Source organism: Actinomycetospora flava (assembly GCF_037400335.1).
In the GTDB taxonomy this organism is placed as follows: domain Bacteria; phylum Actinomycetota; class Actinomycetes; order Mycobacteriales; family Pseudonocardiaceae; genus Actinomycetospora; species Actinomycetospora flava.
The window spans coordinates 1-57,671 of sequence record NZ_JBBEGM010000020.1; the positions used below are offsets into that span (position 1 = coordinate 1).

Below are 57,671 nucleotides of genomic sequence, written 5' to 3' on the forward strand. Positions count from 1 at the left end.
CCAGCAGGACGACCCAGCAGGACGACCCAGCAGGACGACCCAGCAGGACGGCTCACCAGGGACGACTCAGCCGGCGAAGCCCGGCTGCCACTCCTCGAAGACACCGCGCAGCGGGATCTCCGCGTCGAGCTGGCACAGCACCGCGACCGACGCGAGCGTCACGCGGTGCACGAGCAGGTACTGCGGGGGCAGGTTCAGCCCGCGCCCGGTGGTGAACTCGGGACGGCGCAGGTCGCCGAGCCGGTCCGCCTGCCCCCGCAGCCACGCCCGCGTGAAGTGGAACTTCTCGGTGCGCAGGGGGTCGGTCAGCGGCCCGAGGTAGGCGATCGCCTCGTCGGGCGACATGTCGACGCCCGGCAGCACGAAGTTCAGGTCGCGCAGCAGCTCGAGCAGCTCGTCCGAGCGGTCCTCGACCGCCAGCCGCAGCATGTTGCCCAGCTCGCGCGGCAGGCCGTCGGGCAGCCGCGCGATCGCTCCGAAGTCGATGACGCACAGGCGCCCGTCGGGCAGGACCTGGAAGTTGCCGGGGTGCGGGTCGGCGTGCAGCAGCCCGACCCGCGCGGGCGACGAGAAGTGGAACTTCGAGAGGAGCAGCCCGACGCGGTCGCGCTCCTCGGGCTCGCCGGAGCGGATGATCGCCGACAGCGGCGTGCCCGTCACCCACTCCGAGATCATCGCCTTCGGCGCCGACGCGACCACCCGCGGCACGACGACGTCCGGGTCGCCCTCGTACGCCGCGGCGAACGCGCGCTGGGCGTCGGCCTCGTCGCGGTAGTCGAGCTCCTCGGCCATGCGGTCGCGCAGCTCGGCGAGCAGGGGCTTGATCTCCATGCCCGGCACCAGCGGCTGCACCATGCGGCTGAAGCGCTGCAGCTGGCGCAGGTCGGCCATCACGGCCTCCTGGGCGCCCGGGTACTGCACCTTGACGGCCACGTCGCGCCCGTCGTGCCACACCGCGCGGTGCACCTGCCCGATGCTGGCGGCGGCGGCCGGGGTGTCGTCGAACTCCGTGAACCGGTCGCGCCAGCCGCGCCCGAACTGCTCGGCGAGCACGCGGTGGGTGCGCGCGGCCGGCATCGGCGGCGCCGCGGTCTGCAGCCGGGTCAGTGCCTCGCGGTAGGGCTCGGCGAGCTCGTCGGGCACCGCCGCCTCGAACACGGACAGGGCCTGGCCGAACTTCATCGCGCCGCCCTTGAGCTCCCCGAGCACCGCGAAGAGCTGCTCGGCGCCGCGGCGCGCGACGTCGGCGGAGATCTGGCCCTGGTCGCCTCCGGCGAGCCGGCGGCCCCAGCCCGCGGCGGTGCGGGACGCGAAGCCCAGCGGCAGGGAGGCCAGCCGTGCCGACCGCTGGACCGACCGGCGGGGGATGTCATCGGTCACGGCACCGATTCTCCCCCGTGCCGAGCGTGACGGCGCGATCAGGTCGGGCCGCCCCCGCCGTGTGACGGGCCACTCAGACCGGGGTGGCGGTGCGCGACACCATCTCCAGCCAGCACCGACGGTCGAGCAGCCGGTCGATCTCCCCGCGGAACAGCGTCACGAGCGCGGGGAAGCGCGGCGCCGCGAGCTCGATCCGCTGGCACAGGCGGACCAGGTGGGCGTCGACCGCCGCGAGGTCGGGGCAGCTGTACGTCGCGCTCTCCGCCCCGAACACCGTGGTCAACGGGTCGCACCGACTCGTGTCGATCGGGTGGGCGGACTGGGTGGTCGTCGAGAGCATCGCCGTCTCCTTCGCGAGGTCCCCCTGTGGCGACGTGTACCCGATGCCCCGTCGACACCTCGCCGGGTGTGACGCGCGCTGCTCCGTGACGACCGCGACCCCCGGCCTCATGCGGCCGCCGCCCCGCCTCCGACGAGGGCGCGGTCGCCCAGACCACCGCAGCCGCACTCCGGATGCCGCCGCACCGGACGGCGGCGCCGGGTGCCGTCCGCGGCGAGCGTGAGCACCGCGCCCCGCGCGTCCGGTGCGCCGTCGTCGAGCACCGCGAGGATCTCGGTGACGGCCAGCGCCGCGGTGGCCGCGGCGAGCGCCACCGGCACGGACCCGCGGCGCCCGACCAGCTCGGCGGCGACCCGCGGCCACGCGTCGTCGGCGTCGGCGCGCACGAGGTCGTCGCAGCGCAGGCACGGCGTCGTCCCCGGCACGACGAGGGGACCGACGGTGCCGGTGTCGTCGACGACCGCGACCGGGAGGTGCGCGCGGCCGTCGAGGACGAGCCGGTGCGCGCCCAGCGGGTCGGGCCGGGCGCCCTCGGCGAGGACCACCAGGTCGGCCCGCGCCGAGAGCCACCGGCGGGCCGCGGTCCCGCTGGGCGACGCGGCGCCGGCGCGCGCCACGGCCTCCTCGGCGGCGCGCCCGGCCGGGCGCCCGACGTCGTCGGCGAGCAGCCCGGTGCCCACGTCGTCGCGGGTCACCGTGCCGTCGGCCTCGACGAGCACCCGCCCGACCCCCGACGTCGCGAGCAGGCACGCGACCGCCACCGCGACGCGCCCGGCGCCCCGGACCACGACCCGCCGGCCCGACGGCGGGGCCGGCGGCGCGGCGAGCAGCCCGGCGGCGTGCAGGCGCTCGAGGAGGTCGCGCGCGGCGATGGGGGAGGACCCGGCGGCCACGGCCTCGGCGAGCACGCGCGCCGTCGGGCGGGTGCCGTCGAGGGCCTCGACCATCCGGGTCAGCGGCGGTGTCAGGCCGTCGACCACGAGCACGTCGGAGGGCCCGGCGCCGAACTGCAGGACGTCGGCGGCCCGGTGCAGCGCGGGGACGCGCAGGCGGGGCCGGTCGGGGAGCGGGGGGACGAGTGGCGGGAGCACACCTGGTTCGACGCACCGGGAGGCCGTCCGGATCCGCCTTCTAGGCTCGGGTCGTGCCCGATTCCCGTCCCGACGTCGAGGTGCGCCGCAGCAGGCGTCGCAAGCGCACGGTCGACGCGCACCGCGAGGGGTCGACGGTGATCGTCAACATCCCGGCGTCGATGTCGCGTGCCCAGGAGCAGCACTGGGTGGACGAGATGCTGCGCCGCCTCGAGCGCGCCGACGCCCGGCGCCGGCCCGGCCGCGGGGCGGGCGACGCGGACCTCGCCGCGCGCGCCGAGAGGCTGGCGACGGCACACCTGGACGCGATCGCGCCGGACGGTGCCTGGCCGCGCCCCGCGTCGGTGCGGTGGACGAAGCCGATGCGGACGCGCTGGGCGTCGTGCACGCCCGCCGACGGGACCATCCGGCTCAGCGAGCGCCTGCGCGAGGTGCCGGGGTGGGTGCTCGACCACGTCCTGGTGCACGAGCTCGTGCACCTCCGCGAGCCGCACCACGGCCCCGCGTTCCGGCGCGCCGAGGCCGCCTACCCGCGCAGCGAGCGCGCGATCGGCTACCTCGAGGGCCTCGCCGCGGGCGCCGGCCTGCCCATCACCGACACCGACGGCGAAGGCGAGGCCGACCCCGAGGACTAGCTCTTGTCGTCCCCCGAGTTCCCGGAGCCGCCGGACTCGTCGGGCTTCTGCTGCTTCGCCTCGTGCTCGGCCTTCATCTCCGCCTCGAGACGGGCCAGCGGGTCGTCGAGGTCGGTGAAGCTCTCGCCGCTCTTCGGGGCGGCGCCCTCCTCGGAGGGCGCGACCGAACGGCGCTCGCCGACGAACGCCGACGGGTCGTCGAGGTCGTCGGCGGTCGGCATGAGGTCCGGGTGCGCCCACACGGCGTCGCGGCCCTCGATGCCGCGCTCGTCGGTGAGCGCGCGCCACAGGGCCGCCGCGTCCCGCAGACGCCGCGGCCGCAGCTCGAGGCCGACCAGCGTCGCGAACGTCTGCTCGGCGGGCCCCCCGGAGGCGCGGCGGCGGCGCAGCGTCTCGCCGAGGGCGACGGCACCGGGCAGGCGGTCGCCGACCGCGTCGGCGACGACGACGTCCACCCACCCCTCGACCAGGGCGAGCAGCGTCTCGAGGCGGCGCAGCGCGGCCTGCTGGGCCTCGGTGGTCTGCGGCTCGAACATCCCGGAGCTCATGAGCTCCTGGAGGGAGGCGGGGTTGGTGGGGTCGACCTCGCGGGCGAGCTCCTCCATGCGGGAGGTGTCGATCGAGATGCCGTGGGCGAACTCCTCCACCGTCGCCAGCAGGCGCTGGCGCAGCCACGGCACATGCCCGAACAGGCGCTGGTGCGCGGCCTCGCGGGCGGCGAGGAAGACGAGCACCTCGCCGGCCGGACGGTCGAGGCCCTCGGTGAACGTCGCGATGGCGCCGGGCAGCAGCGCTGCGGTGCCCTCCGGGCCGAGCGGCAGGCCGACGTCGCTGGAGGTCAGCACCTCCTTGGCCAGCTGCGCGAGCCCCTGGCCGAGCTGCGAGCCGAAGGCCATGCCGCCGACCTGCGAGATCATGCCGAGCATCGGGCCCGCCATCTGCCGGGCCTCCTCGGGCAGCCCCTCCACCCAGGCGCCGGCGACGCGCTGCGCGACCGGGTCGCACAGCCGCTGCCACGTCGGCATCGTGGTGTCGATCCACTGCGCCGGGGACCAGACGACGACCTGCGAGGCGCCCGAGGGCAGCGTCGTGGCGTCCTCGAGCCACAGCTCGGCGAGGCGCACGGACTCCTCGGCGGCGCGCTGCTGCTCGGTGCTCGGCGCCGTCCTGCTGTCGGCCCCGAGCTGCTGGTGGGCCATCTGCGCGGCCAGCTTGTAGTTCACGGGGCCCTCGGCGCCCGGCCCGGACGACTGGCTGAGCATCTGCCCGAGCTGGGTGAGCATCTGGCCCAGCTGGCCCATGTCGAAGCCGCCGGCGCCGCCGGCGCCGCCCGGCAGGCCCATCCCGGGGCCGAAGCCGAAGCCGCCGGCACCTCCCTGGCCGCCGCCGGAGCCCCCGGCGCGGCGCGACTCGTCGTCGGGGTCGGACGGCCCGAAACCGAAGGGCAGGTCACTCATGGTGTCGACGGTACGCGGCCCTGCTGCTGATCGGGGGGCCGAGCGCGCGGCGCGGGCACGCTCACGGCGAACACCCAGCCGGTTCCCGGGAACCGCGCAGGAAACGGCCCGAATCGGACACCCCACGTCCCCGCACCGGGGTCACACCACCGATCACTACCCTGTCCGGCCGTGACCCGGTTGCGCGCGACATTGGCGCTCGGACTCGTGCTGGCCGGGGTGCTGGGCCTCCTGGGGGCGACGGTCCGCGTGCCGTTCGTCGCGCTGGGCGACGGACCGACCTTCGACGTCCTGGGCACCGGACAGGACGGGCGCACCGTCGTCGACATCTCCGGCCCGGCGCCGGTCTACCCGACGAGCGGGCAGCTGCGGATGACCACCGTCGCGGTGACGACCCAGGTGACGCTGTTCGGCGCGATGGCGATGTGGGCCTCGGGCAACGAGCAGGTGCTGCCGCGTGAGTCGGTGTACCCGCCGGGGCGCTCCAGCGAGCAGGTCGACCAGGAGAACACCCGCCAGTTCGCGCAGTCCGAGACCGACGCGGAGGCGGCGGCGCTGCGCTACCTCGGCTACCCGACGGCGGTACAGGTCGGCTCGGTGCTCGACAACTCGCCGTCCGCGGGCCTGCTCGCGCCCGGCGACCGGATCGTCGCCGTCAACGGGCGGCCGGTGACGACGCCGCAGGAGGTCGTCGACGCGCTGGCCCCCACGCGCCCGGGGCAGGCGGTCACCGTCACGATCCAGCGCGGCCCGCTCGGCGCCCCGGGCCCGCGCACCGACGTCACCGTCGTCGCCGCGGCCCGCCCGGACGGGGACCCGCGCGGCTTCCTCGGCGTCACGCCCACCAACATCGTCGACTCGCCGGTCGACGTGCGCATCAGCCTCGGCGACATCGGCGGGCCGTCGGCCGGGCTGATCTTCGCCTCCGCGATCGTCGACAAGCTGACGCCGGGCGACATCACCGGCGGCCACGTCGTCGCCGGCACCGGGACGATCGACGCCCTCGGCCGGGTCGGCGACATCGGCGGGATCCGCTTCAAGATGGACGCCGCGCGCCACGACGGCGCCACGGTGTTCCTCGTGCCGGCGGGCAACTGCGCCGAGGCCGTCGCCGACGCTCCCGACGGCCTCACCCTCGCCCGCGTCGGGACGCTCGGCGAGGGGATCACGGCGCTGCAGGCGGTCCGCGAAGGCCGCACACCGGCGCCGTGCTGAACCGGGCGCTGAACCCCGTGCTGAACCCGCCCCTGAACCCGTGACGTCCCTGGTGAGCGCCCGAGCAGGGCGTGAAGGGATCCGGACATGCCGGGCCACGGCAACCCCACACCGTATTCGTAGAGTGGCGTCCGCACGCCCGGGTCCGCCCGCGCGTGGACGACCCCCGAAGCCAGGAGTGTGACCCCGTGGCCAACCGGCCCCCGACAGCCACCCCACAGCTGTCGCGACGCACGAAGACGCTGCTGATCGTCGGCGTGGTGGCGCTCGTCGTGCTGCTCGGAGGGGCGCGTCTGGTCGACGTCTACGTCGACTGGGCCTGGTTCGGCGAGGTCGGGTTCCGCGGGGTCTTCACGACGATCCTGTGGACGCGTGTGCTGCAGTTCGTCCTCGCCGCCGTCCTCATGGGCGGCCTGCTCGCGCTGAACCTCGTCATCGCCTACCGGGTGCGCCCGGTGTTCGTGCCCGTCGCCGCCGCCGGTGCCGCGGAGGACCCGGTCGCCCGCTACCGCACCGTGGTGCTCGCGCGGCCGCTCTGGTTCGCGGTCGGCATCCCCGCGGTGGTCGCGCTGATCGCCGGTCTGTCGGCGCAGGCCGACTGGCAGACCGCCCAGCTGTTCCTCAACGCCACCCCGTTCGGCGTCGCGGACCCGGTCTTCGGGCACGACATCTCGTTCTACGTCTTCGAGCTGCCGTTCTACCGCTGGCTGCTGAGCTGGCTGTTCGTCGCGATCGCGGTGAGCTTCATCGCCGCGCTCGTCGCCCACTACCTCTTCGGCGGCATCCGCCTCGCCGGGCGCAACGGCGCCGTCGCGCCGCCGGCCCGCGCGCACCTCGCCGTCCTCGCCGGCACGTTCGTGCTGCTCAAGGCCGTCGCGTACTTCTTCGACCGCTACGAGCTGCTGTTCTCCGACCGCAAGGCGGCCGAGGGCGGCGCCAACTTCTTCGGCGCCACCTACACCGACCTCAACGCGGCGATGCCGGCCAAGCTCATCCTGCTGATCATCGCGGTGATCTGCGCCGCGGCGTTCTTCTCCGCGGTCGTGCTGCGCAACCTCCAGATCCCGGCGATCGCGCTGGCCCTGCTGGTGCTCTCCAGCGTGCTCGTCGGCGCCGCGTGGCCCGCCGTGCTCGAGCAGGTCTCGGTGCGCCCGAACGCGATCGACCGCGAGGCGCAGTCGATCTCCTGGAACATCGAGGCGACCCGCCAGGCCTTCGGGCTCACCGACGTCGGCGTCATCCCGTACGCCCCGCAGGTCGCGTCGGCCGCCGGCAGCGCCGCGGTGCCCCCGCAGGACGTCGCCAACAGCCAGGCGACGCTCGACAACATCCGCATCCAGGACCCGTCGCGGCTCAACCGCACGTTCGCCGTGCAGCAGCAGCTGACGAACTTCTACAGCTTCTCGCCCGACCTCGACATCGACCGGTACACGGTCAACGGGCAGCGTCAGGACTACGTGCTCGCGGCGCGCGAGATCAACCCGGACGCCCTCATCGGCAACCAGCAGGACTGGATCAACCGCCACCTCGTCTACACCCACGGCCAGGGCCTCGTGTCCGCGCCCGCGGACCGGGTCAACGCCCCGGCGAACGCCGAGGCGAGCCAGGGCGGCCTGCCCCAGTTCGAGGTCAGCGACTCGTCCAACCCCGGGCCGTTCGGCCTGACCCCCGACGGCGCGCGCATCTACTACGGCGAGTTCCTCGGCGGCACCGACGACTACGCGATCGTCGGCGGCAACCCGGGCTCGGCGCCGCGGGAGTTCGACGGCCCCGGCCGCCCGGCCACCGCCTACACCGGCCCCGGCGGCGTGCCGCTGGGCAACTGGGCGCAGCGCCTGATCTTCGCGGCGGCCTACGGCGAGCGGAACATCCTGTTCAACGGCTCGATCGGCTCCGACTCGCGCATCCTCTACAACCGCACGCCGATCGAGCGGGTCCAGAAGGTCGCGCCGTGGCTGCGTACCGACGTCGACCCGTACCCGGCGGTCGTCGACGGCCGGATGCAGTGGATCGTCGACGGCTACACGACGCTGCCGCGCTACCCGTACGCGCAGCAGGTCGGGCTCGGCCAGGCCACCGCGGACTCGCTGCGGCCCTCCGGCTCGCCCGGCTCCGTCGGCTACATGCGCAACTCGGTGAAGGCCACCGTCGACGCCTACACCGGCCAGGTGACGCTCTACCAGGTCGACGAGCAGGACCCCGTCCTGCGGACCTGGATGAACGCCTTCCCCGAGGTCGTGCGCCCGGCGTCCGAGGTGCCGGACGCCCTGCGGGCGCACTTCCGGTACCCGGAGGACATCTTCAAGGTCCAGCGCGACCTGCTCACGCGCTACCACGTCGAGAACCCGCGCGACTTCTTCTCCACGCAGAACTTCTGGACCGTCCCCGAGGACCCGACGCGCGAGAGCAACGCGTCGATCCCGCCGTACTACCTGCTCGCGGGCGACCCGCGGCCGGGCGCGGCGCCGGACACCCAGTTCCAGATGACGAGCACGCTGCTCGCGCTGTCGCGGCCGAACCTGTCGGCGTACATGTCGGTGAGCTCGGAGCCGGAGAACTACGGGCGCATCACCGTGCTGGAGCTCCCGGCACAGCTCACCGGTGACCAGCGCGGGCCCCAGGGCCCGCAGCAGGTCCAGGCCGAGCTGCTGACCAGCCAGTCGGTCAACGGCGGGCTGTTCACCCTGCGGCAGTCGGGCACACCGGTGCAGGTGCAGTACGGCAACCTGCTGACGCTGCCCGTCGCGGGCGGGCTGCTCTACGTCGAGCCGATCTACGTCGAGCGCAACGCGCAGACGTCGTTCCCGCAGCTGTTCGGCGTGATCGCCCGCTTCAACAACGGCGACATCGGCTACGCCCCGACGCTGCAGGGGGCGCTCGAGGCGGCGTTCCAGGGCGTGCCGCTGCCGCCGGGGCTCAACGTGCCGGGGCTCGGCACGGCCCAGGCGTCGCCCACCCCGTCGCCGGGCGTCAACACCGGCTCCGGCCCGCTCCCCGCCGGGGCGCCGGGACAGGCGCTGAGCCCGCAGCTCACGCAGGCCGTGACGGCGATGAACGACGCCCTCGAGCGCCTGGGCCAGGCGCAGGCCGCCCGGGACTTCCGGGGCATCGGGGACGCCGAGGCGGCCCTGGACGCCGCGATCGACCAGTTCCGCTCGGCCACCGGCGCGGCGCCGACGACGCCGGCGACAGCGGGCGGCTGACAGCCGGCCGGCGCCCACCCCCTTCACGGAGCGGGGTGGGCGCCGGTGTACCGTTACGGACACAACGCAGCGCGGGGTGGAGCAGCTCGGTAGCTCGCTGGGCTCATAACCCAGAGGTCACAGGTTCGAATCCTGTCCCCGCTACGACACCGGCGTCGGAGTCCGCTCCGATCGTCGGGAACCCCCGGCCCGGGGCGAAGGGCACCCGACGCGGGGTGGAGCAGCTCGGTAGCTCGCTGGGCTCATAACCCAGAGGTCACAGGTTCGAATCCTGTCCCCGCTACGCGCGACACGGCCCCCGACCGGTTCTCAGGTCGGGGGCCGTTCTCGTTGTCGTGGCAACCCGCCGGAGATCACGGGCGTCGCCGTGCACCCGCGGGACCCGGGCGAGGTGCATGACGCCGCCCTTGATCACCACGGTGGTGTCGGGCGCGTTCCGGCGAAGGGTTCCCCTCGCTCATCTAGCCGACCGAAGGGGCCCTTCGGTCGGCATCAGGCGCGCGCCGGGTCCGCCACCGCCGCCGGCGGGCGGAAGGAGCCGTCGGGTTCGGGCACCAGGTCGTGCACCGCCACGACGGCGTCGAGGGACAGCGGGCCGTAGACGTGCGGGAACCACGGCCCCCGGGGGTCCTCGCCGCCGCCCGCCGCCACGCCGGGCTCCCAGCGCACGGGCACGTCGAGCAGAGCCGGGTCGACGACGAGCACGACGACATCGGTGCGGCCCGCGAAGAGCCGGCCCGCGGGCAGGTGCACGGTGCCGGGGTCCGAGCAGTGCACGAACCCCACGTCGTCGAGCGAGGGCGGGCGCCGGGCCCCGTCGAGGCGCGCCGCCGCGAGCTCGGTGCGCGTGCACAGGTGCAGGATCACGCGCGGCTCAGCCCGTCGGCGCGTTGACGCGGGACGGGCGGTGGGCCTCCCAGCGCCACACCTTGACCCGGCGCGCGCCGTTGGGTCCCGACTCGTCGCGGCGGCGCGACTGCACCCGCACCAGGCCGTTGGCGGTCAGCACGCTCGCCGCGGGCGCGCGCTCGGGCAGTGTGTGGGCGACGACGGTCTGGACGTCCGGGTCGGAGAACGCGCGCGCGACCAGCGCCCGCGTCATGGCCGTCGCCCAGCCGCGGCCCTCGAAGGGCGGGAACGTCCAGAACGCGATCTCGAGCCGGCCGCCGCGCAGGGGGCCGCTGAACCCGCAGGTGCCGACGACCTGGTGGTCGCGCGGGTCGATCGCCAGGAAGGTGCGCGGGTGCATGACGGCCGGGATGCCGCCGGCCGGGGTGTCGCAGGCCGCCGGGGCGCCGAACGAGGCGCCGTCGCCGCTCTCGCTGCGCAGCACCGCGTCCACGAGCGGCTCGACGCCGTCGGTGCGCAGCTGCGACAGGCCGGGAGCGCCGGGGTCCGTCAGCCGTTCGTCGACGGGCACCAGGACGACCACCGAACCTCCACTCGTTCACGGGACGACAAGCGACAGCGACGCTCGACCGTAGCCAATACGGGTGGAGCGCGGGAGCGGACCCACCTCGTCCGGACACGGAGCGCCCGGGCCGTGACCGGCGACCCGGACCGATCAGGCACTCTGGAGGCATGGAGCTCGCCCGCATGCTGGTGTACTACGCGCTGTTCGTGCTGTGGCTGTTCATCGTGGGCCGGCTCGTCGTCGAGATCGTCCGCAGTTTCGCGCGCGACTGGCACCCGGCGGGCGGCACCGCCGCGGGCCTCGAGGTGCTCTTCATGGTCACCGACCCGCCGGTGAAGCTGCTGCGCCGCCTCATCCCCGCGGTGCGCATCGGCAACATCAGCCTCGATCTGTCGATCATGATCCTGCTGCTGGTGACGTTCATCCTCATGCGGGTCGTCGACCCGCGCTAGATACTCGGTGACGCCCGCTGTACACCCCGGCGGCCGCCTGTCACCCCCGGCACGTCCCGATCGGGCGCCCCACCACCGGAGCTGCCACTGTGTCCCCCGTGAGCCCCGTCCGTGACCTCGTCACGTTCATCTCCTCCGCGGTCCGCTCGCCGGCCGTCATCGGCGCCGTCGCACCCAGCGGGCGCGCCCTGTCCGACCTGCTCGCCTCGGTGGCCCCCGCCGAGGGCGCCCCGGTCGTCGTCGAGCTCGGTCCCGGCACCGGGGTGGTCAGCGCCGCCCTGCGCCGCCGCCTGCCCGCGGGCGCCCGCCACATCGCCGTCGAGATCGACCCGGGCATGGTCGAGCACCTGCGGCGCACGCGCCCGTGGCTCGAGGTCATCCAGGGCGACGCGGCGGACCTCCAGAAGCTGTTGGCCGACACCGGGGTCGACCGCGTCGACGCCGCCATCAGCGGCCTGCCCTGGACGCTGTTCGCGGAGTCGGCGCAGCGCGGGATCATCGAGCAGGTCACGCGCGTGCTCGCCCCCGGCGCGGCGTTCACCACGTTCGCGTACAGCCACGTGACGCGCTTCCCCACCCAGCGCCGCTTCCGCGGGGTGCTCGAGGAGGCGTTCACCGAGGTCACCGTCACGCCGACGGTGTGGCGCAACCTGCCGCCGGCGCTGGCCTACCAGTGCCGGCACCCCCGCCCGGCGGACTGAGTCAGCCGGTCCGCGCGGCCACCCGCGGCCCGATCCCGTCGACCGAGAGGTCGGCGGGCGCCGAGGTGTCGCAGAAGTCGGTGAGCAGCGCGGCGAACCGGTCCGGCTCGTCGCAGTGCGGGAAGTGGCCCGCGCCCCCGAAGAGCTCCAGCCGGCCGTGCGGGACGAGCGAGGCGGCGCGGTGCGCGTGGCCCACCGGGATGACGGGGTCGCGGTCGCCCCACACGATCATGGTCGGCAGGCCCTCGGTGAGGTAGAGCCGCTCGGTGCCGCTGACGCGCTGGCCCCATGGCCCGATCACCGCGCGCACGGTGTCGACGAACGCGTCGAGGTGCGCGCGCTCGGTGAGCGACGCGGCGTGGCGCGCGGTCTCGCGCAGCGACACGGCCTCGGCGCCGAGCGAGGGCAGGGCGGCGGCGAGCCGCAGGCCGCGGACGCCGAGGTCGAGGACGCCGGACGACGCGAGCACCGGCAGCACCCACTCCGCGCCGGGCAGGGCGGCCAGGCGCAGCAGCGGGCTCACCCCGCGCCCGAGGCCGCCGGACGCGACGAGCACGAGCCGCGAGCACATCTCCGGGAACTGGTAGGCGAACTGCATCGCGACGCCCCCGCCGAGCGAGTGCCCGACGACCGTGACGCGGCGGTGCCCGAGCACCGCGAGCAGGTCGCGCAGCCCGTTGGCGTAGGCGCCGAGGGAGAAGTCCCCGCCCACGCCCGCCGACTCGCCGTGCCCGAGCAGCTCGGGGGCGAGCAGGAGCCGGTCGCAGCCCGAGCGCTCGAAGGCCTCGAGCACCGGGGACCAGGTCTCGGCGCTGCCGGCGATGCCGTGCACGAGCACGACGACCTCGGGGTCGTCCTCATCGACGATCTCCGGGCACGCCTCGACGTACGACATCTGCTGGCCGTGCAACGTGCGGGTCCGGCGTGTGGCGGTCATCGACGATCATCCTGTCTGGCGCGGCCCCGACGGGCATCAAGGTGCCCGTCGGCGTTCCGGCACAATCCCGACACGATGCCCGGAGCCCGTCGCGCCCCCGTCCTGGTCGCCGTCCTGATCGCCGCGCTCGCCGCCTGCGGCGGCCGGTCGATCCCCGCGCCGGCCGCCCCCACCCCGGCGGACACCCCGAGCCCGCGCTCGGCGGCACCCGCCCCCGCGCCCGCCGACCCCGCGGCGGCGTGCGTCCGGCAGACCCTGGACGGGCTCGACACCCGCGAGCGGGCCGCGCAGCTGATCATGGCCGGGGTGCCCGCCGACGGGCTCACCGGCGCCGGCCGCACCGCGCTCACCCAGGGCGTCGGCGGGGTGATCCTCACCGACGCCGCGGGCGGCGAGGCCTCGGCCGCCCAGGTCACCGCGACGACGCGGGCCGTGCAGCGGGCGGCGCAGGTGCCCGTCACCGTCGCCACCGACCAGGAGGGCGGCAAGGTCCAGGACCTCAAGGGCGCCGGGTTCACGCGCATCCCGTCCGCGACCGCGCAGGGCCGCGACGTCGCCGGGCTGCGCGGGGACGCGGAGGGCTGGGGCCGCGAGATGTCCGCGGCCGGCGTGACGCTCGACCTCGCGCCCGTCGCCGACGTCGTCGACCCCGCGCTCGGCGAGTCGAACGAGCCCGTCGGCGCCCTCGACCGCGGCTTCGGCACCGACCCGCGCCGGGTCGGGCAGGCCGTCACGGCGTTCGTCGAGGGCCTGGACGCGGGCGGGGTCGACGCCACCCTCAAGCACTTCCCGGGGCTGGGCCGGGTGCGGGAGAACACCGACTTCGCGGGCGCCGCCGACAGCCGCACCGGCGTCGACGACCCCGGGCTCGCGTCGTTCCGCGCGGGCCTCGCGGCCGGGGCGCCCGTGGTGATGATGTCCTCGGCGGTCTACGAGCGGATCGACCCGGACAACCGCGCCCTGTTCTCCCGCGCGGTGGTCACCGACCTGCTGCGCGGGCGGCTCGGCTTCGACGGCGTCGTCACCACCGACGACGTGGGCGCCGCGCGGGCGGTGGCCGACGTGCCGGTGGGCGAGCGGGCCGTGCGGTTCGTGGAGGCCGGCGGCGACCAGGTGCTGACGATCGAGCCGAGCGACGTCGAGCCGATGGTGGACGCGCTGGTCCGGGAGGCCGACGACCCGGCGTTCGCCGAGCGCGTCACCGAGAGCGCGCGCCGGATCCTGGCGCTGAAGGCCGCCCGCGGCGTCCTCACCTGTCAGGGCTCACCTACCGGCGGGTAGCCCCTCCTGCGCGCGGCGGGGGGCCGTGCCAGAGTGGCGCCCGTGGACCTGAGCTACACCGCGGAGGAGGAGCAGTTCCGCACCGAGCTGCGGGACTGGCTCTCGGCGAACATCCCGGTCGAGTGGGCCGAACCCGGCTTCTGGCGCTCCCTGGACGACGCGGAGTCGTTCCGCCTGCGTCGCGAGTGGGAGGCGTCCAAGACGGCCGCCGGCTTCTCCGGCATCCAGTGGCCGACCGAGTACGGCGGCCGCGGTGGGACGCCGGGCATGAAGGCCATCTACGACGAGGAGATGGTCCGCGCCCACGCGCCGCAGACCGTCAACACCCTCGGGCTGACCTTCCTCGCGCCGACCGTCATGGCCATCGGCACCCCGGAGCAGAAGGCCGAGATCATCGGGCCGATGCTGCGCAACGAGGTGATCTGGTGCCAGGGCTTCTCCGAGCCCGGCGCCGGCTCCGACCTCGCCGCCGTGGCGACGCGCGGGGTCCGCGACGGCGACGACTACGTCGTCAACGGCCAGAAGATCTGGACCACCAACGCCATGCACGGCGACAAGATCTTCACGATCGTGCGCACCGAGCAGGGCTCCGAGCGGCACAAGGGCCTGTCGATGATGTTGATCGACATGGACCAGCCGGGCGTCGAGGCCCGCCCGCTCAAACAGATGAGCGGGGCGAGCGAGTTCGGCGAGGTGTTCTTCACCGACGCCCGCGTCCCCGTGAAGGACTGCCTCGGCGAGATCGGCCAGGGCTGGCGCACCGCGATGCTGCTGCTCTCCTTCGAGCGCGGCGCGTCGGGCGTCGGCCAGTACACCGAGTTCCGCCGGCAGTACGACGAGATCGTCGAGCAGATGCGCCACTTCGGGCGCTCGGACGACCCGGTGGCCCGCCAGAAGCTCGCGCACTGCCTCGTCGAGCTCGAGTGCCTGCGCTACCACGCGATGCACATCCTCACCCAGGTCGAGCAGGGCCGTGACCTGGGCTCGGAGTCGTCGATGACCAAGCTGCAGTGGTCGGAGACCTTCCAGGACCTCTGGGAGGCCTTCGACGACGTCCTCGGTCCCGAGTCCTCGCTGGAGCGTCCCCGCCCCGACGTCGACCTCGCGCCGTACCAGGCGCAGGCCATGTGGTCGCGGTCGGTGACCATCTGGGGCGGCTCGTCCCAGGTCCAGCGCAACATCGTCGCCGAGCGCGTGCTCGGCCTGCCGCGGTAGAGGAGCCCGAGAAGTGTTCTTCGCGCTGACCGAGGAGCAGCAGGCGTTCGCGGAGACGGTCCGCGACTTCGTCGCCGACCGCTTCGACCTCGACGCCGTGCGCGGCGTCGTCGAGGACCCCGACGGCGACGGCCACCCGCTGACGCTGTGGAAAGGCCTCGCCGACCAGGGCGCGCTCGCCGTCCTCGTGCCCGAGGAGCACGACGGGCTGGGGCTCGGGCTGCTCGACGCCCAGGTGATCGCCCGCGAGCTCGGGCGCGCGGTCGCGCCCGGCCCGTGGACGACGTCCGTGCTCGCCGCCGAGGCGCTGCGCCTGGCCGGGTCGCCCGCCCAGCAGGCCGCCTGGCTGCCGGGCCTGGCCGCCGGCGAGACCGTCGGCACCGTCGCCCTGCGCGGCGAGGCCGGGTCGTGGGACGGCCGCGGCATCACCGTCGACGCCTCCGGGGAGCACCTCTCCGGGACGGCCTCGCCGGTCGACTACCCCGCGGTCGCCGGCCTGTTCGTCGTCGCCGCGACCGACGCGGAGGGCGCGCCCGGGCTCTACCTCGTCGAGGCGGGCGCGCAGGGCCTGGCGATCCGCGACCAGCGGACCTACGACGGCACCGCGCGGGTCGGGGCGGTCGAGCTCGCCGACACCCCGGCCGAGCTGCTCACCGGCGGCACCCTCGACGGCGGCGACGCGGTCGCCGCGCTGATGGCCCGCGGCGCGGTGCTGACGGCGGCGGACCTCGTCGGCGGCGCCCGCGAGGCCCTCACCCGTACCATCGACTACGACCGCGACCGCAAGCAGTTCGGCGTGCCGGTCGGGTCGTTCCAGGCGATCAAGCACACGATGGCCGACCTCCACGTCGGCGTCACCATGGCCGAGCACGCGGCGCTCTTCGCCGCCCACGCGCTCGACACCCAGGACCCCGGTGCCGACATCGCCGTGGCGGTGGCCAAGGCCAAGGCCGCCGAGGCCGCCTGGAACGCGACCGGCGCGATGATCCAGTTCTTCGGCGGCATCGGCTTCACGTGGGAGCACGAGGCGCACTTCTTCTACAAGCGTGCCCGCCGACGGGCGCCGCTGTTCGGCTCCGCGGACGAGCACCGGGAGCGTCTCGCGGTGCTGACCATGGACTAGCCCTTGTCGTGATCTCGGTCACTCCGGTGGACTGACGGTGTCGGCGCAACGACGCGCCGGCGTCGGGTCCCGGGTGCGCGAGGTGGTCGTCATGAGTGGTGCGAAGGCGGGCGACGCAGCCCGGAGAGGACGCAACGGGCGGGCGGGGAGCGAGCTGGCCCCGGACGACCCGGCCGCCCTGCGCTCGGTCGCGATCGTCGGCCCGATGGCCGCGGGCAAGACGACGCTGGTCGAGGAGCTGCTCGTCGCCGCCGGCGCGATCCCGCGGGCCGGGTCGGTCGCCGCGGGCACCACGGTCACCGACCACGACCCGGACGCGCGGCGCCAGCAGCGGTCGGTGGCGCCCGCGGTCGCGTCGCTGGTCCACCGCGACGTGAAGATCAACCTCGTCGACACCCCGGGGTGCCCCGACTTCCTCGCCGAGGTCCGCGCCGGGCTGCGCGCGGCGGACGCGGTGCTGTTCGTCGTCGGGACCGCCGACGCCGCCGACGGCGTCGCCGCCCCGACCTCCGCGCTGCTCGCCGAGTGCCGGCGCGCGGGGCTGCCCGCGATGCTGGTGCTGAGCCGCCTCGACCACGCGCGCGCCGACGAGGCCGCCGCGCTGGCCACGTGCCGCGAGGTCGCCGCGGGGTCGGGCGAGGTGCTCGTCCCCGTCACCCGCACCGAGCGCGGCCCCGACGGCACCGTCACCGTCCACCCGCTGCTGTCCGGCGACGACCCCACCGCGGAGGACCCGGAGGAGCTCGATCCTTCTGGCTGCCGCCGCGAGCTCGTCGAGACCCTCATCGAGCAGAGCGAGGACGAGGCGCTGCTGGAGTCCTGGATCGGCGGCGAGCCGGTGGCGCTGGACGCGCTGCGCACCGACCTCGCGACGGCCGTGGCCCGCCGCTCGCTGATCCCGGTGGCCGGGGTGTGCGCGCCGACCGGCGCCGGGCTCGACGCGCTGCTCGACCTCGTCGTCGACGCCGTCCCGCCGCCCACGGCCCACCAGCCCCTGCCCGCCCACGCCCCCGACGGCGCCGGGCACGCCCCCGTCGACCCCGACCCGGACGGCCCCCTGGTCGCCGAGGTCGTGCACACGGGCACCGACGCCCAGGGCAGCCGGGTCTCGCTGGTGCGCGTGTTCTCCGGGCGCCTGCGCCCGGACACCGCGCTGACCTCGTGCAGCGACCCGCTGCGGGTGCCGGCGCCGCGCGACGGGGAGGATCCCGCGGGAGCCGAGGCGGTCCGGGGCAGCGAGACCGTGCGCGTCAACCGCGTCTACGCCCCGCTGGGCGCGACGCTGCGCGAGGTGCCGTGGTGCGTGGCGGGCGACCTGTGCGCGCTGACCCGGCTCGGGTCGGTCGCCACCGGCGACACGCTGTGCGCCGCCGAGGACCCGGTCGGGCTCGACGGCTGGGAGCTGCCCGAGGCGCTGCTGCCGGTGGCGGTGACCGCGGCCGACCGGTCGGCCCAGGACGCGATGGCCCGCGGGCTCGCGCGCCTCGCCGCCACCGAGACCACGCTGCGCGTCGAGCGCAACGAGGACACCCACCAGATCGTGCTGTGGTGCACCGGCGAGGCGCACGCCGACGTCGTGCTCGCGCGGCTGCGGGCGTCCGGGGCGAGCGTCGAGGTCACCGACGTCGCCGTGCCCGAGCGCGAGACCGTCGCCGGCTCTGCCACCGGGCTCGGCCGCCACGTGAAGCAGTCCGGCGGGCACGGCCAGTTCGCCGTGTGCCGCATCGAGATCGAGCCGCTGCCGCGCGGGTCGGGCGTCGAGTTCGTCGACAAGATCGTCGGCGGGGTGATCCCGCGGGCCTACATCCCCGGCGTCGAGAAGGGCGTGCGCGCCCAGCTCGAGTCCGGCGTCACGCCCGGACGGCCCGTGGTCGACGTCCGCGTGACGCTGGTGGACGGCAAGGCCCACAGCGTCGACTCATCGGACCAGGCGTTCCAGACCGCCGGCTCGCTCGCCATCAAGGAGGCGGTGGCCTCCGCGGGGACGGTCGTGATGGAGCGGCTCTACGAGGTCGAGGTCGAGGTGGACGACGGGCAGCTCGGCGCGGTGCTGGGCGACCTCGCGTCCCGCCACGGCCGGGTCGTCGGCACCGAGCCGGGGGAGTCCGGGCACACGCGCGTGCGGGCGGAGGTGCCCGAGCAGGCGCTGCTGCGCTACGCCGTCGACCTGCGCGCGCTGACGTCGGGGACGGCGAGCTTCACGCGCCGGTTCAGCCGGTACGAGCCGGTGGCGAGCGGCTGACCCCGACCCCTTCCCCGATGCGTGGGCGCCTGGCTACCGTCCGCGCATGACGCAGACCCCGCCGAGCAGGACGCACGCCGAGGAACCGTCCCCGGCCGCCGTGCGGCGGGTGGCGGTCGCGAGCCTCGTCGGCACGACGGTCGAGTGGTACGACTTCTTCATCTACGCCAGCGCGGCGGGGCTGGTGTTCAGCCAGCTGTTCTTCACCGCGCTCGACCCGACCACGGCGCTGCTGGCGTCGTTCGCCACCATCGGCGTCAGCTTCGTCGCCCGGCCGCTGGGCGGGATCATCGCGGGCCACCTCGGGGACCGGCTCGGGCGCAAGGGCATGCTCGTCGCCACCCTGCTGATCATGGGGTTGGCGACGACGGGCGTCGGCCTGCTGCCCACCTACGCCTCGATCGGCGTGGCCGCGCCGATCCTGCTGCTCGTGCTCCGCCTGCTGCAGGGCCTCTCCGCCGGGGGCGAGTGGGGCGGCGCGGCGCTCATGGCCGTCGAGCACGCCCCGCCCGGGCGGCGCGGGTTCTTCGGCACCTATCCGCAGGTCGGCGTGCCGATCGGCCTGATCATGGCGAACCTCGTCTTCCTCGCGGTGTCCACGTCCACCACGCGCGAGCAGTTCCTCGCCTGGGGCTGGCGCATCCCGTTCCTGCTCTCGATCGTGCTGGTCGGCGTCGGGTTCTTCGTGCGCCTGAAGGTCGACGAGAGCCCGGTCTTCGAGCAGCTGCGCGACCAGCGGGCCCGCCGGTCCTCGCCGATGCTCGCCGTGCTGCGCGACCAGCCCCGCGCGCTGCTCGTCGCGATCGGGCTGTTCATCGCCAACAACATGATCGGCTACCTGCTGATCGCCTTCATCACGTCGTACGGCACGCGCGTGCTGGGCCTGTCGAGCGCGACGATGCTCGCCGTCGGGATCGTCGGCGCCGTGGTGTGGGGCGTCGCGATCGTCTGGAGCGGCGCCTGGTCCGACCGCGTGGGCCGCAAGCGCGTCTACCTGATCGGCACGATCGCGCTGCTCGTCTGGTCGTTCCCGTTCTTCCTGCTGCTGGACACGGCCTCGCTGCCCTGGATGCTGCTCGCCGTCGTCGGGCTCGGCGTCGGGCTCGGGATGACCTACGGCCCGCAGGCCGCGGCCTACGCCGAGCTCTTCCCGGCCCCGGTGCGCTACAGCGGCGCCTCGTTCGCCTACGCCGTCGGCGCGGTGCTCGGCGGCGGGTTCGCGCCGCTCGTGGCCCAGGCGCTCATCGGCGCGACGGGCACCTCGCTGTCGGTCTCGGTGTACATGGTGATCGTCTGCCTCATCACGCTCGCCGCCGTCCTCGCGATGCGCGAGGGGTCGGCGGCCGAGCGGGAGGCGTTCGTGGTCGGCACCTAGCCGCCGCCGCGTCGCGGAGCGCGCCACACCGGGCGATTACGCTGGGGGAGTGGACGACACGACCGCGACCGAGCTGAAGGACCTCGCCGCCTCCCTGGACAGCGTCGAGGCGGCGATGGACCTCGAGGGTCTGCGGCGTGAGGTGGCCGAGCTCGAGCAGCAGGTCGCCGCCCCGGACCTGTGGGACGACGTCGAGACCGCCCAGAAGCTCACCAGCGACTTCACGCACAAGCAGGCCGACCTGCGCCGCGCCGAGTCCCTGCGCTCGCGTCTCGACGACCTCGGCACGCTCTACGAGATGGCCGACGAGTCGGAGGGCTCCGACGCCACCGAGCTGCGCGCCGAGGCCGACGGCGAGCGCGAGTCGCTCAAGACCGACGTGGACGCGTTCGAGGTCCGCACGCTGCTCTCCGGCGAGTACGACGAGCGCGACGCGCTGGTCACCGTGCGCGCGGAGGCCGGCGGCGTCGACGCCGCGGACTTCGCCGAGATGCTCATGCGGATGTACCTGCGGTGGGCCGAGCGGCACGGCTACCCCACCGAGGTCTACGACACCTCCTACGCCGAGGAGGCCGGCATCAAGTCGGCCACGTTCAAGGTCTCGGCGCCCTACGCCTACGGCACTCTGAGCGTCGAGCAGGGCACCCACCGGCTCGTGCGCATCTCGCCGTTCGACAACCAGGGCCGCCGCCAGACGAGCTTCGCCGGCGTGGAGGTCGCGCCCGTCGTCGAGTCCACCGACCACGTGGAGATCGACGAGAAGGACTTGCGCGTCGACGTCTACCGCTCGTCGGGGCCCGGCGGGCAGGGCGTCAACACCACCGACTCGGCGGTGCGCCTGACCCACCTGCCCACCGGCATCGTGGTGTCCTGCCAGAACGAGCGCAGCCAGCTGCAGAACAAGGCGTCCGCCATGGCAGTGCTCGCGGCGAAGCTGCTGGCCCGCCGCCGCGAGGAGGAGCAGGCGCTGCTCGACTCACTCAAGGACTCCGGCTCGAGCTGGGGCAACCAGATGCGGTCCTACGTCCTGCACCCGTACCAGATGGTCAAGGACCTGCGGACCAACCACGAGACCTCGCAGACCACGCAGGTGCTCGACGGCTTCATCGACGGGTTCCTCGACGCCGGCATCCGCTGGCGCAAGCAGAGCGAAGCCGCGTAACGCACACCCGGCCCCGCCCGGGGAGATCACGACGCGTCAGTAGCATCACGGGCCGTGATCCGGCTGGAGAACGTCTCGAAGGTCTATCCGACCTCCACGCGGCCGGCCCTCGACGACGTCAGCGTCGCGGTCGAGCGGGGCGAGTTCGTCTTCCTCATCGGGCCCTCCGGGTCGGGCAAGTCGACGCTGCTGCGTCTGCTGCTGCGCGAGGACGTCCCGACCGGCGGCACGGTGTGGGTCGCGAACTGGAACGTCGGGCGGCTCGCGCGCCGCCGCGTGCCGCGGCTGCGCCAGCGGATGGGCTGCGTGTTCCAGGACTTCCGCCTGCTGCCGAACAAGACCGTCGGCGAGAACGTGGCGTTCGCCCTCGAGGTCATCGGCAAGCCGCGGCACACGATCCGGACCGTGGTGCCCGAGGTGCTCGACATGGTCGACCTCGGCGGCAAGGCCGACCGAATGCCCTCGGAGCTCTCCGGCGGCGAGGCGCAGCGGGTCGCGATCGCGAGGGCGTTCGTCAACCGGCCGCTGGTGCTGCTCGCGGACGAGCCCACGGGCAATCTCGACCCCGAGACGGCCGGCGGGATCATGACCCTGCTCGAGCGGATCAACCGCACCGGCACGACGGTGCTCATGGCCACCCACGACCGGCAGATCGTCGACAGCATGCGCCGCCGGGTGGTCGAGCTGTCGAGCGGGAAGCTCGCGCGCGACGACGACCGCGGCGTCTACGGGACGGTCCGGTAAGCGTGCTGTTCGTCTGGAGAGAGGCGCTCGTCGGGCTGCGGCGCAACCTGACGATGTCGATCGCGATGATCATCACGACCGCGATCTCGCTCGGGCTGCTCGGCGCGGGCCTGCTGGCCGTGCGCACGATCGACCGCACCGAGGACCTCTACTACTCGCTGATCGCCGTGCAGGTCGCCCTCGACGAGCCGACCAGCGCCGACGACCCGGACTGCTCGACCCCGGTGTGCCGCGACCTGCGCACCGAGCTCGAGGGCAACCCGCTGGTCGCCTCGGTGGACTACGAGAGCCGCGACGCCGCCTTCGCGCGCTTCCAGCGGATCTACGAGGGCCAGTCGATCCTGCAGCTGGTGCGCCCGCAGAGCCTGCCCGCGACGCTGCGGGTGACCATGACCGACCCGCTGCGCGGCACCGAGATCGTCCAGCAGTTCACCGGCCGCCCCGGGGTGCGCAACGTCGTCGACCAGCGCAGCACGGTCGCGGACCTCTTCTCGTTCCTCGGCAGCGTGCGGAACGCGACGTTCGGGCTCGCCGTCGTGCAGGCCCTCGCCGCGGTGCTGCTGATCTCCAACACCATCCAGCTCTCGGCGTTCACCCGGCGTACCGAGGTCGGGATCATGCGGCTCGTCGGCGCCACCCGCTGGTACACGCAGGTGCCGTTCCTCATCGAGGCGGTGGTCACCGGCGTCGTCGGGGCCCTGCTCGCGACGGGCGGGCTCGTCGCGGCGAAGGCGTTCTTCCTCGACCGTCTGCTCTCCGGCCGGCTCCTGGCCAACACGATCCCGCCGATCGGGATGAGCGACGTGCTCGGTTACGTTGGTCCTGTATTGGTGGTGGTCGGCGCGGTGATCGCCACCGCCACGGGGTACGTCACCCTGCGGGTGTACGTCAGGAGCTAGGTCAGAAGCTGGGGAGGTGCGGGTTGGCCAAGACACTGCCGAACAAGGCCAGCAGCAACCGCCCGGAGGAGCGGCGCAAGGTCGTCGCCACCAACCGCAAGGCGAAGTACGACTACACGATCCTCGACGTCTACGAGGCGGGGATCGCGCTGCAGGGCACCGAGGTCAAGAGCCTGCGCGCCGGGCACGTGTCGCTGAACGACGCGTTCGCCGAGGTGCGTGACGGCGAGGTGTGGCTGCGCGGCCTGCACATCCAGGAGTACGACTTCGGCTCCTGGACCAACCACGAGCCGCGGCGCGTGCGCAAGCTGCTGCTGCACCGCTCCGAGATCGCGCGGCTCGTCGGCAAGACCCGCGAGACCGGGCACACGCTGGTGCCGCTCTCGCTGTACTTCAGCGGGGGCCTCTGCAAGGTCGAGCTCGCCCTGGCGCGCGGCAAGGCGAAGCACGACAAGCGCGAGGCGATGGCCGAGCGCGACGCCAAGCGCGAGGCGGAGCGGATCGTGGGCCGGCGGATCAAGGGGTGGTGAGTCCTGCCCGCGATCCGTTGGGGTCGCCGCCGGTCGACGACGCCGACATCCCGGCCTGGGTGGCCGCGACGGGCGTCGACGGCCTGGTCGACATCCACGTGCACTTCCTGCCCGACCGGATGCTGCAGAAGGTGTGGGCGTTCTTCGACGACGCCGAGCGGAACTACGGGCGCGCCTGGCCGATCCACTACCGCGAGCCCGAGCAGACGCGGATCGACCTGCTGCGCGGCTTCGGGGTGCGCACGTTCGCGCCGCTGGTCTACCCCCACAAGCCCGACATGGCGGCGTGGCTGACGTCGTGGGCCCTGGAGTGGGCGGCCGAGGTGCCCGAGGCGGTGCCCACCGCGACGCTCTTCCCCGAGGACTCGGTCACCACCTACCTCGGTGACGCGCTGGACGCCGGGGCGCGGGCGGTGAAGGTGCACGTCCAGGTCGGCGACTTCGACCCCCGCGACCCGCGCCTGGACCGCGCGTGGGGGCTCATCGCCGAGGCCGGCGTGCCCGCGATCGTCCACTGCGGCGACGGCCCGCGGCAGGGCACCTACACGGGGATGGACGTGTTCACCGAGGTGCTCGAGCGCCACCCGCGGCTGACCGCGGTGATCGCCCACGCCGGGCTGCCCGAGTACGACCGGACGCTGGCGCTGCTCGACCGCTTCGAGAACGTCCACCTCGACACGACGATGGTCGGGACGCCCTACACCGAGGAGTTCGCGCCCCTGCCCGCCGACTGGCCGGCGCGGCTGGTCGACGTCGCCGACCGGGTGGTGCTGGGCACCGACTTCCCGAACATCCCGTACGGCTATCACCACCAGCTCGCCGCGATCGCGGGCTGGGCGGGCGCCGACGACCGCCTCGGCGTGCCGTTCCTGCGCTCGGTGCTGCACGACGCGCCGGCGCGGCTGTTGCGGGTGGCCTCCCCGGCGGGATGAACCGGGCACTCCGCCGCGTTATGATCGTGGGCCCGCACCGCGCGGGACCGAGGGGGTGACTGGTTTCGACTCCGAGTGGTTCATCAGGAGAAGCGTGCCGAGGAAGGCGACGATGATCTCGTTAACCATGCGTCGCAAAGAAATAAGCGCCGAGAGTTCTCAGCGCGACTTCCAGCTCGCTGCCTAAGCAGCGGGTAGGGAAGTCTGTCGGCCCGGGTTCGTCACCGACCCGGTCGCCGGCATCAGCTAGGTGACTCACCGCCGGGCCCGGTCACGGGGCCCGGTCGGGACATCTCACAGTGACTGGGATCGTCACACCGGCCCGTCCGCAGGACCGGTGGATCCGAGCAGAGACGACGCGGACTGCGCACGGAGAAGTCCTGGTTGCTGATCGGAGGACCCGGGTTCGATTCCCGGCACCTCCACCTCACCTCGGGGCGGCACGCAGCGAAGCGGAGCTGCCGCGATGAGGGAAGACCGACGACGGGCCGGAGAGCACACGCTCTCCGGCCCGTTCTCGTTCCGCCGGTCGGCTCTGTCCGGTAGGCCGGTCGACTCAGCGTGAGATCAGGCGCTACCGTAGGCGCCCGGTGCTCACTCGTCCGGAGGAGCACGGCCCGGTGAGGGGGTGCGCGGTGGCCACGGAGCCCGACGAGCAGTCGCTCGCGTCCCCGGACGGTGGTCCCCCGCCTGCCGGGAGGCCCGACGCCTGGCCGGGCGCGGTCGACGCCGCGACGCGTGGTCTGGACGCCGTCCTGGGCCGCGAGGTCGCGATGGTGACGCTGCCCCCGGCCCGTGGGGACGACCTCCTGGTGCGCACCGAGCAGGTCCGCCGCCTCGCCGCCCTGCACCACGCCCACCTCGTCGAGGTGTTCGACGTCGACGGCCTCACCGAGGGCTCCGAGAGCACGCTCGTCCTGCAGAGCGTCGCCGGGCGGGTCCTCGACCCGGGCGCCGACCTGGGCCGCTGGGCCCCGATCTCCGTCGCCGAGGTCGGCGCGCAGGTCGCGTCGGCGCTCGCGCACGCCCACGCGCGCGGCGTGGTCCACGGCGGCATCGGGCCCGCGAGCCTGGTCCTCGGCGGTACTCCCGGCGCGCCCTACGCGTGGCTCACCGGCTTCACCGCCGCCCTGCACCCGGCGCCGCCCGAGGGCCCCGCGAGCGAGCCGCCCGCGCCCTCGCGGCCCGACGACGACGTCGCCGACCTGGGCCGTGCCCTGGCCGTCGTCCTCGACCCCGCCGCGCCGGCCGCGCCCGCGCTCCAGCAGGCCCTCGCCGACATGGTGCACGGCCGCATCGGCGCCCGCGGGGCCGCGGAGGCCCTCGCCCGCGTCGCGGAGATCCTGCGCCACGTCGACGAGGACGAGACGAGCTTCGTGCCGGTCGCGCTGCCCGCCCCGGCGCCCGAGCCCACCGAGGCCGTCGAGCCCGCCCAGCCCGTGGTGCCCGTGGCCGTCCTCGCGCCCCCGGCCCGCCGGCGCCGGCGGGCCGGCCGGGGCGTGCACTTCGTCACCCTGGGCGGCGCGGCGCTCGCGCTCGCCGCCGCGTCGGGGTTCGTGCTCTGGTCCGGCCACGACCCGGGCACGCCCCGGGAGGCCGGGGTGTCCGACCTCACGACGCCGGCCGGGCCCAACCCCGCTCCGGTGGCGGTGCCCCCGCCCGGGTCGTCGTCGAGCACCACCGACGAGACGGTCTCGGACGACGAGGACGAGGGCACCACCGAGCGCGACACCACCACGCGCAGCCCGATCACCAGCGACGTCACCACGGTGCCCGGCCCCACGAACCTGCCGGTGCCGCCGCCGCTGCCCCCGACCGTCCCGCCGACCACCGTCCCGCCGACGACCGTCCCGCCGACGACGACGCCGACGACCGGGCCGACGGAGCCGACGGGCCCCACCACGACGACGACCACGACGCGCCCCGGCGGCGCGCGCGGGGCGACGCTCGCCGCACCCTGACCACCTGAGGCAGGCCCCTCCGGGCGCGTCCGTGCCGCAGGGAGCAGACTGCCGGTGGCCGCCGACCCGAGCGCGAAGGAGCCTGCGAGAAGGCGATGGGTGCCGCACCGCAGCGGGACCGCCCGCCCGAGTGCCCTCCCGGCGACTCGGCGCGCGCGACCCTTCCCTGGGAGGTGTGGGCGCTGCTGGCGGGCAGCTTCCTCGTCGCCGCCGGCTACGGGATCGTCGCGCCCGCGCTGCCGGTGTTCGCCCGGAGCTTCGGGGTGGGGGTCACGGCCGCGTCCGCGGTCGTCAGCGCGCTGCCCGTCATGCGGCTGCTCTTCGCGCCCGTGTCGGGCCGGCTCGTCGCCCGCACCGGCGAGCGCACGATGTACCTCACCGGCCTGCTGGTCGTCGCCGCGTCCACGGGGGCGTGCGCGCTCGCCACGAGCTACACCCAGCTGCTCGTCTTCCGCGGGCTCGGCGGCATCGGCTCGACCATGTTCACCGTCTCGGCGTTCTCCCTGATGTTCCGGCTGGCCCCCGAGGGGCGCCGGGGCCAGGCGAGCGGCCTGTTCACCGGCGCGTTCCTGCTCGGCGGGGTCAGCGGCCCGGCGTTCGGCGGGCTGCTCGTCGCGGTCGACCTGCGCGCGCCGTTCGTCGTCTACGCGCTGGCGCTGGTGCTGGCGACGATCGTGGTCGGCGCGCTGCTCGCGCGCTCGCAGCAGGTCGGCGTGCGGCGCGACGGCACACCCGTGACGACGCTGACGATCTCCGCCGCGCTCCGGGCCCCGATGTACCGCGCGGCCCTGGTGTCGAGCCTGGCGACGGGCTGGGCGGTGCAGGGCGTCCGCGTGGCGCTCGTGCCGCTGTTCGTCGCGGTGGCGCTGGGCCGCGAGCCGGTGTGGGCGGGGATCGCGCTGACGGTGTTCGCGGTGGGCGACGGCCTCGTGCTCCTCGCGACCAGCGGGCTGTCGGACCGGCGCGGGCGCCGCCCCGTCGTCGTCGCCGGCCTCGGGCTGGTCACCCTCGGCACCGCGGCGATCGCGCTCGCCCAGCTGCCGGGATCGCTCGGGCTCGTGGTGCTGCTCGTCGCGTCGGCGGTCGCCGGGGCGGGGGCGGGGCTGCTGCAGCCGGCCCAGGGCGCGGCCGTGGCCGACCTCGTCGGCTCGCGGCGCAGCGGCGGGCCGGCGCTCTCGGGGTTCCAGATGACCGCCGACGTCGGGGCGATCGCCGGGCCGATCGCGGCCGGGGCGCTCGCCGAGAACGCCTCGTTCCCCGTCGCGTTCGCGCTGAGCGCCGCGATCGCGCTGGTCGCCCTGGTGGTGTGGCAGCGCCTGCCCGATGCTCCGGCACCGGGTTCGCCCGAGCAGGAGGCGGGCAACCGCAGCGCATGAGCCGCGTGCCGACGGGTGTCGAGGACATCTACACCGAGAGCGTCGACGCCGCGCTCGAGGAGGCGGGGGCGGAGCCCGACGCGCCGTTGTGGGTGTTCGGCGACCAGCTCGGCCCCGCCGTGCACGCCCTGCCGCAGCACGCGGAGCGCGAGGTCGTGCTCGTCGAGTCCGCCGCGGTGCTGCGCCGGCGGCGCTACCACCGCCAGAAGCTCCACCTTGTGCTCTCGGGGATGCGCCACCTCGCCGACGAGCTGGGCGAGCGCGCCACCTACCACCGCACGGAGACCTACCGCGAGGCGCTGGAGAAGGTCGGGCGCCCGGTGGTCGTGCACCAGCCCACGTCGCACACGGCCGTCGAGTTCGTCGAGCGGCTGCGGAAGGACGGGCTGGTCGCGGCGGTGCTGCCGCCGACGACGTTCGCCCGTCCCCGCGCCGAGTTCGAGGCCTGGAGTGGCGACGACACGTCGTTCACGATGGAGAACTTCTACCGCAACCAGCGGCAGCGCTTCGACGTGCTGATGGAGGGCGACCGCCCGGTCGGGGGCAAGTGGAACCTCGACCACGACAACCGGGAGCCCCCGCCCAAGAAGCAGGACACGCTGGGCGTCCCGGACCCCTGGTGGCCGACCGAGGACGCGATCGACGAGCAGGTCCGCCGCGATCTCGACGGCATGGACCTCCCGACGGTCGGCGAGGACGGGCCGCGCCTGTTCGCGGTGACGCCCGCCGAGGCGCGGAAGGCCCTGCAACGGTTCGTGGAGCAGCGCCTCGACACGTTCGGGCCCTACGAGGACGCGATCCTCGCCGACGACCCGTGGATGGCGCACTCGCTGCTCTCGGTGCCCCAGAACCTGGGCGTCCTGCACCCGCTCGAGGCCGTGCACGCCGCCGAGCAGGCGTACCACGACGGAACGGCGCGCCTGAACTCCGTCGAGGGCTTCGTGCGCCAGATCCTGGGCTGGCGCGAGTACATCTGGCACCTGTACTGGCACTTCGGCAAGGGCTACTCGACGCGCAACGAGATGGACCACCGCAAGAACCTGCCGCGCTGGTGGACCGAGCTCGACGCCGACGGCGTGACCGCGGCGTGCCTGTCGTCGGCGCTGGGCGGGGTCCGCGACCGCGGCTGGGTCCACCACATCCCGCGCCTCATGGTGCTGGGCAACCACGCCCTGCAGCGCGAGTACCGGCCGAGCGCGCTGTCCGAGTGGTTCACCACGTCGTTCGTCGACGGGTTCGCGTGGGTGATGCCGCCCAACGTCGTCGGCATGAGCCAGCACGCCGACGGCGGGCAGCTCGCGACCAAGCCGTACGCGTCCGGCGGGGCGTACATCAACAAGATGTCCGACCACTGCGGCGACTGCGCCTTCGACCCGAAGGTCCGCGTGGGGGACAAGGCCTGCCCGTTCACCGCCGGCTACTGGCAGTTCGTGCACCGCCACCGCGACCGCATGCAGGGCAACCAGCGCACCGCCCGCGCCGTGGCCACGATGGACCGCCTGAAGGACCTCGACGCGGTGCTCGAGCAGGAGCCCGGCCGCAAAGACTTCTGACGTGGGCGGGTGGGGCACCCCCGCGCCGGACACCGTCCACCGGCGTGTAACGTTGCGTCGCGTTGGGGCTGTGGCGCAGCTGGTAGCGCATCACACTGGCAGTGTGAGGGTCAGGGGTTCGAGTCCCCTCAGCTCCACCCCATCACGAGAGGACCGTCGCCCACGGGGCGGCGGTCCTTTTTCGTGGATCACCAGGTGATCCACCAGGTCAGGATGTGGTCTACGACCGATCGTCGTTGATGGGGTCACCCGGCGCGCCACGGACCTCCGTGGCGGTTACGATCCCTCCCGTCCGCGCACGAGCGGCCGACGACGGCCGCCGGGGTGGAGGAGACGCACCGTGAGCAGGAGGCCCTCGTGACCGCCGTGGCACCCAAGCCGATCGCGACCACGCCGTACCCGGCGCGGGAGTCGAAGCGCGGGTCGTTCGTCGGGCGGATGCTCAAGACGACGGACCCCAAAGACATCGCGATCCTGTACCTGATCACGTCGTTCGGGTTCTTCCTGATCGGCGGGCTGATGGCGCTGCTCATGCGCGCCGAGCTGGCCCAGCCGGGTCTGCAGATCCTGTCGGTGGACCAGTACAACCAGCTGTTCACCATGCACGGCACGATCATGCTGCTGCTGTACGCGACGCCGATCCTCTTCGGCTTCGCCAACTACATCGTCCCGCTGCAGATCGGCGCGCCGGACGTCGCGTTCCCGCGCCTGAACGCCTTCTCGTACTGGCTGTTCCTCTTCGGCGGCATCATCGTCGTCTCCGGGTTCTTCACCCCGGACGGCGCGGCCGCGTTCGGCTGGTTCGCCTATACGCCGCTCTCGGACGTCGTGCACTCGCCGGGCCTCGGCGCCGACGTCTGGATCGTCGGCCTGGTGGTCTCGGGTCTCGGCACCATCCTCGGCGGCGTCAACTTCGTGACGACGATCGTCTGCATGCGCGCCCCGGGCATGACGATGTTCCGGATGCCGATCTTCACCTGGAACATCCTCGTGACGGTCGTGCTCGTGCTGCTGGCGTTCCCGATCCTCACCGCCGCGCTGCTCGGCCTCGCCGCCGACCGCCACCTGGACGCCCAGCTCTTCGCGCCCGAGCACGGCGGCGTGATCCTCTGGCAGCACCTGTTCTGGTTCTTCGGGCACCCCGAGGTCTACATCGTCGCGCTGCCGTTCTTCGGCATCGTCTCCGAGATCTTCCCCGTGTTCAGCCGCAAGCCGATCTTCGGCTACAAGACGCTGATCTACGCGACGCTGTCGATCGCGGCCCTGTCGGTCGCCGTGTGGGCCCACCACATGTACGCCACGGGCGCGGTGCTGCTGCCGTTCTTCTCGTTCACCACGTTCCTCATCGCCGTGCCGACCGGCATCAAGTTCTTCAACTGGATCGGCACCATGTGGCGCGGCCAGCTGACGTTCGAGACGCCGATGCTGTTCTCGGTCGGCTTCCTGGTGACGTTCCTGTTCGGCGGTCTCACCGGCGTCCTGCTGGCCAGCCCGCCGCTGGACTTCCACGTGTCCGACTCGTACTTCGTGGTGGCGCACTTCCACTACGTGCTGTTCGGCACGATCGTGTTCGCCACCTACGCCGGCATCTACTTCTGGTTCCCGAAGATGACCGGCCGGATGATGGACGAGCGCATCGGCAAGTTCCACTTCTGGCTGACGTTCATCGGGTTCCACATGACGTTCCTGGTGCAGCACTGGCTGGGCAACGAGGGCATGCCGCGTCGCTACGCCGACTACGCGCCCACCGACGGGTTCACGACGCTCAACACGATCTCCACGATCGGGGCGTTCATCCTCGGGGCCTCGACGCTGCCGTTCCTCTGGAACGCGTTCCACAGCTGGCGCTACGGGCGCCCGGTGGAGGTCGACGACCCCTGGGGCCACGGCAACTCGCTCGAGTGGGCCACGTCCTGCCCGCCGCCGCGGCACAACTTCACGGAGCTGCCGCGGATCCGCTCCGAGCGCCCCGCGTTCGAGCTGCACTACCCGCACCTCACCGAGCGGATCCGGCTCGAGGCCCACGTGGGCTCCGGGCACGCCAGCATCGGTGAGGCCGCGGCGGGGCAGACCGGTCAGGAGCACCTCCCCGGCTCCGACCCCCGGAACAAGTGAGCCGCGCGGTCCCCGACGACCCGTCCGACGGCGAGTTCCGGGAGCCGGCCGCCGTGCTGGCCGACCCCGTGTCTCCCGATGCCGATCCCGGGCCCGACCCGGTGCCGGTCCTCGTGACCGTCACCGGGCCGGACTTCCCCGGCGTCAACGCGGCGCTGTTCGCGGTGCTGGCCGAGCACGAGGCGGCCATGCTCGACGTGCAGCAGGCGACGATCCACCACCGGATCACGCTGTCCGCGCTCGTCACGCTGCCCGGCGACCCGGCCCGCCTCGAGGCGGCGCTGCAGCTGACGATGCCCTCGCTGGGCCTGTCGGTCAGCGTCGAGACCGGCGGCGACGTGTCGGCGGTGCACCCGTTCTCGACCCACGTCGTGCTGGTGCTCGGGCGCCCGATCACCGCGGCGAACTTCGCCGAGGTCGCCCGTGGCCTCGCGACGCTGCGCGTCAACATCGACCGGGTGCGGCGCATCGCCGACTACCCGGTCACGGGCCTCGAGCTGCGCGTCTCGCTGCCCACGGTCAACCCGCCCGACGACACCGCGCTGCGCCAGGCGCTCGCCGCGGCGGGCCGCCGGGCCCGCTGCGACGTCGCGGTGCAGCGGGTCGGGCTGGCCCAGCGGGCCAAGCGGCTCATCGTCTTCGACGTCGACTCGACGCTGATCCAGGGCGAGGTCATCGAGATGCTCGCCGCCCGCGCGGGCTGCGAGGACGAGGTCCGCGCGATCACCGAGTCGGCGATGCGCGGGGAGATCGAGTTCGCGGAGTCGCTGCACAAGCGCGTCGAGACCCTCGCCGGGCTGCCCGTGAGCGCGCTCGACGAGGTGGCCGACGAGCTCGAGCTGACGCCGGGCGCGCGGACCACCGTGCGCACGCTCAAGCGGTTGGGCTACCGCTGCGGCGTGGTGTCGGGCGGCTTCTCCACGATCATCGACCGCCTCGTCGACGACCTGTCGCTCGACTTCTCCGCCGCCAACGAGCTCGAGATCGTCGACGGGCGCCTCACCGGGCGCGTGATCGGCACCGTCGTCGACCGCGCGGGCAAGGCCGTGGCGCTGGAGCGCTTCGCCGCCGAGGCCGGCGTCCCGCTCGACCAGACGGTGGCCGTCGGCGACGGGGCCAACGACCTGGACATGCTCGCGGCCGCGGGGCTCGGGGTGGCGTTCAACGCCAAGCCGGTGGTCGCGGCGGCCGCCGACACCGCGCTGTCGTACCCCTACCTCGACGCGGTGCTGTTCATCCTCGGCGTGACGCGCGACGAGATCGAGGTGGCCGACGCCGCGGAGGGGCTGCTGCGCCGGGTCCCGCTGTGACCTCCCTGGCGGGTGGGCTCAGCGCGCTGGCGCCCCTGGCGGCGCGGGTGTGCCCGTGGCTGGTGGACGCCCCGGCTCCGGTCGAGGACGAACCGGCCGACGGCGTCGTGCGGGCGATGACGCTGATCCTGCGTCTGGAGCGCGAGGCCCCGACGCGCACCGAGGTGCTCGAGGCGGCGGCGTCCGCGGCGCTCGCGCTCTGCCTCGACGAGCGCGCCGCGCCCGAGGGGGAGTGGTTCGACGCCGTGGCCACCTGGGCGGGCGCGGGGCGCATCCGCAAGCTCTCCCGGCGGGCGCGCACGGCGCACTGGCGCGCGGTGCAGGAGGTCCCGGGGGTGACGGTCGGCCAGCTGGTGCGGGCCCTGGTGCCGGGACCGGTCGACGACGTGCCCCACGAGGTCCGCCGACTGCAGATCGGCGGCACCGACCTGCCCGCCGACGAGCCCGGCGCCGCTCCTCCCGGCCGGCCGGTGATCTGGCTGAGCCCGGAGGTCGAGCAGACCGTGGGCAAGGCCGCCGCGCAGGTCGGGCACGCGAGCATGATCCTCGCGACGGTGCTGGCGGCGTCCGGTGCCGATCCGGCGAGTGCGCTGGAGGCGTCGGTGCGCCCGGCGTCGCGTGAGGACTGGGCCCGGTGGACGGCCGCGCTCGACGCCGACCCCACGGGCCGGGCGGCGTGGGAGGGGCACGGCGTCGTCCCGGTGCGCGACGCGGGGTTCACGGAGGTCGCGCCGGGCACCGTCACCTGCGTGGCGGCCCGATGACCCGGGTCCTGGTCGCCGGGTCCCGGGTGCGCAGCGAGCGCTCGGACGCCGAGACCCGCCCGCTGGTCGCGGCGCTGGCCGCCCGCGGGGTGGACGCCGCCGACGTCCCGTGGGACGACGAGACCGCCGGCTGGAGCGACGCCGACCTCGTCGCGGTGCGCACCACCTGGGACTACACCGAGCGCCGCGACGACTTCCTCGCCTGGGCGTCGACGGTCGCCGCGGCCACCCGCCTGGTGAACCCGCTGCCCGTGCTGACCTGGAACAGCCACAAGCGCTACCTCGTCGAGCTCGCCGAGGCGGGCGTGCCGACGGTGCCGACCGTGCTGCTGGGGCGGGGTTCCGCGGTGCCCGACGATCTCGGTCGCGGCCCCGTGGTGATCAAGCCCGCCGTGTCCGCCGGCGGCCGCGGGACCCACCTCGGGCACCCGGACGACCTGCGCGAGACCGTCGCCGGCCTCCTGGGCGTCGGCGACGTCCTCGTCCAGCCCGCGGTGGAGAGCATCGGCCGCGACGGCGAGGTGTCCCTGATCCGGCTCGGCGGCACCTGGTCGCACGCGGTGCGCAAGCTCCCCGCGGCGGGCGGCTTCCTTGTGCACGAGAAGCACGGCGGGCGCCTCGAGGACCACACCCCGACCACCCGCGAGGTGGAGGTGGCCGAGGCGGCCCTGGCCCTCGCCCCGGGCGACGTCGCCGCCGCCCGCGTCGACCTGGTCCGCGTCGACGGCGAGCCGGTGGTCATGGAGCTCGAGCTCATCGAGCCCGAACTCTTCCTCCGCCGCGCCACCGACGCCCCCGACCGCCTCGCCGACGCCCTCCTCGCCCACCTCTGACACGAGCGATGCGGCATCGCTGGCATGTGACGCCAGGATCGCCACACGCTCGCTCGCGCGACACGCCGCGGAGCCGACGCACGGGGTGATGTCAGCCTGGCGGCCACGCTCACGTTGAACGTCAGCAAAGCCGCCACGATCATGGAAAGTCAGGAGCCCTCGAGGCGCCCGGCGTGTCGTCGCAGCGAGCATGTGGCGATCCTGGCGTGAGACGCCAGGAACGCCGCATCGCTCGCACGGGCGGCCGGGCCTCCGGACCGCCTGACCCGGCCGCACACGATCCCGGCCGCACACGAATCAGGCGCCGCGCAGCCGCTCCAGCGCGCCCCGGACGATCGCCGGGTCCTGGGTCGTCCAGAACGGCGGCAGCGAGCCGCGCAGGAAGCCGCCGTACTGCTTGGTGGCGACGCGGGAGTCGAGCAGGGCGACGACGCCGCGGTCACCGGTGCCGCGCAGCAGCCGCCCCGCGCCCTGGGCGAGCAGCAGCGCGGCGTGCGTCGCCGACACCGTCAGGAACCCGTTGCCGCCCCGCGCGTCGACGGCGCGCTGGCGGGCCGAGACGAGCGGGTCGTCGGGCCGGGGGAACGGGATGCGGTCGATCATGACGAGCTGCAGCGACTCGCCGGGCACGTCGACGCCCTGCCACAGCGACAGGGTGCCGAACAGCACGCTCTCCACGTCGGCGGCGAACTTCGTCACCAGCGTCCCGGTGCTGTCGTCGCCCTGGCAGAGCACGGTGCCGTCCCAGCGTCCGCGCAGGTCCTCGGCCGCCTGCTTGGCCGCGCGCATCGACGAGAACAGCCCGAGCGCGCGCCCGCCGGCGGCGCGCACGAGGCCCTCGATCTCGTCGAGCATCGCGGGGGACAGGCCGTCGCGCCCGGGCGGGGGCAGGTGGCGGGCGACGTAGAGGATGCCGGCCTTCGCGTGGGCGAACGGCGAGCCGACGTCGAGGCCGTGCCAGACGAGGTTGGTGGCCGGGTCGTTGCCGTGGCCGGAGCCGTCGTCGGGGATCGGCTCGGTGATCTCCCGGGACCCGCCCGCCGGCAGCCCCCATTGGCGCGCCAGGGCGTCGAACGACCCGCCGAGCGCGAGCGTCGCCGACGTCAGCACCACCGTCGATTGTCCGAACAGGCGCGACGCGAGCAGGCCCGCCACCGACAGGGGCGCGACGGCCAGGGTGCGCGTCGTGGTCGAGTTCCGCTCGGTCTCCGCGAGCCACACCACGTCCGGCCGCGTCGCCGGGTCCTCGCGGTCGAAGGCGGTGAGCAGGCGCCCGGCGACGTCGTGGACCTCCTCGACGAGCGCGAGCGCGAACTTCCGCGAGGTCGCGTCGTCGTCCCGGCTCTTGTCGCGGTCCGACCCGAGCGCCTGGCGGCACGCCCACGCCCGGTCGCGGATCGACGAGAGCATCCGCCCGACGGGCTCCGGCAGGCGCTCCCAGCGGCCGGGGGCGACGTCCTCGAGCACCGTCCCGAGGCCCTCGCCGGCGTCGAGCAGGGCGTCGGACAGCCCCTGGTCGACGAGCTTCCCGCAGCGGCGCGCCGCGGCCGTGACCGTCGCCGACGTGAGCTCGCCGGTCGCCACCGACGTCACGCGGTCGACGAGGTTGTGCGCCTCGTCGACGACCACCACGTCGTGGTCGGGCAGCACCGCGCGGCCCTCGATGGCGTCGATCGCGAGCATGGCGTGGTTGGTGACGACGATGTCCGCGGCGCCGGCGGCGTGGCGGGCGTGCTCGGAGAAGCAGTCCTCGGCGACCGGGCACCGCGCGGCGCCCAGGCACTCCCGGGCGCTCACCGAGACCTGGCGCCACGCGCGGTCGGGCACCCCCGGCACGAGCTCGTCGCGGTCGCCGGTGGTGGTCTTCTCGGCCCACTCGTGCAGGCGCGTGACCTGGCGTCCGAGCGCCGAGACCTGGAACGGGTCGAACAGCTGCTCGTCGACGGGGTCCTCCGCCTGGGCGCTGCTCTGGATCTTGTGCAGGCACAGGTAGTTGGCCCGGCCCTTGAGGATCGCGAACGTCGGCTCGCGGCCGAGCTCCGGCTCGAGGGCCTTGACCAGGCGCGGGAGGTCGCGGTCGACGAGCTGGGTCTGCAGCGCGATCGTGGCGGTCGCGACGATGACCGCCTGCTCGCTCTCGAGCGCGTGGCGCACCGCGGGGATCAGGTAGGCCAGCGACTTGCCCGTGCCCGTGCCGGCCTGGACGGCCAGGTGCTCACCCGTGCGCAGCGCGCGCTCCACCGCGGCGGCCATCTGCTGCTGGCCCTCGCGCTCACTGCCGCCGAGCGCGGAGACCGCCGCCGCGAGCAGCTCGGCCACCGCGGGCGGCGCGATGGTCTCCGTGCTCGCGTCTCCCACGACGGTTCAGACTACGGAGCGGGCCGATCGGTTCCCTCCCGGCACACGCAGCCTCCCGTCGCTCAGCGCACCGACCCCGTCAGCGTGACGCCGGCACCGGCCATCTCCTCCTGCGCGCGGGCGGTGGTCTCGGGCAGGACGCCGGCGGTGAGGTCGAGGAGCACGGTGGTCGCGAACCCGTCCCGCGCGGCGTCGAGGGCGGTGGCGCGCACGCAGTGGTCGGTGGCGATGCCGACGATCTCCACGGCGTCGACGTCACGGGCGCGCAGCCACGGCGTGAGCAGGTGCCCGTCGGTGGCGTGGCCCTCGAAGGCGGAGTAGGCGGCCTCGAAGCGGCCCTTGGTGAAGACCTCCTCGAGGTGGTGCACGTCGAGGTCGGGGTGGAAGGCCGCGCCGGGGTGGCCGAGGCGGCAGTGCGGCGGCCAGGAGTCGACGAAGTCGGGCGTCGAGGAGAAGTGGTCGCCGGGATCCTCGTGGTAGTCGCGGCTGGCGACGACGTGCGCGTACCGGCCCGCCGACCGGCCCAGGTAGGCGCTGATCGCCGACGCCGTCGCGGCCCCGCCGTCGACGCCCATCGAGCCGCCCTCGCAGAAGTCGAGCTGCACGTCCACGACGATGAGTGCGGTCGTCATGGCGCCGAGCCTACGAGCGGCGCCGGAGGTCGACGGACCCCGGATCGCTCGATCGACGGACGGGCATCGCACCAAGCGGTGACGTTCGCCGTCACCCACAGGACTGCCTTCTACCATCACGCAGCGCACTGGTCCCGCAACGGTGCCGGGAGGGGGCGGCGCTGTGACGACGACCTGGCGGCCCCTCCCGGAGAACCTCGACCGTCCCCCCGAGGAGCTCGACCTCACCGACCCGCCCGTGCCCGGGCGGCGCCGCGTGGCGCTGCTCGCGGCCAGCGTGCTCGTCGTGCCGGTGCTGGCGGCCGTCGTCTCGTTCGGGCTGCCGATGACCGAGGTGGGGCCCGACGCGGTGCCTGCGGCGCAGGTCGAGCCCGCGCCCGTCGACGTCGGCGCGCTCGGCGCGACCGGCGTGCCGCCGGGGGCGTGGGCGCCCCCGGTGCCCGCGGCGGCCGGTCCCGTCGACGCCACTGGGATCCCCGCGCGCGTGCTGGCGGCCTACCGGGGCGCCGAGAGCGCCCTGGGCACGTCCGAACCCGCCTGCCGGCTGCCGTGGACGCTGGTCGCGGCGATCGGGCGCGTCGAGTCCGACCACGCCGCGGGCGGGGCGGTCGCCGTCGACGGGCGGGCGCTCACCCCGATCCGCGGCCCGCGTCTCGACGGCACCGGCGGCCACCCGTTCCTCGCCGACACCGACGCCGGCCGCCTCGACGGCGACCCGGGCGTCGACCTCGCCGTCGGCCCGATGCAGTTCCTCCCGTCGAGCTGGGAGATCTACGGCGCCGACGGGGACGCCGACGGCCGTGCGGACCCCGACGACGTCGACGATGCGGCCGTCGGGAGCGGGCGGCACCTCTGCGCCGGCGGTGCCGACCTCTCCGACCCGGGGCAGCGCGCGGCGGCGGTGTTCGCCTACAACCGCTCGGACGCCTACGTGGCCCAGGTGCTCGCGATCGAGGCGGCCTACGCGGCGGGCACGCCGGCTCCGGAGCTGCCGCCGGCTCCGGCCGCGGCTCCGGAGGTCCTGGCGATCGCCCCGGCCCCACCGGTGCTTCCCGTCGCACCGCCGACGGCGACCGGGGCGACGGAGACGCCGGCGCCGAGCTCACCGACCCCGCCGCCCGCGACCTCCACAGCACCCCCGACGACGTCGACGACGCCCGCGCCCACGTCGCCCGTCACCAACCCGACCCCGGAGGGCGCGACCCCGTCACCCCTGTTCGGCGAGTGATCGTGGCGGCTTCCCTGACGTTGAACGCCAGCGTGGCCGCCACGCTGGAACAGCTCAGAGCACGAAGGTCGTGGGGATCGCGGGCTCGCCGCGCGAGAGCTTGAGGCCCTCCCAGGGCACGGCGACCAGCTGGCGGCGCAGGTGCTCGCGGGACTCGTCGAGGGTCGGGAGCTCGCCGACCGGTTCGCCCTTGCGCACCAGGGGGACGGGGACGACGCGGTCGTGCTCGCCGACCTCGACGTCGGCGTCCAGGCGGTGCACGACCTCCTCGACGGCGGTGCCGGTGGGCTTGTGCCGGCGCAGCGCCGACTTCGCGCCGCCCCGCGACTCCTTCGACGAGCTGCGCTTGGCCACCGGGCGCCCGTCGACCTCGACCAGCTTGTAGACCATCCCGGCGGTCGGCGCCCCGGACCCGGTGACGACGGACGTGCCGACCCCGTAGGCGTCGACCGGTTCGGCGCGCAGGGAGGCGATCGAGTGCTCGTCGAGGTCGCCGGAGATCACCACGCGCGTCCGCGTCGCGCCCAGCCCGTCGAGCTGGGCGCGGGCGCGCTGGGCCATGACGCCGAGGTCGCCGGAGTCGATGCGCACCGCCCCGAGCTCCGGGCCCGCGACCTCGATCGCGGTGGCGATGCCCTGGGTGATGTCGTAGGTGTCGACGAGCAGCGTCGTCCCCACCCCGAGCGCCTCGATCTGCGCGCGGAACGCGTCGGCCTCGGTGTCGTGCAGCAGGGTGAAGGCGTGGGCGCTGGTGCCGGTGGTCGGGACCCCGAAGCGGCGGTGGGCCTCGAGGTTCGACGTGGCCTGGAACCCGGCGAGGTACGCCGCCCGCGCCGAGGCGACCGCGGCCTCCTCGTGGGTGCGCCGCGAGCCCATCTCGATCAGCGGGCGGCTGTTGGCCGCCGTGGTCATGCGGGCCGCGGCCGAGGCGATCGCGCAGTCGTGGTTGAGCACCGAGAGCGCGAGCGTCTCGAGCAGCACGCACTCGGCGAAGGTCCCCGTCACCGAGAGCACCGGCGAGCCGGGGAAGTACAGCTCGCCCTCGGGGTAGCCGCTGACCTCGCCGGAGAAGCGGTGCCCGGTGAGGAACTCGGCGGCGCGGTCGCTCACCGCGCCGGCGTCGCGCAGCACGGCGACCTCGGGCTCGTCGAACGTGAACCGGGTGATCGCGTCGAGCAGGCGGGGCACGCCCGCGACCACGCCGTAGCGCCGCCCGTGGGGCAGGCTGCGCGCGAACACTTCGAAGGTGCAGCGACGCTGCGCGGTGCCGTCGGCGAGGGCGGCGTCGAGCATCGTGAGCTCGTACTGGTCGGTGAGGAGCGCGGTGCTCGGCCCCGGGAACGTCACGGCGACCACCCTAGGTGGCACCATGGACGCATGCGTTCGGCCTTCGGTGCGGCAGCTCCGCTTCGCTTCCTGCCGCCCGAGGTGCGTCTGTCCGCTCCGGCCGAGCCGGAGGTCGACGAACGGACCGAGGAGTCCGTCGACGAGGCGACCCTGGCCGACACCCCGTGGCAGACGATCGTCTGGAACGACCCGGTCAACCTGATGTCGTACGTGACCTACGTGTTCCAGAAGCTCTTCGGCTACGACAAGGCCAAGGCCACCGCGCTGATGATGGACGTCCACCAGAAGGGCCGGGCGACGGTCTCGTCGGGCAGCCGCGAGAAGGTCGAGGGCGACGTGTCGCGCCTGCACGCGGCCGGCCTCTGGGCGACCATGCAGCGGGCGAGCTAGCGCCGTTGAAAGCCTGGAAGAGGCAGGGGCGCGGCGACCGCGTCCGCTACGTCGCCGTGCTCGACCGCCCCGAGGCGTCGGTGCTGCGCGGGCTGATGGCCCAGGTCGAGCAGATGCTCACCGGCCGCAACGAGGCCGCGCCCGACGACGAGCTCGCGGCCCTCACCGGCATCCGCACCGGCCCCTCGACGCCGCCCGACGACCCGGTGCTCGCCCGCCTGCTGCCCGACTTCGCCTCCTCGGGCGAGGACGACGCCGGGGAGCTGTCCGCGGCGATGCGCTCGGTGCGCGAGCCCGAGCTCATCGAGGCCAAGCTCGACGCGATCGCCACCGTGCTGGCCACCTGCCCGGCCGGCGGCGGGCGGGTGGAGCTCGCGCCGTCGCAGGCCGAGGAGTGGCTGGCCGCGGTCAACGACGTGCGCCTGGCCCTGGGTGTCGCGCTCGAGGTCACCGAGGACATGCCCGAGCAGCTGCCCGCCGACGACCCGCGCGCCGACCACCTGCCCGTCTACCACTGGTTGACGTGGCTGCAGGACTCGCTGGTCGCCGGCCTGATGCAGTGACGGCGCGGTGACGCGGCAGTGACATGGCTGACGGGCTGACCCGCGCCGCTCCACGTACCCTGGACGCCGTGCTGGTGATCCGTGCCGACCTCGTCGACGAGATGGTCGCGCACGCCCGTCGCGACCACCCGCTCGAGGCGTGCGGTCAGCTGACCGGCCCGGAGGGTTCCGACCGGCCCGAGCGCTACATCCCGATGACCAACACCGACGCCGTCGAGAGCGACTACGCGTTCGACTCCCGCGAGCAGCTGCGCGTGCACCGCGAGAGCGAGGAGCGCGGCGAGGAGCCGGTCGTCGTCTTCCACTCGCACACGCGGGTGCCGCGCCGTCCCCTCACCGACACGGGGCTGCCCGAGGCGTACCCGTCGGAGAAGGACATCCAGTACATGGGCCTCCAGCCGGGGGTCCACTTCGTCATCGTCGCGCTGACCGGGCCGGACTCCGAGCACGACCTGCGATCGTTCCTGCTGGACGGCGCGGGTGCGGTCGTCGAGGACGACGTGGCGGTGGTCGAGAACTACATGTTCGCCCACACCGGCTCCGACGACGTCCCGGACCCCACGTCCCGGTCCTGACGCCCCCGCCCCGGCGTCCCCGCTGGGTCACGGAATGTCGCGTCACCGTGCGACGCTGTCCATCGCAGAACACCCGCACACGAACCGGAGGGAATCCGTGTCCGCCACCGTCTCGATCCCGACCATCCTGCGCACCCACACCGGCGGGGAGAAGCAGGTCAAGGCCGACGGCTCGACGCTGCAGGAGGTCATCACCGACCTCGAGGCCAACCACCCCGGCATCAAGGACCGGCTGGTCACCGACGGCGCGCTGCACCGGTTCGTCAACGTGTACGTCAACGACGAGGACGTGCGCTTCAGCGGCGGCCTCGACGCCCAGGTGCCCGACGGCGGCACCGTGACGATCCTCCCGGCCGTGGCCGGCGGGCGCTGAGCACCCCGATCCCATGACCCGGTACGACTCCCTGATCCACGCCCTGGGCGACACGCCCATGGTCGGCCTGCCGTCCTTCTCCCCGGCGCCGCACGTGCGGCTGTGGGCGAAGCTCGAGGACCGCAACCCGACCGGGTCGATCAAGGACCGGCCGGCGCTGCGGATGATCCAGGCGGCCGAGGCCGACGGCCGGCTCACCCCCGGCTGCACCATCCTCGAGCCGACCTCGGGCAACACCGGCATCTCGCTGGCGATGGCGGCCAAGCTCAAGGGCTACGAGCTGGTCTGCGTCATGCCCGAGAACACCTCGGCCGAGCGGCGCCAGCTGCTCGAGATGTACGGGGCCCGGATCATCTTCTCGCCGGCCGCCGGGGGGTCGAACCAGGCCGTCGCGACGGCCAAGGAGATCGCCGCCCAGCACGCCGACTGGGTGATGCTGTACCAGTACGGCAACCCGGCCAACGCGCTCGCGCACTACGAGGGCACCGGGCCGGAGATCCTGCGGGACATGCCGACGATCACCCACTTCGTCGCGGGCCTGGGCACCACCGGCACGCTCGTCGGCACCGGGCGCTTCCTGCGCGAGCACAAGCCCGACTGCCAGATCATCGCCGCGGAGCCCCGCTACGGCGAGCTGGTCTACGGCCTGCGCAACATCGCCGAGGGCTTCGTGCCCGAGCTGTACGACCCCGACGTGCTCACCGGCCGCTACTCGGTCGGCGCGTACGACGCGCTGCGCCGCACCCGCCAGCTCGTCGAGCAGGAGGGCATCTTCGCGGGCATCTCCACCGGCGGCATCCTGCATGCCGCCCTCGCCCAGGCCGAGAAGGCCGCGGGCGCGGACGACGAGGCGGACATCGTCATGGTCGTCTGCGACGGCGGGTGGAAGTACCTGTCCACCGGCGCCTACAGCGGCACGCTCGAGGAGGCCGCCGAGGCGCTCGAGGGCCAGCTCTGGGCGTAGCCGACCCCGGTCTTTCCCGGGGTCGACCCCACGCGGATCCGGCGCGGGCCGCCGTAATCTCGCAGGCGTGACCAGCCCGGCGCGCCCGACTCCCCGCATCCTGCCCGCGAAGCCGTTGCGGGCCGCGATCCTCATGGTCGGGATCGTGGCGCTGCTCTGGCTCATCGAGCTGGCCGACCGCACGGTGTTCGTCGCGCTCGACCCGCCGCAGGGTCTCGACGACGACGGCATCGTGCCGCGCAGCCTCGAGGGGCTCGGCGGCATCCTCTGGGCGCCGCTGCTGCACGGGGGCTTCGAGCACCTGGCCAGCAACACCGTGCCGCTGCTCGTGTTCGGGTTCCTGGTGCTCGCGGGCGGGCTGGGCCAGTTCATCGCGGTCACCGCCGTGATCTGGGTCGTCAGCGGTGTCGGCACCTGGCTCATCGGCAGCCCCGGCTCCACCATCGGCGCGTCCGGCATCATCTTCGGCTGGTTCGCGTTCCTGCTGGTCCGCGGCTTCTTCGCGCGGTCCGCGGCGCAGATCGTCGTGGCCGTCGTGCTGTTCCTGATCTACGGCGGCCTCCTGCTCGGCGTGTTCCCGAGCAATCCCGGGATCTCCTGGCAGGCGCACCTGTGCGGCGCGATCGGCGGGGTGCTCGCCGCCCGGATCACCGTCGCCGCCGACCGCCGCCGCGCCGGACCGTCGGGGACACCCGCCATCCCCTGAACGGGCCGGATATCGGTTTCGTCTCGTGACCGGTGTGGTCCCCGTGGGCCTGTGCGAACGGGTAGGTCCGGCCCGTAGGGTGCGCGCGTGGAACTGATCGTCCTGGGATGCTCCGGCAGTGGCGCCGGGCCGCACTCCCCGGCCTCGGGGTATCTGGTGCGCGCGGGCGACACGTCCCTGGTGCTCGATCTCGGGAACGGCGCGTTCGGTGCCCTCCAGCGGCACATGGACCCGTTCGACCTCGACGCCCTGGTGCTCTCGCACCTCCATCCGGACCACTGCGCCGACGTCTCCGGGCTGATCGTCCACCGGCGCTACCACCCCGACGGCCCCGGCAAGGTGGTGCCGCTGCACGGGCCCACCGAGACGGAGGTGCGCCTGGCCGTCGCCTACGCGCCGTCGTCGGACGAGCGCGTCGCCACCGACCTCACCGACGTCTTCTCCCACCGCCCGTTCGCCCAGGGCCCGGCCGCGGTGGGCCCCGTGGCGCTCACCAGTGCGCCCGTCGACCACCCCTGCGAGGCCTACGGCATCCGCCTGGAGCACGAGGGCCGCTCGCTGGTCTACTCCGGCGACACCGGCCCCTGCCGCGAGCTGGTCGCCCTCGCGCGCGACGCGGACGTCCTGCTCTGCGAGTCGACGTGGAGCGACGGCCCCGAACGCCCGCCCGGCGTCCACCTCTCGGGCCGCCAGGCCGGCCGCACCGCCCGCGAGGCGGGCGTCCAGCGCCTGCTCCTCACCCACGTGCCCGCCTGGGCCGACGGCCCGGCCCTGCTCGCCGAGGCCCGCGAGGAGTTCTCCGGCCCCACCGAACTCGTCGTGGCCGACGGCCACTACACGATCTAGGGGCGTACCAGCGATGCGGCATCCCTGGCGTCCGAAGCCAGGATCACCACATCCTCGCCGCGCGACACGCCGACGCTAGACCCGCGCCGGCTCCTGCTCCTCGGCCCGTTCCGGCGCCGGCACGAACAGCGCCACCACGACCGCCGCCGCGACCACGACAGCCGAGACGGCGAACGCGCGCGTCGTCCCCGCCGTCTGGGCCACCGGCGCCGCGGCGCCGGCCGCCGCGAGCGACGCGGTGTGCGCCGCCGCGAGCGTCGAGAGCACCGAGAGGCCGACGGCGCCGCCGATCTGCCGCGACGTCGTGACCAGCCCGCTGACCAGCCCCGCGAGCCCGCCGTCCACGCCCGTCGTCGCGGCCGTCGTCACCGCCGGGAAGACCAGCCCCATCCCGAGCGCGACCGCGATGCCCGGCCCGAGGACGCCCGCCACCCAGCTCGTCGTCGGCGTCAGGAACGCGAACCACGCGAAGCCCGCAGCGTTCAGCGCCCCGCCCGCGACGAGCACCGCCCGCGGCCCGATCCGCGGCAGCAGCCGTGAGGAGATCTGCGAGCCGATCACCACCGAGAACGACTGCGGCAGGAACGCCAGCCCCGCGGTGAGCGCGTCGAACCCCAGCACGCCCTGCATGTACAGCGAGACGAAGAACCACATCGAGAACATCGCCGAGGAGATCAGCAGGATGACGACGTTCGCGGTCGACACCGAGCGGATGCGGAACACCGACAGCGGCACGAGCGGGTGGCGGCTGCGCAGCTGGCTGATGACGAACGCGACGAGCAGGACGACACCCACCCCGATCGCCCCCAGCACCCGGAGCGATCCCCACGGCTCCGACTCCAGCGACACCACGCCGTAGACCAGCGCGACCAGGCCCGTCGTGACCAGCACGGCGCCGGTCACGTCGAGGCCGGGGCGGTCCTCGGCGCGGGTCTCGCGGACGACGGCCAGGGTCAGCACCGCCGTCACGATCACCACCGGCACGTTGACCAGGAAGATCCAGCGCCAGCTCAGCAGCCCCACGAGCAGGCCGCCGGCGAGCCCGCCCGCGGCGCCGCCGACCCCGCCCATCGCCGACCACCACCCGAACGCCCTCGCCCGTGAGGCCCCCTCGGGGTAGGTCGTCTGCAGGATCGCGAGGGAGGCGGGGGAGAGGACGGCGCCGCCCAGCCCCTGCACCGCGCGGGCCGCGAGCAGCAGCGCCGGGTGGTTCGCGAGGCCGCCGATGAGGCTCGCCAGCCCGAAGAGCCCGAGGCCGACGAGGAACACGCGGCGTCGTCCGAAGAGGTCCGCGGCGCGCCCGCCGAGCAGCAGGAAGCCCGCGAACGCGAGCGTGTAGGCGTTGATGACCCAGGCGAGGCCCTCGGCGTCGAACCCCAGCGCGTCGCGCATCGACGGCAGCGCCACGTTCACGATCGAGACGTCGAGCACGACCATGAACTGCGCCAGGCAGCTCGCCACGAGCACGAGCCCGGTCCGGCCCTCGGTACGCACGAGGGTCCACGCTAGGCCCGACCACCGGGGCGGTGCCGGGTGACTTCTAGGGTGGTCGCCCGTGGCACGCAGCGACGGCAGGGCGGACGACGAGCTCCGCGAGATCAGCATCCGGCGGGGGTTCCAGCAGCACCCGGCCGGGTCGGTGCTCGTCTCCTTCGGGCAGACGACGGTGCTCTGCGCGGCCAGCGTCACCGAGGGCGTCCCGCGCTGGCGCCAGGGCAGCGGCCTGGGCTGGCTCACCGCGGAGTACGCGATGCTGCCGTCGGCGACGCACACCCGCAGCGACCGCGAGTCCGTGAAGGGCCGCGTCGGCGGGCGCACCCACGAGATCAGCCGCCTCGTCGGCCGCGCGCTCCGGGCCGCCATCGACCTGCGCGCGCTCGGCGAGAACACCATCCAGCTCGACTGCGACGTGCTCCAGGCCGACGGCGGCACCCGCACGGCGGCGATCACCGGCGCCTACGTCGCGCTCGCCGACGCCGTGACCTGGCTGCGCCACCACAAGCGCCTCGCCGACCCCCAGCCGCTGTCGTGCTCGATCGCCGCGGTCTCCGTCGGCGTCGTCGACGGCCGCGTGCGCCTCGACCTGCCCTACGAGGAGGACTCGCGCGCCGAGGTCGACATGAACGTCGTGGCCACCGACACCGGCACGCTCGTCGAGGTCCAGGGCACCGGCGAGGGCGCCACCTACACGCGCGCCACCCTCGACGCCATGCTCGACAGCGCGCTCGCCGGCTGCGCCCGCCTCACCGAGCTGCAGGCCGCCGCGCTCGCCGAGCCGTACCCCGGGGAGCTGCCGTGACTGAGTCGATGGGTCGAGCTCCGCTGCGCTCCGTCTCCCGGGTCCTGCTCGCGACCAGGAACGACGCCAAGCTGGCCGAGCTGCGCCGGCTGACCGGCGGGCTCGAGGTGATCGGCCTCGACGACGTCCCGGAGTTCCCCGAGGCCCCCGAGACCGGCGCGACGTTCGAGGAGAACGCGCTGGCCAAGGCGCGCGACGCCGCCGCCGCGACCGGGCTGGTCGCCGTCGCCGACGACTCCGGGCTCGCCGTCGACGCGCTGAACGGGATGCCGGGCGTGCTGTCGGCGCGCTGGTCGGGACGGAGCGGCTCGCGCGTCGAGCGCGACGCCGCGAACCTCGCGCTCGTGCTCGACCAGATGGCCGACGTCCCCGAGGAGCGCCGCGGCGCCGCCTTCGTCTGCGCCGCGGCCGCCGCGCACCCCGACGGCCGCGAGATCGTCGTCGTCGAGCGCTGGCCCGGCAGCCTCATCCGCCTCCCGCGCGGCACCAACGGCTTCGGCTACGACCCGGCGTTCGTCCCCGCGGGCGAGTCGCGCACGTCGGCGGAGATGGCGCCCGAGGAGAAGGACGCGGTGTCGCACCGGTCGCGGGCACTCCGCGGGCTGATCCCGAGGTTGTCCGAACTGTCATGACGGACCAGTACTTCTCCGAGCAGCCGACCTCGCCGTCCGACCCGGTCTCGTTCCGGCTCGACATCGGTGGGGTGGCGCTCGACCTCACCACCGACTCCGGGGTGTTCTCCCGCGGCCGGCTCGACAAGGGCACCCGCGTACTGCTCGAGAACGCGCCCGACCCCGCCGAGACCGGCGACGTCCTCGACCTCGGGTGCGGCTACGGTCCGATCGCGCTCTGGATCGCCGCGCAGCGTCCCGCGGCGACGGTCTGGGCGGTCGACGTCAACGACCGCGCCCTCGACCTCGTGCGCGTCAACGCCGCCGCCGCGCGCCTGACGAACGTGCGCGCCTGCCGGCCCGACGAGGTGCCCGACGACGTGCGCTTCGCCGAGCTCTGGTCCAACCCGCCGATCCGCTCGGGCAAGGCCGCGCTGCACGAGCTGCTGCTGCGCTGGCTGCCGCGCGTCGACGGGTCGTCGTACCTGGTGGTCAGCAAGAACCTCGGCTCGGACTCGCTGGCCCGCTGGCTCGGCGAGCAGGGCCACCCGGCGACGAGGCTGTCGTCGCACGCGGGATTCCGGGTACTCGGCGTCACGTGATCTCGTACGCGCACGAGGGCAACGGCGTCCCGGTGGTCTGCCTGCACGGCTGGCCCGGCGCCGCCTCCGACTACCGCGCCCTGCTGCCGCTGCTCGAGCGCGACGCCCAGGTCGTCGTGCCCGACCTTCTCGGCTTCGGCGCCTCCTTCCGCCCCGGCGACGTCGAACGCCCGGCCACGGACTTCGGCCGCGACGCCCAGGGCGCCGCGGTGCTCGAGCTGATGGAGCACCTGGGCTTCGACGACGCGGTGCTCGTCGGCTACGACGTGGGCTCGACGACGGCCACCCACCTCGCCCGGACCTCGCCCGAGCGGGTGCGGGCGCTGGTGCTGGGCAACGCGATCCACCCCGGGGCGGCCGCGGCGTCGCTCGACGACGACCACCGCGCCGAGTTCTGGTACCAGGACTTCCACGAGCTCGACCTCGTCGAGAACCTCGTCGACGGGTCGGCGGCGAACGTGCGGGCGTACCTGGAGTACTTCTGGTCGCACTGGGGGCACCGGGGGATCGCTGCTCGAGAAGGGGTCACCGACGAGCTCGTGGACGCCTACGCGCGGCCGGGCGCGTTCACGGTGTCGGTGAACTGGTACCGCTCGGGGTCGGCGACGCTGCGCACAGCGCTGTCACTGCGCGGCCAGGACCCGCCGCCCCCGGTGACCGTGCCGACTACCGTGCTCTGGGGCGACCAGGACCCGCTCTTCCCGCCCCGGCTCGCCGAGGGGCTGGAGCGCGCGTTCACGGACCTGCGCGGCGTGCACCACCTGGAGGACGTCGGGCACTTCGTGCCGCTGGAGGCGGCGAACGAGGTCGCGGCGGCGGTCCGGGCGTTCCTGTAGGAGTTTGCGGAAGCAACCCCGTGTCGAACACATGTTCGACGAGAATGGGCTCATGTCCCGCGCGCGATCCTGGACCGACGACCAGCTCCGTGAGGCCGTCGCCGCCAGTTCCACCCTCCGTCAGGTGCACCTCGCTCCCAGCGGTGGCATGCACCGGTACATCAGGACTCGGCAACGGCTCCTGCAGGCCGGCATCAAGGAGGCACGGTGCGAGATGTGCGGTCTGACCGAGTGGCGCGGCGAGCCTTTGCCGCTCCAGCTCGACCACATCAACGGCGACCACACCGACAACCGGTTGGAGAACCTTCGTATCCTCTGCGGGAACTGCCACTCACAGACCGAGACGTGGTGCTCCCGCGGTCGGACGTCGTAGACCAAAGGCAGAGCCGGCGTAGCCCAAAGGCAGAGGCACACCCCTTAGGAGGGTGGCAGTGCGGGTTCGACTCCCGCCGCCGGCACTCCCTACAGCTTCAGATCGCGCAGAAGCCGGCCCACGTGGCCGGTGGCCTTGACGCCGTACTGCGCCTCCTCGATCGTCCCCTCGGCGTCGACGAGGAAGGTCGACCTGATCACACCGGTCGTCGTCTTCCCGTACATCGTCTTCTCGCCGAAGGCGCCCCACGCCTGCATCACCGACCTGTCGGGGTCGGAGAGCAGCGGGAAGGTCAGGCCCTCCTTGTCGCGGAACTTCGCGAGCTTCTCCGGCTTGTCCGGCGAAATGCCCAGGACAGCGACGTCCGCGTCGTTGAACGTCGCCAGGTTGTCGCGGAAGTCGCAGGCCTCCTTGGTGCATCCCGGAGTCATCGCGGCGGGGTAGAAGTACACGAGGACGCGGTGCCCGCGGTGGTCCGCGAGGGACACCGTCTCCCCCTGATCGGAGGTCAGCGAGAAGTCCGGGGCGGGTTGACCGGGGGCCAGGCGGGTATCGGCGGTCACGGGCGGGCAGGATAGCCGCCGACCACCGGCCGGTCGCGAACAGAGCGACGGTCAGCGCGACCGACGACAGCACGGGAGGTGCCGTGGCACGGGACACGGACGCCATCGAGAAGGAGATCCAGCAGGCGCGTGAGGCGCTGGCCGGAGCCCTCGACGAGCTCTCCGAGCGGGCGAACCCGCAGCGGCTCTCGGAGCAGGGCAAGGAGATGGCCGCACAGAAGTGGGCCGACCCCAAGGTCAAGTACGCCGTCTACGCCGCCGGCGCGCTCGTGGGGCTCCTCATTCTGCGGAAGCTGCTCAAGTAGGCAGGCGCGACACCGGTGGCGAGGTGGTAGAACCGCCTCGCCACCGGCGTCACGTAGGAGGTCACCGCAGTGCCCGAGCTCAGCAAGGCCGCCACCGAGTTCCGCCGGGCGCGGGACCTGCTGCTGGAGCGGCGCGAGGACCTCGGTGCCGCGCTGCGCGACTTCGCGTGGCCGCAGCTCGACGAGTTCAACTGGGCCCTCGAGCACTTCGACGCCATCGGCGCCGACCCCGGCACCGCCCAGCGCCCCGCGCTGTGGATCGTCGAGGAGGACGGCCGCGAGGCGAAGTACTCCTTCGCCGACATGAGCGAGCGCTCCAACCGCGTCGCCAACTGGCTGCGCGCCCAGGGCGTCGCGCGCGGCGACCGGATCATCCTCATGCTCGCCAACCAGGTGGAGCTCTGGGAGTCGATCCTCGCCGCCATGAAGCTCGGCGCGATCCTCATCCCCTCCACGCCGATGCTCGGCGCCGCCGACCTGCGCGACCGCATCGACCGCGGCGACGCGCGCCACGTGATCGTCCGTGACGTCGACGTCGACAAGTTCGACGACGTGCCCGGCGACTACACGAGGATCGCGGTCGGCTCGGGCACACAAGCCCGGATCACCGAGCCCTGGCTCGACTTCTCCGCCGCCTACGACGCCCCGGCCGGGTTCACGCCGGACGCGCCCACCAAGGGCTCCGACACGCTGCTGCTCTACTTCACGAGCGGCACGACGTCCAAGCCGAAGCTCGTCGAGCACACGCACACCAGCTACCCCGTCGGGCACCTCTCGACGATGTACTGGATCGGCCTGCAGCCGGGCGACGTCCACCTGAACGTCGCCTCGCCGGGCTGGGCCAAGCACGCGTGGTCGAACGTCTTCGCTCCGTGGATCGCCGAGGCGACGATCTTCATCTACAACTACACGAAGTTCGACGCCGACAAGCTGCTCGACGTCGTCGTCGAGAAGGGCGTCAGCACGTTCTGCGCGCCGCCGACGGTGTGGCGGATGCTCATCCAGGCCGACCTGACCCGGGTGCAGGTGCCGGTGCGCGAGCTCGTCGGCGCCGGTGAGCCGCTGAACCCGGAGGTCATCGAGCAGGTCCGCGAGGCCTGGGGCATGACCATCCGCGACGGCTTCGGGCAGACCGAGTCGACGCTGCAGATCGGCAACCCGCCGGGCCAGCCGGTGAAGGACGGCTCGATGGGCCGTCCGCTGCCCGGCTACCCGATCGTGCTGGTCGACCCGGTGACCGGTGAGCGCGGCGACGAGGGCGAGATCTGCATCGACCTCGCCGACCGCCCGCTCGGCCTCATGGTCGGCTACAAGGACGACCCGGAGCGCAACGACGAGGTCATGAGCGGCGGCGTCTACCACACCGGCGACGTCGGCTCCCGCGACGCGGACGGCTACATCACCTACGTCGGCCGCTCCGACGACGTCTTCAAGGCGTCCGACTACCGCATCAGCCCCTTCGAGCTCGAGAGCGTGCTGATCGAGCACGAGGCCGTCGCCGAGGCCGCGGTCGTCCCGTCGCCGGACCCGCTGCGCCTGGCCGTGCCCAAGGCGTACGTGGTGCTCTCGTCGCGCTTCGAGCCCACCCGCGACACGGCGCTCGCGATCCTTCGTCACGCGCGCGAGAACCTGCCGGCCTACAAGCGGGTGCGGCGCCTCGAGTTCTTCGAGCTCCCCAAGACGATCTCCGGGAAGATCCGCCGGGTGGAGCTGCGGGGCCGCGAGGACGAGCTGCGCCCCGGCCCCGACGCCGCGGCCCCCGACGGCGAGTACCGCGACGAGGACTTCCCGGAGCTGCGGGCGTGACCTACTCGTTCCCGGTCGTCCCGCGCTACGCGGAGATCGACCAGCAGGGCGTCGTCTTCAACGGGCACTACCTGACCTGGTTCGACGAGGCCTTCACCGGCTTCCTCGAGCACGTCGGGCTCGCCTATCCGGACCTCATCGCCTCGGGTGTCGACGTGATGGTCGTGCACTCCGAGCTCGACTACGGCGGCTCGGTGCGCTGGCGTGACGACGCGCGTGTCGAGGTGTCGTGCGAGCGGCAGGGGACGACGAGCTTCACGCTCGGGTTCGCCGTCTACCGCTCGGCCGACGAGGTCGCGGTGACCGGCCGCAACATCTACGTCGTCGTGGTGCAGGACCCGGAGACGAAGGCGTGGTCGAAGGCGCCGGGGATCCCGGAGAAGCTCGCCGCGGCCCTGTCGTCGTCGTAGACGCAACACGGGTGGGGTGCTCGCCCGAGCGGTCGTGAGTGCTGCCGACACGCCGAGCTCCTCGGTCCGGGCCGGTCGGGGTGACTGCGCACGCCGACCCGTGTCCTGAGGACACGGGTGCACCTGGCAAGGCGCCGGAGGAGCCCGCGACCGGCAGCGGCCGTGCTCGACCGAATGGGTGGAACCGCGACGAGATGTTCCGTTCGCCGGACAGCGCGTTCTGGAGATCGCTGCAATACCACCGACTGTGAGGTGGTGAGTGGTCGTGGTCCGGACACGGAGAGCATGGTCGGTAGGTCTCGGTTCCAGCCACCAACACGACGTACGTTGCCGCGACCAACGAGTGCCTGCTCACCCCGAGGTAGTGATGACCGATCTACAGCACCTGTTCGGGATGACGTGGATGGCCGCGCTCGGGCAGCACCTCGCGCGCGTCCTGACCCCGTTGCTCCCGGCCGACCGCGAGCTCGTGGCGACCGGGCTGGAGCTCGCGGTGATGGTCCGGCGCGAGGGAACTCCTCTGCGGGTCGGCACGACGATGCAGCTCCCGACCCCGGGAAGTGCTTCCGTTCTCGATGCGGCAGCGGTCGACGAGGTGCTGCGCGACGTCCAGGACGAGATCGCGATCTACCTGGCGCGGGCGTGGCCGGACCCGGTGGCGGGCCGGGCTCTCCACCCCGCGGCCAGGTCGTCGTGCGAGGTCATCGCGCTGTCCTTCGAGCCCCGCTCCGGCGACGCGACCGAGTCCGTCGTCCTCGAGCCGTTCGTGCCGCCGCCCCCGCCCGACGAGGCCCGCGTCGCGGGCTGACGGCGCGCGTCAGGACACCCCGGCGCGCAGGGCGAACGGCAGGATCGCGCCGCGGCGCAGGGCGTCGGCGTCGATCGAGGTCAGCACCGGGAAGCGGTCGAGGCGCGAGACCGCGAGCCCGAGCGGGTCGTCGACGGGGTCGGGGCGGCCCGTGAGGTACGCCCACTCGTGCTCGTCGGAGCAGTACGGCAGGACGGTGGCGAAGACGTCGTCGAAGCGCCGGGTCATGCGCGCGAGGGTGTCGTGGCGCCACAGCGTCGGGCAGCCCGCCTGCGAGCACACGACGCCGCCGGGTGCGAGGACCTCCGCACACCGCCGCAGGAACTCCACGCCGTAGAGGCGGGCGTGCTGGGCGGGGTCGGCGATCTCGACGGGCTCGTCGGGCAGGTCGACGATCACGACGTCCCACCGGTCGCCGCGGGCGGCGGCGTCGGCGAGGAACTGCCAGCCGTCGGCGTAGTGCATCCGCACCGGACCGTCGCCGCGCTCGGCGGCCGCCAGCTCGTCGGGGGAGTAGCCGTAGGGCAGCAGCTCGGCGCAGCGGCGGACGCACTCGGTGTCGATGTCGACGTGGTCGACGCGCGCGGCGCCGGCGGCCACCGCGAGCTGGGACACGACGCCCTCCGACGAGCCGACGACCAGCACCGAGCGCAGCTCGTCGGCCAGCAGCATCGGGGGCACGGCGAGGGCCTCGTGGTAGACGAGCTGGCTGGCCTCGGTCGACTGGCGCTCGCCGTCGCAGAACAGGGAGACGCCCTGCGCGGTGCGGGCGACCATCATGTCCTGCCACTCCGTGCGGCCCCGCCAGAGCACCTCGTCGAGCCGCCAGCGTCGCCGCATCCCCGCGGCGAGCGGCTCGTCGACCTCGCGGCCCCCGGCGGCCGGGGCGAGCCCGGCGCCCCGGGCCACCACCTGGGCGCGCACGTCGGTCGCACCCAGCTCGCGGCCGAGGGTGTCGACGACGTGCTCCGGGTCCGCCTGGATGCCGCAGGTGAACACGTCCACGAACGCCGCCGAGGCCTCGGGGTAGGCGTGGACCGACGCGTGCGACTCGGCGAGCAGCGCGAGCACGGTCGTGCCCTGCGGCTGGAACCGGTGCGCGACGACGTCGAGAACGGTCGCGCCGCCGGCGTCGAGCGCGCGTCGCAGGGCGCCGGCGACCTGCTGCTCGTCGCCGAGGACGGCGGGGTCGACGCCGCGCAGCTCGGCGAGGACGTGCCGTCCGGCGAACGTGACGGGCTCGGTGGTCGCTTCAGTGGAGGTCAATTCCACCTTCCTCCGGGGTCTCGGGGCGGACGTGTGTCGGCAGGGGCGGCAGGCCGTTGAAGCCCACCGAGGCGTAGCTCGAGGTGTAGGCGCCGGCGCCGAGGAACTCGACGACGTCGCCGGGCGCGAGGTCCAGGGGGAGGCGGACGTCGGCGTGGCGGTAGAGGACGTCGTCGCCGTCGCAGGTCGGCCCGGCGAGCACGACGGGGCCGGCTTCCCCGCCGCGTCCGGGCGTACGCAGGCGGTACACGATCATCTCGCCCTCGGTCTCGGCGAGGCCCTGGTAGCGGCCGACGTCGAGGTACACCCAGCGTCGCCCGGCGCGTTCGGCGACGAGGACGACCTCGGCGCGCAGGACGCCGGCGTCCGCGACCAGGGCCCGGCCCGGCTCGGCGAACGGGCGCGGGCGCCACCACGCGGCGTGGCGGGCGAGGGCGTCGCGGATCGCGGCCGCGCAGGCGTCGACGTCGGGCGTGGGACCGCCGGCGTGGGGGGTGGGGAAGCCGCCGCCGAGGTTCAGCTCGCGCGGGGCGTGCTCGCCGAGGCAGGCGGCCACCCGGGCGGCGGCGTCGATCGCGCGCACCCAGGCCTGCGGGTCCCGCTGCTGGGAGCCGACGTGGAACCCGACGCCGGCGGCGTCGAGGCCGGCGGCGCGGGCCTGCCCGAGGAGCGCGACGGCCTCGTCCTCGCTCGCGCCGAACTTGCCCGCGAACGGCGTCGCGGCCCCGTCGTCGCCGACGGCGAGCCGCACCCCGACGACCGCGCCCGGCGCCTCCCGCGCGAGGAGCGCGACGTCGGCGGGGGCGTCGGTGGTGAACCGGGTGACGCCCGCGGCCCGGGCGGCCCGCACGTCCGTGATCTTCTTCACCGGGTTGCCCCACGAGAGGCCCGCGGGGCGGGCGCCGGCGAGCAGGCAGAGGTCGAGCTCGCCGATACTCGCGAGGTCGAACGAGGCCCCTTCGGCGACGAGGAGGGCGAGGACGGCGGGGTGCGGGTTGGCCTTCACCGCGTAGCAGAGCTCGATGCCGGGCAGCGCGTTGCGCATCGTGCGATAGGCGTGGCGCACGGCGGCCAGGTCGAGGTCGAGGTGGGGGGACGGCCGGTCCGCGGTCACGGGGCGCGCGTCGGCGCGTATCCCGGGCTCGACACCCACGCCCTCCATGGTGCCCGTCCAATTCTTCGCGGACACCACGAAACGGCTGACCGGGGGCATGCCACCGGCGTACCGTATGGATCTCCGGAGCCGAGGGGGCTGCGGACCGCTGTCGGGGGCGGGCATGTTTCGAAGGGGGTTGCATGCCGTCCACCTCGTCCCGAGGCTGGAATCCGGCACCGCGTCCGCGACCGTGGCCGTTCCGCACACCACGCAACATCGTGATCACGAGCCTGTTCACGGTGGCGCTGGTGGCGGCGCTGTTCGGCGTCGGGACGGCGGTCGTGCCGGGTGGGCCCCGGGACGACGCGACGGGTCTCACCGGCAACGCGACCGACGTGCCGACCACCTCGGAGGAGGTCGACGACTCCTCCGGCGGCACCCTGGGCTCGGGGGAGTCCGAGTCGGACGGCGGCGCCCCCCAGGCGCTCCCCGACGCGCCCCGCACCGACGCCGCGGCGCCCGAGAGCGCCCTCCCCGACGACGTCGCCCCGCCGCTGACCCCGATCCCGCTGCCGGGCTCACGGGCCCTCGGGCCCTCGTCGTCCGCGCCGTCCGCCCCGGGCGAGCCGGCCTTCCCCGGCGCGGAGCAGCCGGCGACGCCGCCGCCGGGCTTCGACGAGCTCGTCCCGGGTGTCGACCCGGTGCCGCTGCCCGGCGCCGGCAGCTCGCCGGGTCCGGGCCCGCTGGCCGCGCCGGCGAGCCCGCGTGACACCGGTGCCGCCGCGGACCCGCCGCGGACGGCGACCACCGACGACGACCCGGGCCCCGTGCTCGACCTCCCGCTGCTGCCCGACCCCACCCGCGACGAGCCGACCGGCTCGCCCGGCGGCCGGGGCGGGGCCGGCAACGGGGGCGGTCGGGACGACGACGGACCGGGCCGCGGCGGTGCCGACCGACCGGGCAACGAGCCCGGCAACGGCGGTGGCCTCCTGCCCGACCTCCTGCCCGGCAACGGCGGCGGGAACGGCGGCGGCAACGGCGGCGGCAACGGCGGTGGCGACGACAACCGCCCTGGTCGCGGGGGCGGCAACGGCGGCGGGAACAGCGGCGGCTACGGCGGTGGCGAGAACGGCCGCGGGGGCGACGCCGGGCGCGGCGACGGCGGGAACGCCGGTGGCGAGGCCCGGGGCGGCGGTCAGGACCGCGACGGCGGCCGCGACGAGAGCCGCGACGAGGGCGGCCGGGGCGGCGGGCTGCTGCCCGACCTCGTGCCCGGCGGCGCCGACCGGTCCGCGCCGCGGCGCACCGACGACGCGACCACCAGCGCCGCACCGGCCACGACGCCGGAGGGCTGGCCGACCTACGGCGAGCCCGGCGGTCCGGGCGACCCCGCCGCCGACGCGACGACCGGCGACGACGGTGCCGACCGCACCGGCCGGCGCGGCCAGCCGGCCACGACGCCCGAGGGGTGGCCGCTGCCGGCGGACGCGACGGTGGTGTCCGACGGCGACCGGCGCTCGGCGCCGCGCACCACCACCGACCCGTCCACCGGGGTCACCACCACGGTCGACGACGAGGCGGGCACCACCACCACGGTCGACCCCACCACCGGCGCGTCCCTGACCACCCGCAACCGGACCACGGCCGCCGACGCGCCCGAGCGCACCGGCGACCGCAGCGCCGGCCGCACCACGGCCAGTTCCGGCTCGGCACGCTCCACCTCGGCGCCCGACGGGGACGCCACGGCCGGGTCGACACGGGCGCGCACCACCACCGGGTCCCCGGACGACGACGAGACCACGGCGGCGAGCCGGTCGCGGACCCGGACGTCGTCCACCAACTCCTCGTCCGACCCGAGCACGCGCCCCAGCGCCCGGTCGAGCTCGCCGAGCGCGAGCTCCGACGACGAGTCGTCCGACCCGACCACGCGCCGGTCGACGTCCCGGTCGACGGCGAGCTCGTCCGACAGCTCCGACTCCGGCTCCTCCGGCCCGACCTCTCGCCGGACGACCGCCAGCGGGGACAGCGGCGACGGCGACTCGAACGTCGTCGGCGAGTCCCGGAGCAACGGGCAGAACTCCAACCGGACCGTGGCCTACACGGTGGAGCCGCAGATGGCGATCCCGACGACCTCGCCGATGGACCCCCGGTTCTGGGCGTGGATCGCCAGCACCGTGACGCGCACCCCCGCACCGGGCGGGTGATCACGGCGCCGGGCACCATCGCCGGATGACCCCGACGCCGACCGTCACGCCGTCCGACCTGCGCGCCCGCGGCGAGGAGTTCGCGCAGTTCTGGCGCGACCACCGCGTCAGCACGATCACCACGCTGCGCCGGGACGGGTCGCCGCACGTGGTGCCGGTGAACTGCACGCTCGACCTCGACACGGCGATCGCCCGGGTCCTCACCTCGGGGCACAGCGCCAAGGCCCGCCACGTGCGTCTGGGCGGCGAGGAGGGCGCCCGTGTGGCGCT

The 57,671-nt window shown here is 74.2% G+C and carries 55 protein-coding genes, 4 tRNA genes and 1 other RNA gene (1 of these 60 running past the window's edge); 46 read left to right on the forward strand and 14 right to left on the reverse strand.

Annotated features, from left to right (window positions below; genetic code table 11):
- Positions 1–66 precede the first annotated feature (66 nt).
- From WCD58_RS31035 to WCD58_RS31045, 3 genes are all read right to left on the reverse strand, one after another.
- Positions 67–1,380, reverse strand: a complete 1,314-nt coding sequence (locus tag WCD58_RS31035) for an ABC1 kinase family protein (RefSeq protein WP_337707008.1) — start codon at positions 1,378–1,380, stop codon at positions 67–69.
- Between the two features lie 73 nt (positions 1,381–1,453).
- Entirely contained in the window at positions 1,454–1,720 is a 267-nt protein-coding gene (locus WCD58_RS31040; RefSeq protein WP_337707009.1) for a hypothetical protein, read from the reverse strand.
- 107 nt (positions 1,721–1,827) lie between these two features.
- On the reverse strand, positions 1,828–2,811 hold the full coding sequence (locus WCD58_RS31045) for a TOMM precursor leader peptide-binding protein (RefSeq protein ID WP_337707010.1): 984 nt from the start codon (positions 2,809–2,811) through the stop codon (positions 1,828–1,830).
- 53 nt (positions 2,812–2,864) lie between these two features.
- Between WCD58_RS31045 and WCD58_RS31050 the strand changes: the two genes are divergently transcribed.
- Complete coding sequence (locus WCD58_RS31050; RefSeq protein ID WP_337707011.1) at positions 2,865–3,446, forward strand: M48 metallopeptidase family protein; 582 nt, start codon at positions 2,865–2,867, stop codon at positions 3,444–3,446.
- Here WCD58_RS31050 and WCD58_RS31055 read toward each other — a convergent pair.
- Entirely contained in the window at positions 3,443–4,903 is a 1,461-nt protein-coding gene (locus WCD58_RS31055) for a zinc-dependent metalloprotease (protein WP_337707012.1), read from the reverse strand. The two genes, WCD58_RS31050 and WCD58_RS31055, sit on opposite strands and share 4 nt — an antisense overlap.
- 171 nt (positions 4,904–5,074) lie before the next feature.
- On the opposite strand from WCD58_RS31055, the gene WCD58_RS31060 reads away from it, so the two are divergent.
- The 4 genes from WCD58_RS31060 to WCD58_RS31075 all read left to right on the forward strand — a co-directional run bounded on the left by WCD58_RS31060 (position 5,075) and on the right by WCD58_RS31075 (position 9,604).
- Complete coding sequence (locus WCD58_RS31060; protein WP_337707013.1) at positions 5,075–6,118, forward strand: YlbL family protein; 1,044 nt, start codon at positions 5,075–5,077, stop codon at positions 6,116–6,118.
- Between the two features lie 188 nt (positions 6,119–6,306).
- Entirely contained in the window at positions 6,307–9,321 is a 3,015-nt protein-coding gene (locus WCD58_RS31065; protein ID WP_337707014.1) for a UPF0182 family membrane protein, read from the forward strand.
- 70 nt (positions 9,322–9,391) lie between these two features.
- Positions 9,392–9,465: transfer RNA gene (locus WCD58_RS31070), tRNA-Met, on the forward strand.
- A gap of 65 nt (positions 9,466–9,530) precedes the next feature.
- Positions 9,531–9,604, forward strand: a tRNA-Met gene (locus WCD58_RS31075).
- Between the two features lie 209 nt (positions 9,605–9,813).
- Here WCD58_RS31075 and WCD58_RS31080 read toward each other — a convergent pair.
- Together WCD58_RS31080 and WCD58_RS31085 are read right to left on the reverse strand one after the other, a co-directional pair.
- Positions 9,814–10,188, reverse strand: coding sequence for a DUF952 domain-containing protein (locus WCD58_RS31080; protein WP_337707015.1), 375 nt, complete (start codon positions 10,186–10,188; stop codon positions 9,814–9,816).
- A 7-nt stretch (positions 10,189–10,195) separates the two neighbouring features.
- On the reverse strand, positions 10,196–10,753 hold the full coding sequence (locus tag WCD58_RS31085; protein WP_337707016.1) for a GNAT family N-acetyltransferase: 558 nt from the start codon (positions 10,751–10,753) through the stop codon (positions 10,196–10,198).
- A 149-nt stretch (positions 10,754–10,902) separates the two neighbouring features.
- Here WCD58_RS31085 and WCD58_RS31090 point away from each other — a divergent pair, with 149 nt between their 5' ends.
- Both WCD58_RS31090 and WCD58_RS31095 read left to right on the forward strand, forming a co-directional pair.
- Positions 10,903–11,187 carry a YggT family protein gene (locus WCD58_RS31090; protein ID WP_133827388.1) on the forward strand — a complete coding sequence of 95 codons (285 nt, stop codon included), beginning with the start codon at positions 10,903–10,905 and terminating at the stop codon, positions 11,185–11,187.
- Between the two features lie 98 nt (positions 11,188–11,285).
- A complete protein-coding gene (locus tag WCD58_RS31095; RefSeq protein WP_337707017.1) occupies positions 11,286–11,888 on the forward strand; it encodes a class I SAM-dependent methyltransferase in 603 nt (200 codons plus the stop codon).
- A 1-nt stretch (position 11,889) separates the two neighbouring features.
- Here WCD58_RS31095 and WCD58_RS31100 read toward each other — a convergent pair whose 3' ends face one another.
- Positions 11,890–12,825, reverse strand: a complete 936-nt coding sequence (locus tag WCD58_RS31100) for an alpha/beta fold hydrolase (protein WP_337707018.1) — start codon at positions 12,823–12,825, stop codon at positions 11,890–11,892.
- A gap of 75 nt (positions 12,826–12,900) precedes the next feature.
- Between WCD58_RS31100 and WCD58_RS31105 the strand changes: the two genes are divergently transcribed.
- The 19 genes from WCD58_RS31105 (at position 12,901) to WCD58_RS31195 (ending at position 34,240) form a co-directional block, all read left to right on the forward strand.
- Entirely contained in the window at positions 12,901–14,106 is a 1,206-nt protein-coding gene (locus WCD58_RS31105; protein ID WP_337707019.1) for a glycoside hydrolase family 3 N-terminal domain-containing protein, read from the forward strand.
- A gap of 42 nt (positions 14,107–14,148) precedes the next feature.
- Entirely contained in the window at positions 14,149–15,321 is a 1,173-nt protein-coding gene (locus WCD58_RS31110) for an acyl-CoA dehydrogenase family protein (RefSeq protein WP_337707020.1), read from the forward strand.
- A 13-nt stretch (positions 15,322–15,334) separates the two neighbouring features.
- Positions 15,335–16,444 carry an acyl-CoA dehydrogenase family protein gene (locus WCD58_RS31115; protein ID WP_337707021.1) on the forward strand — a complete coding sequence of 370 codons (1,110 nt, stop codon included), beginning with the start codon at positions 15,335–15,337 and terminating at the stop codon, positions 16,442–16,444.
- A gap of 91 nt (positions 16,445–16,535) precedes the next feature.
- A complete protein-coding gene (locus WCD58_RS31120) occupies positions 16,536–18,686 on the forward strand; it encodes an elongation factor G (protein WP_337707022.1) in 2,151 nt (716 codons plus the stop codon).
- Positions 18,687–18,732: 46 nt separating this feature from the next.
- Entirely contained in the window at positions 18,733–20,061 is a 1,329-nt protein-coding gene (locus WCD58_RS31125) for an MFS transporter (RefSeq protein ID WP_337707023.1), read from the forward strand.
- Positions 20,062–20,110: 49 nt separating this feature from the next.
- The gene (prfB, locus tag WCD58_RS31130) at positions 20,111–21,223 is read left to right on the forward strand and encodes a peptide chain release factor 2 (RefSeq protein ID WP_337707024.1); all 1,113 of its coding nucleotides are present in this window, start codon (positions 20,111–20,113) and stop codon (positions 21,221–21,223) included.
- 54 nt (positions 21,224–21,277) lie between these two features.
- Entirely contained in the window at positions 21,278–21,967 is a 690-nt protein-coding gene (ftsE, locus tag WCD58_RS31135; RefSeq protein WP_337707025.1) for a cell division ATP-binding protein FtsE, read from the forward strand.
- A 2-nt stretch (positions 21,968–21,969) separates the two neighbouring features.
- The gene (gene ftsX / locus WCD58_RS31140; protein WP_337707026.1) at positions 21,970–22,866 is read left to right on the forward strand and encodes a permease-like cell division protein FtsX; all 897 of its coding nucleotides are present in this window, start codon (positions 21,970–21,972) and stop codon (positions 22,864–22,866) included.
- A 23-nt stretch (positions 22,867–22,889) separates the two neighbouring features.
- On the forward strand, positions 22,890–23,396 hold the full coding sequence (smpB, locus tag WCD58_RS31145; RefSeq protein ID WP_337707027.1) for an SsrA-binding protein SmpB: 507 nt from the start codon (positions 22,890–22,892) through the stop codon (positions 23,394–23,396).
- Positions 23,393–24,328 (forward strand): amidohydrolase family protein, encoded by a 936-nt coding sequence (locus tag WCD58_RS31150; protein ID WP_337707028.1) that lies wholly within the window; start codon positions 23,393–23,395, stop codon positions 24,326–24,328. The genes smpB and WCD58_RS31150 overlap by 4 nt, the downstream gene beginning before the upstream one ends.
- 51 nt (positions 24,329–24,379) lie before the next feature.
- Positions 24,380–24,756, forward strand: a transfer-messenger RNA (tmRNA) gene (gene ssrA, locus WCD58_RS31155).
- A 207-nt stretch (positions 24,757–24,963) separates the two neighbouring features.
- Positions 24,964–26,289 (forward strand): protein kinase family protein, encoded by a 1,326-nt coding sequence (locus WCD58_RS31160; protein ID WP_337707029.1) that lies wholly within the window; start codon positions 24,964–24,966, stop codon positions 26,287–26,289.
- A gap of 95 nt (positions 26,290–26,384) precedes the next feature.
- Positions 26,385–27,665, forward strand: a complete 1,281-nt coding sequence (locus tag WCD58_RS31165; protein WP_337707030.1) for an MFS transporter — start codon at positions 26,385–26,387, stop codon at positions 27,663–27,665.
- A complete protein-coding gene (locus tag WCD58_RS31170) occupies positions 27,662–29,218 on the forward strand; it encodes a cryptochrome/photolyase family protein (RefSeq protein WP_337707031.1) in 1,557 nt (518 codons plus the stop codon). Before WCD58_RS31165 ends, WCD58_RS31170 begins: the two co-directional genes overlap by 4 nt.
- 64 nt (positions 29,219–29,282) lie before the next feature.
- Positions 29,283–29,355, forward strand: a tRNA-Ala gene (locus WCD58_RS31175).
- 220 nt (positions 29,356–29,575) lie between these two features.
- On the forward strand, positions 29,576–31,333 hold the full coding sequence (ctaD, locus tag WCD58_RS31180; protein ID WP_337707032.1) for an aa3-type cytochrome oxidase subunit I: 1,758 nt from the start codon (positions 29,576–29,578) through the stop codon (positions 31,331–31,333).
- 56 nt (positions 31,334–31,389) lie between these two features.
- A complete protein-coding gene (serB, locus tag WCD58_RS31185; protein ID WP_373696314.1) occupies positions 31,390–32,643 on the forward strand; it encodes a phosphoserine phosphatase SerB in 1,254 nt (417 codons plus the stop codon).
- Between the two features lie 5 nt (positions 32,644–32,648).
- Complete coding sequence (locus WCD58_RS31190) at positions 32,649–33,407, forward strand: peptidyl-tRNA hydrolase (protein ID WP_373696315.1); 759 nt, start codon at positions 32,649–32,651, stop codon at positions 33,405–33,407.
- Complete coding sequence (locus tag WCD58_RS31195) at positions 33,404–34,240, forward strand: ATP-grasp domain-containing protein (protein WP_337707034.1); 837 nt, start codon at positions 33,404–33,406, stop codon at positions 34,238–34,240. The genes WCD58_RS31190 and WCD58_RS31195 overlap by 4 nt, the downstream gene beginning before the upstream one ends.
- 297 nt (positions 34,241–34,537) lie before the next feature.
- Here the strand turns inward: WCD58_RS31195 and WCD58_RS31200 are convergent, their stop codons facing one another.
- Positions 34,538–36,598: an ATP-dependent DNA helicase gene (locus WCD58_RS31200; protein WP_337707035.1), complete on the reverse strand. Its 2,061-nt coding sequence runs from the start codon at positions 36,596–36,598 to the stop codon at positions 34,538–34,540.
- A gap of 62 nt (positions 36,599–36,660) precedes the next feature.
- The gene (locus WCD58_RS31205; RefSeq protein WP_337707036.1) at positions 36,661–37,230 is read right to left on the reverse strand and encodes an isochorismatase family protein; all 570 of its coding nucleotides are present in this window, start codon (positions 37,228–37,230) and stop codon (positions 36,661–36,663) included.
- Positions 37,231–37,393: 163 nt separating this feature from the next.
- On the opposite strand from WCD58_RS31205, the gene WCD58_RS31210 reads away from it, so the two are divergent.
- Positions 37,394–38,458 (forward strand): lysozyme family protein, encoded by a 1,065-nt coding sequence (locus WCD58_RS31210; protein ID WP_337707037.1) that lies wholly within the window; start codon positions 37,394–37,396, stop codon positions 38,456–38,458.
- A gap of 54 nt (positions 38,459–38,512) precedes the next feature.
- Here the strand turns inward: WCD58_RS31210 and WCD58_RS31215 are convergent, their stop codons facing one another.
- Positions 38,513–39,751 (reverse strand): nicotinate phosphoribosyltransferase, encoded by a 1,239-nt coding sequence (locus WCD58_RS31215; RefSeq protein ID WP_373696316.1) that lies wholly within the window; start codon positions 39,749–39,751, stop codon positions 38,513–38,515.
- A 141-nt stretch (positions 39,752–39,892) separates the two neighbouring features.
- On the opposite strand from WCD58_RS31215, the gene clpS reads away from it, so the two are divergent.
- The 7 genes from clpS (at position 39,893) to WCD58_RS31250 (ending at position 44,222) form a co-directional block, all read left to right on the forward strand.
- On the forward strand, positions 39,893–40,195 hold the full coding sequence (gene clpS, locus WCD58_RS31220; RefSeq protein WP_373696317.1) for an ATP-dependent Clp protease adapter ClpS: 303 nt from the start codon (positions 39,893–39,895) through the stop codon (positions 40,193–40,195).
- Between the two features lie 5 nt (positions 40,196–40,200).
- A complete protein-coding gene (locus tag WCD58_RS31225) occupies positions 40,201–40,758 on the forward strand; it encodes a DUF2017 domain-containing protein (RefSeq protein ID WP_337707040.1) in 558 nt (185 codons plus the stop codon).
- Positions 40,759–40,826: 68 nt separating this feature from the next.
- Positions 40,827–41,333 carry a M67 family metallopeptidase gene (locus WCD58_RS31230; RefSeq protein WP_337707041.1) on the forward strand — a complete coding sequence of 169 codons (507 nt, stop codon included), beginning with the start codon at positions 40,827–40,829 and terminating at the stop codon, positions 41,331–41,333.
- A gap of 97 nt (positions 41,334–41,430) precedes the next feature.
- Positions 41,431–41,706 (forward strand): MoaD/ThiS family protein, encoded by a 276-nt coding sequence (locus WCD58_RS31235; protein WP_337707042.1) that lies wholly within the window; start codon positions 41,431–41,433, stop codon positions 41,704–41,706.
- 13 nt (positions 41,707–41,719) lie between these two features.
- Positions 41,720–42,670 carry a PLP-dependent cysteine synthase family protein gene (locus WCD58_RS31240; protein ID WP_337707043.1) on the forward strand — a complete coding sequence of 317 codons (951 nt, stop codon included), beginning with the start codon at positions 41,720–41,722 and terminating at the stop codon, positions 42,668–42,670.
- Between the two features lie 67 nt (positions 42,671–42,737).
- Positions 42,738–43,376 carry a rhomboid family intramembrane serine protease gene (locus WCD58_RS31245; protein ID WP_337707044.1) on the forward strand — a complete coding sequence of 213 codons (639 nt, stop codon included), beginning with the start codon at positions 42,738–42,740 and terminating at the stop codon, positions 43,374–43,376.
- 87 nt (positions 43,377–43,463) lie between these two features.
- Positions 43,464–44,222: an MBL fold metallo-hydrolase gene (locus WCD58_RS31250; RefSeq protein WP_337707045.1), complete on the forward strand. Its 759-nt coding sequence runs from the start codon at positions 43,464–43,466 to the stop codon at positions 44,220–44,222.
- A gap of 75 nt (positions 44,223–44,297) precedes the next feature.
- Here WCD58_RS31250 and WCD58_RS31255 read toward each other — a convergent pair whose 3' ends face one another.
- Complete coding sequence (locus WCD58_RS31255; protein WP_337707046.1) at positions 44,298–45,716, reverse strand: DHA2 family efflux MFS transporter permease subunit; 1,419 nt, start codon at positions 45,714–45,716, stop codon at positions 44,298–44,300.
- 61 nt (positions 45,717–45,777) lie between these two features.
- On the opposite strand from WCD58_RS31255, the gene rph reads away from it, so the two are divergent.
- The 6 genes from rph to WCD58_RS31280 all read left to right on the forward strand — a co-directional run bounded on the left by rph (position 45,778) and on the right by WCD58_RS31280 (position 49,028).
- Positions 45,778–46,521: a ribonuclease PH gene (gene rph / locus WCD58_RS31260; protein ID WP_337707047.1), complete on the forward strand. Its 744-nt coding sequence runs from the start codon at positions 45,778–45,780 to the stop codon at positions 46,519–46,521.
- An 8-nt stretch (positions 46,522–46,529) separates the two neighbouring features.
- A complete protein-coding gene (rdgB, locus tag WCD58_RS31265) occupies positions 46,530–47,153 on the forward strand; it encodes an RdgB/HAM1 family non-canonical purine NTP pyrophosphatase (RefSeq protein WP_337707100.1) in 624 nt (207 codons plus the stop codon).
- Positions 47,150–47,734: a class I SAM-dependent methyltransferase gene (locus WCD58_RS31270; RefSeq protein WP_337707048.1), complete on the forward strand. Its 585-nt coding sequence runs from the start codon at positions 47,150–47,152 to the stop codon at positions 47,732–47,734. Before rdgB ends, WCD58_RS31270 begins: the two co-directional genes overlap by 4 nt.
- On the forward strand, positions 47,731–48,570 hold the full coding sequence (locus WCD58_RS31275; RefSeq protein WP_337707049.1) for an alpha/beta hydrolase: 840 nt from the start codon (positions 47,731–47,733) through the stop codon (positions 48,568–48,570). Before WCD58_RS31270 ends, WCD58_RS31275 begins: the two co-directional genes overlap by 4 nt.
- A gap of 214 nt (positions 48,571–48,784) precedes the next feature.
- Entirely contained in the window at positions 48,785–48,943 is a 159-nt protein-coding gene (locus WCD58_RS33815; protein WP_373696318.1) for an HNH endonuclease, read from the forward strand.
- Between the two features lie 12 nt (positions 48,944–48,955).
- Positions 48,956–49,028 (forward strand) — tRNA-Leu (locus WCD58_RS31280).
- 4 nt (positions 49,029–49,032) lie between these two features.
- Here WCD58_RS31280 and bcp read toward each other — a convergent pair.
- Positions 49,033–49,506, reverse strand: coding sequence for a thioredoxin-dependent thiol peroxidase (gene bcp, locus WCD58_RS31285; protein WP_337707050.1), 474 nt, complete (start codon positions 49,504–49,506; stop codon positions 49,033–49,035).
- An 83-nt stretch (positions 49,507–49,589) separates the two neighbouring features.
- Between bcp and WCD58_RS31290 the strand changes: the two genes are divergently transcribed.
- The 4 genes from WCD58_RS31290 to WCD58_RS31305 all read left to right on the forward strand — a co-directional run bounded on the left by WCD58_RS31290 (position 49,590) and on the right by WCD58_RS31305 (position 52,835).
- A complete protein-coding gene (locus WCD58_RS31290; protein ID WP_337707051.1) occupies positions 49,590–49,811 on the forward strand; it encodes a DUF3618 domain-containing protein in 222 nt (73 codons plus the stop codon).
- 69 nt (positions 49,812–49,880) lie between these two features.
- Positions 49,881–51,617: an AMP-binding protein gene (locus tag WCD58_RS31295; RefSeq protein WP_337707052.1), complete on the forward strand. Its 1,737-nt coding sequence runs from the start codon at positions 49,881–49,883 to the stop codon at positions 51,615–51,617.
- Positions 51,614–52,027: an acyl-CoA thioesterase gene (locus WCD58_RS31300; RefSeq protein WP_337707053.1), complete on the forward strand. Its 414-nt coding sequence runs from the start codon at positions 51,614–51,616 to the stop codon at positions 52,025–52,027. Before WCD58_RS31295 ends, WCD58_RS31300 begins: the two co-directional genes overlap by 4 nt.
- A gap of 367 nt (positions 52,028–52,394) precedes the next feature.
- Positions 52,395–52,835, forward strand: coding sequence for a hypothetical protein (locus WCD58_RS31305; protein ID WP_337707054.1), 441 nt, complete (start codon positions 52,395–52,397; stop codon positions 52,833–52,835).
- 9 nt (positions 52,836–52,844) lie between these two features.
- Here WCD58_RS31305 and speD read toward each other — a convergent pair whose 3' ends face one another.
- Both speD and WCD58_RS31315 read right to left on the reverse strand, forming a co-directional pair.
- The gene (gene speD / locus WCD58_RS31310) at positions 52,845–54,101 is read right to left on the reverse strand and encodes an adenosylmethionine decarboxylase (protein ID WP_337707055.1); all 1,257 of its coding nucleotides are present in this window, start codon (positions 54,099–54,101) and stop codon (positions 52,845–52,847) included.
- Positions 54,088–55,263 carry a type III PLP-dependent enzyme gene (locus WCD58_RS31315; RefSeq protein ID WP_373696319.1) on the reverse strand — a complete coding sequence of 392 codons (1,176 nt, stop codon included), beginning with the start codon at positions 55,261–55,263 and terminating at the stop codon, positions 54,088–54,090. Before WCD58_RS31315 ends, speD begins: the two co-directional genes overlap by 14 nt.
- 212 nt (positions 55,264–55,475) lie before the next feature.
- Here WCD58_RS31315 and WCD58_RS31320 point away from each other — a divergent pair, with 212 nt between their 5' ends.
- Together WCD58_RS31320 and WCD58_RS31325 are read left to right on the forward strand one after the other, a co-directional pair.
- The gene (locus WCD58_RS31320) at positions 55,476–57,401 is read left to right on the forward strand and encodes a hypothetical protein (RefSeq protein WP_337707057.1); all 1,926 of its coding nucleotides are present in this window, start codon (positions 55,476–55,478) and stop codon (positions 57,399–57,401) included.
- A gap of 25 nt (positions 57,402–57,426) precedes the next feature.
- Positions 57,427–57,671: the 5' portion of a pyridoxamine 5'-phosphate oxidase family protein gene (locus WCD58_RS31325; RefSeq protein ID WP_337707058.1), read on the forward strand. 184 nt of this gene lie beyond the right edge of the window; the window shows 245 of its 429 coding nt (coding positions 1–245); its start codon is at positions 57,427–57,429; its stop codon lies off the right edge, out of view.

Bases quoted from the DNA above. Each gene is read 5' to 3' on its own strand.
- WCD58_RS31040 (WP_337707009.1), bottom strand. From the start codon at position 1,720: ATGCTCTCGACGACCACCCAGTCCGCCCACCCGATCGACACGAGTCGG.
- WCD58_RS31055 (WP_337707012.1), bottom strand. From the start codon at position 4,903: ATGAGTGACCTGCCCTTCGGTTTCGGGCCGTCCGACCCCGACGACGAG.
- WCD58_RS31090 (WP_133827388.1), top strand. From the start codon at position 10,903: ATGGAGCTCGCCCGCATGCTGGTGTACTACGCGCTGTTCGTGCTGTGG.
- WCD58_RS31100 (WP_337707018.1), bottom strand. From the start codon at position 12,825: ATGACCGCCACACGCCGGACCCGCACGTTGCACGGCCAGCAGATGTCG.
- WCD58_RS31105 (WP_337707019.1), top strand. From the start codon at position 12,901: ATGCCCGGAGCCCGTCGCGCCCCCGTCCTGGTCGCCGTCCTGATCGCC.
- WCD58_RS31120 (WP_337707022.1), top strand. From the start codon at position 16,536: ATGAGTGGTGCGAAGGCGGGCGACGCAGCCCGGAGAGGACGCAACGGG.
- WCD58_RS31125 (WP_337707023.1), top strand. From the start codon at position 18,733: ATGACGCAGACCCCGCCGAGCAGGACGCACGCCGAGGAACCGTCCCCG.
- WCD58_RS31165 (WP_337707030.1), top strand. From the start codon at position 26,385: ATGGGTGCCGCACCGCAGCGGGACCGCCCGCCCGAGTGCCCTCCCGGC.
- WCD58_RS31170 (WP_337707031.1), top strand. From the start codon at position 27,662: ATGAGCCGCGTGCCGACGGGTGTCGAGGACATCTACACCGAGAGCGTC.
- WCD58_RS31195 (WP_337707034.1), top strand. From the start codon at position 33,404: ATGACCCGGGTCCTGGTCGCCGGGTCCCGGGTGCGCAGCGAGCGCTCG.
- WCD58_RS31205 (WP_337707036.1), bottom strand. From the start codon at position 37,230: ATGACGACCGCACTCATCGTCGTGGACGTGCAGCTCGACTTCTGCGAG.
- WCD58_RS31215 (WP_373696316.1), bottom strand. From the start codon at position 39,751: ATGCTCGACGCCGCCCTCGCCGACGGCACCGCGCAGCGTCGCTGCACC.
- WCD58_RS31240 (WP_337707043.1), top strand. From the start codon at position 41,720: ATGACCCGGTACGACTCCCTGATCCACGCCCTGGGCGACACGCCCATG.
- rdgB (WP_337707100.1), top strand. From the start codon at position 46,530: ATGGGTCGAGCTCCGCTGCGCTCCGTCTCCCGGGTCCTGCTCGCGACC.
- WCD58_RS31270 (WP_337707048.1), top strand. From the start codon at position 47,150: ATGACGGACCAGTACTTCTCCGAGCAGCCGACCTCGCCGTCCGACCCG.
- WCD58_RS33815 (WP_373696318.1), top strand. From the start codon at position 48,785: ATGTGCGGTCTGACCGAGTGGCGCGGCGAGCCTTTGCCGCTCCAGCTC.
- WCD58_RS31305 (WP_337707054.1), top strand. From the start codon at position 52,395: ATGACCGATCTACAGCACCTGTTCGGGATGACGTGGATGGCCGCGCTC.
- WCD58_RS31315 (WP_373696319.1), bottom strand. From the start codon at position 55,263: ATGGAGGGCGTGGGTGTCGAGCCCGGGATACGCGCCGACGCGCGCCCC.